General features: G+C 60.3%; 50 protein-coding genes and 1 riboswitch (2 of these 51 running past the window's edge). Of the genes, 14 read left to right on the top strand and 36 right to left on the bottom strand.

The features are described 5' to 3' along the window. From hflX to AC3WK5_RS05255, 7 genes are all read right to left on the bottom strand, one after another. Window positions 1-1,287, bottom strand: partial view of a ribosome rescue GTPase HflX gene (hflX, locus tag AC3WK5_RS05285; protein WP_103316307.1) — the 5' portion only. Its footprint begins 15 nt before the window's first position; only the first 1,287 of its 1,302 coding nucleotides appear in the window; its start codon is at window positions 1,285-1,287; the stop codon falls past the left edge of the window. Between the two features lie 12 nt (window positions 1,288-1,299). After that, window positions 1,300-1,560 (bottom strand): RNA chaperone Hfq, encoded by a 261-nt coding sequence (gene hfq / locus AC3WK5_RS05280; RefSeq protein WP_019691505.1) that lies wholly within the window; start codon window positions 1,558-1,560, stop codon window positions 1,300-1,302. A gap of 93 nt (window positions 1,561-1,653) precedes the next feature. Continuing rightward, the gene (miaA, locus tag AC3WK5_RS05275) at window positions 1,654-2,625 is read right to left on the bottom strand and encodes a tRNA (adenosine(37)-N6)-dimethylallyltransferase MiaA (protein WP_054595352.1); all 972 of its coding nucleotides are present in this window, start codon (window positions 2,623-2,625) and stop codon (window positions 1,654-1,656) included. Continuing rightward, window positions 2,625-4,523 carry a DNA mismatch repair endonuclease MutL gene (gene mutL, locus AC3WK5_RS05270; RefSeq protein ID WP_173859975.1) on the bottom strand — a complete coding sequence of 633 codons (1,899 nt, stop codon included), beginning with the start codon at window positions 4,521-4,523 and terminating at the stop codon, window positions 2,625-2,627. The genes miaA and mutL overlap by 1 nt, the downstream gene beginning before the upstream one ends. Before the next feature lie 8 nt (window positions 4,524-4,531). After that, the gene (locus tag AC3WK5_RS05265) at window positions 4,532-5,968 is read right to left on the bottom strand and encodes an N-acetylmuramoyl-L-alanine amidase (RefSeq protein WP_103316309.1); all 1,437 of its coding nucleotides are present in this window, start codon (window positions 5,966-5,968) and stop codon (window positions 4,532-4,534) included. Continuing rightward, entirely contained in the window at window positions 5,969-6,439 is a 471-nt protein-coding gene (gene tsaE / locus AC3WK5_RS05260) for a tRNA (adenosine(37)-N6)-threonylcarbamoyltransferase complex ATPase subunit type 1 TsaE (protein ID WP_103316310.1), read from the bottom strand. Then, complete coding sequence (locus AC3WK5_RS05255; protein ID WP_103316311.1) at window positions 6,427-7,926, bottom strand: NAD(P)H-hydrate dehydratase; 1,500 nt, start codon at window positions 7,924-7,926, stop codon at window positions 6,427-6,429. Before AC3WK5_RS05255 ends, tsaE begins: the two co-directional genes overlap by 13 nt. Before the next feature lie 63 nt (window positions 7,927-7,989). On the opposite strand from AC3WK5_RS05255, the gene queG reads away from it, so the two are divergent. Further along, window positions 7,990-9,054, top strand: coding sequence for a tRNA epoxyqueuosine(34) reductase QueG (queG, locus tag AC3WK5_RS05250; RefSeq protein ID WP_103316312.1), 1,065 nt, complete (start codon window positions 7,990-7,992; stop codon window positions 9,052-9,054). 11 nt (window positions 9,055-9,065) lie between these two features. Here the strand turns inward: queG and AC3WK5_RS05245 are convergent, their stop codons facing one another. Continuing rightward, window positions 9,066-9,677: a trimeric intracellular cation channel family protein gene (locus AC3WK5_RS05245; protein WP_054595346.1), complete on the bottom strand. Its 612-nt coding sequence runs from the start codon at window positions 9,675-9,677 to the stop codon at window positions 9,066-9,068. A 238-nt stretch (window positions 9,678-9,915) separates the two neighbouring features. Continuing rightward, complete coding sequence (orn, locus tag AC3WK5_RS05240; protein ID WP_103316313.1) at window positions 9,916-10,458, bottom strand: oligoribonuclease; 543 nt, start codon at window positions 10,456-10,458, stop codon at window positions 9,916-9,918. A 107-nt stretch (window positions 10,459-10,565) separates the two neighbouring features. Here orn and rsgA point away from each other — a divergent pair, with 107 nt between their 5' ends. Beyond that, window positions 10,566-11,597 carry a small ribosomal subunit biogenesis GTPase RsgA gene (gene rsgA, locus AC3WK5_RS05235; RefSeq protein WP_054595344.1) on the top strand — a complete coding sequence of 344 codons (1,032 nt, stop codon included), beginning with the start codon at window positions 10,566-10,568 and terminating at the stop codon, window positions 11,595-11,597. Window positions 11,598-11,695: 98 nt separating this feature from the next. Here rsgA and motB read toward each other — a convergent pair whose 3' ends face one another. Next, the gene (motB, locus tag AC3WK5_RS05230; protein WP_103316314.1) at window positions 11,696-12,742 is read right to left on the bottom strand and encodes a flagellar motor protein MotB; all 1,047 of its coding nucleotides are present in this window, start codon (window positions 12,740-12,742) and stop codon (window positions 11,696-11,698) included. Window positions 12,743-12,745: 3 nt separating this feature from the next. Beyond that, window positions 12,746-13,597 carry a flagellar motor stator protein MotA gene (gene motA / locus AC3WK5_RS05225; protein WP_103316315.1) on the bottom strand — a complete coding sequence of 284 codons (852 nt, stop codon included), beginning with the start codon at window positions 13,595-13,597 and terminating at the stop codon, window positions 12,746-12,748. 166 nt (window positions 13,598-13,763) lie between these two features. Between motA and AC3WK5_RS05220 the strand changes: the two genes are divergently transcribed. From AC3WK5_RS05220 to asd, 3 genes are read left to right on the top strand one after another with little or no spacing between them, the layout of a single operon-like run. Then, window positions 13,764-15,302 (top strand): HDOD domain-containing protein, encoded by a 1,539-nt coding sequence (locus tag AC3WK5_RS05220; protein WP_103316316.1) that lies wholly within the window; start codon window positions 13,764-13,766, stop codon window positions 15,300-15,302. A gap of 43 nt (window positions 15,303-15,345) precedes the next feature. Then, window positions 15,346-16,170 (top strand): thiosulfate sulfurtransferase, encoded by an 825-nt coding sequence (gene rhdA / locus AC3WK5_RS05215; protein WP_103316317.1) that lies wholly within the window; start codon window positions 15,346-15,348, stop codon window positions 16,168-16,170. Between the two features lie 9 nt (window positions 16,171-16,179). Continuing rightward, the gene (asd, locus tag AC3WK5_RS05210) at window positions 16,180-17,040 is read left to right on the top strand and encodes an archaetidylserine decarboxylase (protein WP_103316318.1); all 861 of its coding nucleotides are present in this window, start codon (window positions 16,180-16,182) and stop codon (window positions 17,038-17,040) included. A gap of 151 nt (window positions 17,041-17,191) precedes the next feature. Here asd and serB read toward each other — a convergent pair whose 3' ends face one another. Continuing rightward, window positions 17,192-18,406, bottom strand: a complete 1,215-nt coding sequence (serB, locus tag AC3WK5_RS05205) for a phosphoserine phosphatase SerB (protein WP_054595338.1) — start codon at window positions 18,404-18,406, stop codon at window positions 17,192-17,194. Window positions 18,407-18,540: 134 nt separating this feature from the next. On the opposite strand from serB, the gene AC3WK5_RS05200 reads away from it, so the two are divergent. Further along, entirely contained in the window at window positions 18,541-20,082 is a 1,542-nt protein-coding gene (locus AC3WK5_RS05200) for an AhpA/YtjB family protein (RefSeq protein ID WP_103316319.1), read from the top strand. A gap of 342 nt (window positions 20,083-20,424) precedes the next feature. On the opposite strand, the gene AC3WK5_RS05195 is transcribed toward AC3WK5_RS05200, so the two are convergent. The 8 genes from AC3WK5_RS05195 to AC3WK5_RS05160 form a co-directional block, all read right to left on the bottom strand. Further along, window positions 20,425-21,132, bottom strand: coding sequence for a PqiC family protein (locus AC3WK5_RS05195; RefSeq protein ID WP_054595336.1), 708 nt, complete (start codon window positions 21,130-21,132; stop codon window positions 20,425-20,427). Window positions 21,133-21,309: 177 nt separating this feature from the next. Continuing rightward, entirely contained in the window at window positions 21,310-23,574 is a 2,265-nt protein-coding gene (gene parC, locus AC3WK5_RS05190) for a DNA topoisomerase IV subunit A (RefSeq protein ID WP_103316320.1), read from the bottom strand. Between the two features lie 78 nt (window positions 23,575-23,652). Beyond that, window positions 23,653-24,636, bottom strand: a complete 984-nt coding sequence (locus AC3WK5_RS05185) for an esterase-like activity of phytase family protein (protein ID WP_103316321.1) — start codon at window positions 24,634-24,636, stop codon at window positions 23,653-23,655. Then, on the bottom strand, window positions 24,636-26,540 hold the full coding sequence (gene parE, locus AC3WK5_RS05180; protein WP_054595333.1) for a DNA topoisomerase IV subunit B: 1,905 nt from the start codon (window positions 26,538-26,540) through the stop codon (window positions 24,636-24,638). Before parE ends, AC3WK5_RS05185 begins: the two co-directional genes overlap by 1 nt. A 42-nt stretch (window positions 26,541-26,582) precedes the next feature. Then, the gene (locus AC3WK5_RS05175; protein WP_103316322.1) at window positions 26,583-27,191 is read right to left on the bottom strand and encodes a YqiA/YcfP family alpha/beta fold hydrolase; all 609 of its coding nucleotides are present in this window, start codon (window positions 27,189-27,191) and stop codon (window positions 26,583-26,585) included. Window positions 27,192-27,468: 277 nt separating this feature from the next. Next, complete coding sequence (cpdA, locus tag AC3WK5_RS05170) at window positions 27,469-28,284, bottom strand: 3',5'-cyclic-AMP phosphodiesterase (RefSeq protein WP_103316323.1); 816 nt, start codon at window positions 28,282-28,284, stop codon at window positions 27,469-27,471. A 99-nt stretch (window positions 28,285-28,383) separates the two neighbouring features. Next, a complete protein-coding gene (locus AC3WK5_RS05165) occupies window positions 28,384-28,836 on the bottom strand; it encodes a DUF1249 domain-containing protein (protein ID WP_019691483.1) in 453 nt (150 codons plus the stop codon). Then, on the bottom strand, window positions 28,827-29,444 hold the full coding sequence (locus AC3WK5_RS05160) for an NUDIX domain-containing protein (protein ID WP_103316324.1): 618 nt from the start codon (window positions 29,442-29,444) through the stop codon (window positions 28,827-28,829). The genes AC3WK5_RS05165 and AC3WK5_RS05160 overlap by 10 nt, the downstream gene beginning before the upstream one ends. A gap of 224 nt (window positions 29,445-29,668) precedes the next feature. Here AC3WK5_RS05160 and AC3WK5_RS05155 point away from each other — a divergent pair, with 224 nt between their 5' ends. After that, complete coding sequence (locus tag AC3WK5_RS05155; protein WP_103316325.1) at window positions 29,669-30,415, top strand: RsiV family protein; 747 nt, start codon at window positions 29,669-29,671, stop codon at window positions 30,413-30,415. Here AC3WK5_RS05155 and cytX read toward each other — a convergent pair. Together cytX and thiC are read right to left on the bottom strand one after the other, a co-directional pair. Next, window positions 30,384-31,676, bottom strand: a complete 1,293-nt coding sequence (gene cytX / locus AC3WK5_RS05150) for a putative hydroxymethylpyrimidine transporter CytX (protein WP_103316326.1) — start codon at window positions 31,674-31,676, stop codon at window positions 30,384-30,386. The two genes, AC3WK5_RS05155 and cytX, sit on opposite strands and share 32 nt — an antisense overlap. A gap of 215 nt (window positions 31,677-31,891) precedes the next feature. Further along, window positions 31,892-33,781, bottom strand: coding sequence for a phosphomethylpyrimidine synthase ThiC (gene thiC, locus AC3WK5_RS05145; RefSeq protein WP_054595327.1), 1,890 nt, complete (start codon window positions 33,779-33,781; stop codon window positions 31,892-31,894). A 171-nt stretch (window positions 33,782-33,952) separates the two neighbouring features. Beyond that, window positions 33,953-34,058: riboswitch (TPP riboswitch) on the bottom strand. A 196-nt stretch (window positions 34,059-34,254) separates the two neighbouring features. On the opposite strand from thiC, the gene AC3WK5_RS05140 reads away from it, so the two are divergent. Next, entirely contained in the window at window positions 34,255-35,694 is a 1,440-nt protein-coding gene (locus AC3WK5_RS05140; protein ID WP_103316327.1) for a TolC family outer membrane protein, read from the top strand. Window positions 35,695-35,751: 57 nt separating this feature from the next. Here the strand turns inward: AC3WK5_RS05140 and waaA are convergent, their stop codons facing one another. Together waaA and AC3WK5_RS05130 are read right to left on the bottom strand one after the other, a co-directional pair. Continuing rightward, window positions 35,752-37,026, bottom strand: a complete 1,275-nt coding sequence (waaA, locus tag AC3WK5_RS05135; protein WP_103316328.1) for a lipid IV(A) 3-deoxy-D-manno-octulosonic acid transferase — start codon at window positions 37,024-37,026, stop codon at window positions 35,752-35,754. 23 nt (window positions 37,027-37,049) lie between these two features. Then, entirely contained in the window at window positions 37,050-37,940 is an 891-nt protein-coding gene (locus tag AC3WK5_RS05130) for a LysR family transcriptional regulator (RefSeq protein WP_054595324.1), read from the bottom strand. Window positions 37,941-38,043: 103 nt separating this feature from the next. On the opposite strand from AC3WK5_RS05130, the gene AC3WK5_RS05125 reads away from it, so the two are divergent. The 4 genes from AC3WK5_RS05125 (at window position 38,044) to AC3WK5_RS05110 (ending at window position 41,622) form a co-directional block, all read left to right on the top strand. Then, window positions 38,044-38,376 (top strand): DMT family transporter, encoded by a 333-nt coding sequence (locus tag AC3WK5_RS05125; RefSeq protein WP_019691475.1) that lies wholly within the window; start codon window positions 38,044-38,046, stop codon window positions 38,374-38,376. A 252-nt stretch (window positions 38,377-38,628) separates the two neighbouring features. Continuing rightward, window positions 38,629-39,804, top strand: coding sequence for an NAD(P)/FAD-dependent oxidoreductase (locus AC3WK5_RS05120; protein ID WP_103316329.1), 1,176 nt, complete (start codon window positions 38,629-38,631; stop codon window positions 39,802-39,804). Continuing rightward, on the top strand, window positions 39,801-40,613 hold the full coding sequence (locus AC3WK5_RS05115) for an aldo/keto reductase (RefSeq protein WP_103316330.1): 813 nt from the start codon (window positions 39,801-39,803) through the stop codon (window positions 40,611-40,613). The genes AC3WK5_RS05120 and AC3WK5_RS05115 overlap by 4 nt, the downstream gene beginning before the upstream one ends. A gap of 43 nt (window positions 40,614-40,656) precedes the next feature. Further along, window positions 40,657-41,622, top strand: coding sequence for a metal ABC transporter ATPase (locus AC3WK5_RS05110; RefSeq protein ID WP_103316331.1), 966 nt, complete (start codon window positions 40,657-40,659; stop codon window positions 41,620-41,622). A gap of 153 nt (window positions 41,623-41,775) precedes the next feature. On the opposite strand, the gene hldE is transcribed toward AC3WK5_RS05110, so the two are convergent. The 5 genes from hldE to AC3WK5_RS05085 form a co-directional block, all read right to left on the bottom strand. Next, window positions 41,776-43,197, bottom strand: a complete 1,422-nt coding sequence (gene hldE / locus AC3WK5_RS05105; RefSeq protein WP_054595320.1) for a bifunctional D-glycero-beta-D-manno-heptose-7-phosphate kinase/D-glycero-beta-D-manno-heptose 1-phosphate adenylyltransferase HldE — start codon at window positions 43,195-43,197, stop codon at window positions 41,776-41,778. A gap of 103 nt (window positions 43,198-43,300) precedes the next feature. Then, the gene (gene cysC / locus AC3WK5_RS05100; RefSeq protein WP_103316332.1) at window positions 43,301-43,912 is read right to left on the bottom strand and encodes an adenylyl-sulfate kinase; all 612 of its coding nucleotides are present in this window, start codon (window positions 43,910-43,912) and stop codon (window positions 43,301-43,303) included. Further along, window positions 43,905-44,609, bottom strand: coding sequence for a sulfotransferase family 2 domain-containing protein (locus AC3WK5_RS05095; RefSeq protein ID WP_103316333.1), 705 nt, complete (start codon window positions 44,607-44,609; stop codon window positions 43,905-43,907). The genes cysC and AC3WK5_RS05095 overlap by 8 nt, the downstream gene beginning before the upstream one ends. 187 nt (window positions 44,610-44,796) lie before the next feature. Further along, the gene (gene msbA, locus AC3WK5_RS05090; protein ID WP_103316334.1) at window positions 44,797-46,605 is read right to left on the bottom strand and encodes a lipid A export permease/ATP-binding protein MsbA; all 1,809 of its coding nucleotides are present in this window, start codon (window positions 46,603-46,605) and stop codon (window positions 44,797-44,799) included. A gap of 15 nt (window positions 46,606-46,620) precedes the next feature. Then, the gene (locus tag AC3WK5_RS05085) at window positions 46,621-47,793 is read right to left on the bottom strand and encodes an O-antigen ligase family protein (protein ID WP_103316335.1); all 1,173 of its coding nucleotides are present in this window, start codon (window positions 47,791-47,793) and stop codon (window positions 46,621-46,623) included. A gap of 109 nt (window positions 47,794-47,902) precedes the next feature. Here AC3WK5_RS05085 and AC3WK5_RS05080 point away from each other — a divergent pair, with 109 nt between their 5' ends. Next, on the top strand, window positions 47,903-48,508 hold the full coding sequence (locus AC3WK5_RS05080) for a BUD32 family EKC/KEOPS complex subunit (protein WP_054595315.1): 606 nt from the start codon (window positions 47,903-47,905) through the stop codon (window positions 48,506-48,508). Here the strand turns inward: AC3WK5_RS05080 and AC3WK5_RS05075 are convergent. From AC3WK5_RS05075 to AC3WK5_RS05050, 6 genes are all read right to left on the bottom strand, one after another. Further along, window positions 48,494-49,597 (bottom strand): glycosyltransferase, encoded by a 1,104-nt coding sequence (locus AC3WK5_RS05075; protein WP_103316336.1) that lies wholly within the window; start codon window positions 49,595-49,597, stop codon window positions 48,494-48,496. The two genes, AC3WK5_RS05080 and AC3WK5_RS05075, sit on opposite strands and share 15 nt — an antisense overlap. An 81-nt stretch (window positions 49,598-49,678) precedes the next feature. Further along, a complete protein-coding gene (locus tag AC3WK5_RS05070; RefSeq protein WP_103316337.1) occupies window positions 49,679-50,635 on the bottom strand; it encodes a glycosyltransferase family protein in 957 nt (318 codons plus the stop codon). 84 nt (window positions 50,636-50,719) lie between these two features. Then, entirely contained in the window at window positions 50,720-52,147 is a 1,428-nt protein-coding gene (locus AC3WK5_RS05065; RefSeq protein ID WP_103316338.1) for a PIG-L deacetylase family protein, read from the bottom strand. Further along, complete coding sequence (locus AC3WK5_RS05060) at window positions 52,144-53,040, bottom strand: antimicrobial resistance protein Mig-14 (RefSeq protein WP_103316339.1); 897 nt, start codon at window positions 53,038-53,040, stop codon at window positions 52,144-52,146. The genes AC3WK5_RS05065 and AC3WK5_RS05060 overlap by 4 nt, the downstream gene beginning before the upstream one ends. Beyond that, complete coding sequence (locus tag AC3WK5_RS05055) at window positions 53,040-54,170, bottom strand: glycosyltransferase (RefSeq protein WP_103316340.1); 1,131 nt, start codon at window positions 54,168-54,170, stop codon at window positions 53,040-53,042. The genes AC3WK5_RS05060 and AC3WK5_RS05055 overlap by 1 nt, the downstream gene beginning before the upstream one ends. After that, entirely contained in the window at window positions 54,154-55,911 is a 1,758-nt protein-coding gene (locus tag AC3WK5_RS05050) for a carbamoyltransferase family protein (RefSeq protein WP_103316341.1), read from the bottom strand. The genes AC3WK5_RS05055 and AC3WK5_RS05050 overlap by 17 nt, the downstream gene beginning before the upstream one ends. Window positions 55,912-56,262: 351 nt before the next feature. Between AC3WK5_RS05050 and AC3WK5_RS05045 the strand changes: the two genes are divergently transcribed. Next, window positions 56,263-56,634, top strand: coding sequence for a DUF6124 family protein (locus AC3WK5_RS05045; protein ID WP_103316342.1), 372 nt, complete (start codon window positions 56,263-56,265; stop codon window positions 56,632-56,634). Between the two features lie 841 nt (window positions 56,635-57,475). Here the strand turns inward: AC3WK5_RS05045 and AC3WK5_RS05040 are convergent. After that, window positions 57,476-57,671 carry the final stretch of a lipopolysaccharide kinase InaA family protein gene (locus tag AC3WK5_RS05040; RefSeq protein ID WP_103316344.1) on the bottom strand. Its footprint extends 1,244 nt past the window's final position, so 196 of the gene's 1,440 nt are visible here — the last part of the coding sequence; its start codon lies off the right edge, out of view — the gene reads right to left on this strand; it ends in the stop codon at window positions 57,476-57,478.

Below are 57,671 nucleotides of genomic sequence, written 5' to 3'. Positions count from 1 at the left end.
TTGCTCGATGAATTCCAACGGCTGCATTCCCTCGCGGCTCACCAGTCGATTGAGCTCGACTCGCGGCAAACGAACGGCCAGCAAACAGATGCCTTCTTCGTCGTGTTCTTCTTTCTGTACGGCGCCGAGCGCAAAGAACTGCGCACGCAGTCGAGCAAAACGCTGCGGCAAGCGCAAGGTGCCGACGAACAAATCGTTGCCGAGCAATTCCGCAATCGCCTGCTTGAGCAGGTCCAGCCCCTGACCGTCACGCGCCGACAACCATACCCGTTGCGGCTTGCCGTCGGCATCACGCTGGATCTGTGGCTCTACGCCCTCGAGCAAATCGAGTTTGTTATAGACCTCAAGGATCGGCAAGTCTTGCGCACCGATCTCGCCGAGCACCGCCATGACCTGTTCGATCTGGGCCATGCGTTCTGGCTCGTGAGCGTCGATCACATGCAGCAGCAGGTCAGAGTTGCTCGACTCTTCGAGCGTAGCCCGAAATGCCTCGACCAGTTTGTGCGGCAAGTGACGGATGAAGCCCACAGTGTCGGCCAGTACGATTGGACCGAGGTCGGCGAGTTCGAGCCGGCGCAAGGTCGGGTCGAGGGTGGCGAACAACTGGTCTGCCGCGAACACGTCGGAATCGGTGACCGAGTTGAACAGCGTCGACTTGCCGGCGTTGGTATAACCCACTAGAGAAACCGAAGGAATATCCGCACGCTGACGACCACGACGAGCCTGATCACGCTGGCTGCGGACCTTTTCCAGACGCCCCTTGATCTGCCGCAGGCGAACCCGCAGAAGACGCCGGTCGGTTTCCAACTGGGTTTCACCCGGACCGCGCAGACCGATACCGCCTTTCTGCCGCTCAAGGTGAGTCCAGCCGCGAACCAGTCGCGTACTCATGTAATCAAGCTGGGCCAGTTCGACCTGGAGCTTGCCTTCATGGGTGCGGGCGCGTTGGGCGAAGATATCGAGAATCAGACCGGTACGGTCAATCACGCGACACTCGAAAACACGTTCGAGGTTACGTTCCTGACTGGGCGTGAGGACGGAATTGAAAATAACCAGATCGACCTTCTCGGCTTTGACCTGGTCGCGCAGTTCCTCGACCTTGCCACTGCCAATCAGGTATTTGGCGGTTGGCCGATGACGCGGCACGTTAACAAACGCGACGGTCTCGGCGCCGGCCGAAATTGCCAACTCCTGAAACTCCTGCGGATCTTCGCGCGCCTCAGGGTCCTGACCATCCAAGTGAACGAGAATGGTTCGTTCACCACCACCGTGGCGCTCAAAGAACAAAGGAGACTCCTATCAGGCGTTACCTGGCTCAGCGTCAGCTTGTTCGGATTCGGTTGCGCTAGGCAGACGAATTGGACGAACCGGCACCACTGTAGAGATCGCGTGTTTGTAGACCATCTGGCTGACGGTGTTTTTCAGCAGGATAACGAACTGGTCGAACGACTCGATCGTGCCTTGCAGTTTGATTCCGTTGACCAGATAGATGGAAACCCCCACTTTCTCTTTACGCAATGTATTCAAGTAAGGGTCTTGTAGCGAATGCCCTTTTGACATGTGCCGCACTCCTTTAAGGATTCAATAATAAAAATAGGTAAAAAAATGGCTTAGGCCGTCACACCCCCAAGGATAGACGGCAATTGCAAGGACTCAGCTCAATATGGAGACCGTTCCCAGGTATTTCAAGGCGCGTGGCAGATTGTCGCAATCGAGGCTGTCCAGCCAGTGTAAATCAGCCCAACTGCGTAGCCAGGTGAACTGGCGCTTCGCCAATTGGCGCGTGGCAATGATCCCACGTTCCTGCATCTCGGCTGACGTCAGCTTGCCATCCAGGTAATCCCAGACTTGTCGGTAACCTACAGCGCGTATAGACGGCAACCCGGCATGCAGGTCACTTCTTTTACGCAGGGCTACGACCTCGTCAATGAATCCCTGTTCCAACATTTGTGTGAATCTTTGTTTAATACGCTCATGCAGTACCTGACGATTCGCCGGAGCGATAGCCAAGTTCGCGACAGTATAGGGCAATTGTGGGCGACCCGAAGCGCCTGCTTCAGTACTTTGCGCAGATTGTCGCGCGCGGTGTTCGGTCATGCTCTGGCCGCTGACCCGATAAACTTCCAGCGCCCGACTGAGTCGCTGCGGGTCATTGGGGTGAATTCGTGCTGCCGACACCGGATCAATGACCGCCAACTGATCGTGCAGGGCTTGCCAGCCAAGGCGTGCAGCCTCTTCCTCGATTTCAGCGCGGATCTGCGGATCGGCCGCAGGCATATCGGCCAGACCTTCGAGCAAAGCCTTGTAATAGAGCATTGTGCCGCCGACCAGCAGCGGAATATTGCCGCGTGCGGTGATCTCGGCCATGGCCTGCAGGGCATCCCGGCGAAAATCAGCCGCCGAATAGGCCTCGACCGGATCAAGAATGTCGATCAACCGATGAGGAAACTCGGCCAACAGCTCCTTCGAAGGCTTGGCCGTGCCGATGTCCATGCCGCGGTAAACCAGCGCCGAGTCGACGCTGATCAACTCGCACGGCAGGACCTTGGTCAGCTCGATAGCCAGATCAGTCTTGCCCGCAGCGGTCGGGCCCATCAGGAATATCGCTGGAGGGAGTTGGCTCATCAACGACCGCGCAAGAACAGTTTGTCCAGATCATCCAGGCCCAGTTGGGTCCAGGTTGGTCGGCCATGGTTGCATTGACCGCTGCGCTCGGTGTTTTCCATGTCCCGCAGCAGACCGTTCATTTCCGGCAAGGCCAGGCGTCGGTTGGCGCGAATAGCGCCATGGCAGGCCATGGTTCCGAGCAGTTCGTTCAGGTGTGCCTGAATCCGGTCACTGGTGCCGTATTCCATCAGGTCCGCCAATACGTCGTGAACCAGACGATTGGCTTCGGCCTGCTTGAGCAAGGCCGGAATCTGCCGGATCGCCAGGGTTTCCGGACCCAGACGCTGAAGTTCAAAACCGAGGCGCTGGAACCAGCTGACGTGCTCTTCGGCGCAATCGGCTTCACGCTGGCTGACGGCAATCGACTCTGGCACCAGCAGCGGTTGGCCGCTCAGGCCTTCGCTGGCCATCGCGACTTTCAGCCGCTCGTACATGATCCGCTCATGCGCGGCGTGCATGTCCACCAGCACCAGCCCCTGGGCGTTTTCCGAAAGAATGTAGATGCCTTTGAGCTGTGCCAGCGCATACCCCAGCGGCGGAATATCGCCCTGACCGTCTGGCAGCGCCGTGGCGTTCGCTTCCGGCAATGGCGCAAAAAACTCGCGATAGGCAGCCTGCGCTTCGGCCACCGGCACGCCCGACTGCGGACGCGGTGTGTATTGATACTGATAACCGGCGCCGGCGCCCGAGCCTGCCGTCGTATTAAAGGACGGCTGTGCCTGCGGCTGCTCGAGCAACGCATTGGCCGCCAGACGCATTTCACCTTGCGGGCCGAACTCGCCGGCTTCGATACCGGTCGGCCTGACTATGGCTGTCGCGACAGGCGCAGCCAAATGATCTTCCGGACGCACGTCGCCCAAGGCGCGGTGCAAGGTGCCATAGAGGAAGTCGTGGACCATGCGCCCGTCACGGAAGCGCACTTCGTGTTTGGTCGGGTGCACGTTGACGTCGACGCCCGCCGGATCGACTTCGAAAAACAGCACGAACGTCGGATGCCGACCGTTGAACAGCACGTCGCGATAGGCCTGGCGCACCGCGTGGGCCACCAGTTTGTCGCGCACCGCACGGCCATTCACAAAAAAATACTGCAAGTCCGCCTGGCTACGGTTAAAGGTCGGCAACCCGACCCAGCCCCACAGATGAAGGCCATTGCGCTCGATCTCGATTGGCAGCGCCTGCTCCAGGAAGCCCGCTCCGCAGATCGCCGCCACACGCCGGGCGCGAGCCGCGTCGTCATGGGCTTCGTGCAGGCTGAGGATGGTCTTGCCGTTATGGCGCAGATGGAACGCCACGTCGAAGCGCGCCAGCGCCAGACGCTTGATCACTTCTTGCAGGTGATCGAATTCGGTTTTTTCGGTCTTGAGGAACTTGCGCCGCGCCGGAGTATTGAAGAACAAGTCGCGCACTTCAACCGAGGTGCCCACCGGGTGGGCGGCCGGCTGGACGCGAGGCGCCATGTCCCGGCCTTCGGTCTCGACCTGCCAGGCCTGATCGGCACCTCGGGTACGGGACGTCAGGGTCAGACGCGCCACGGAGCTGATCGACGCGAGGGCCTCACCGCGAAACCCGAGGCTCATCACCTGCTCGAGGTCTTCAAGATTGCGAATTTTGCTGGTGGCATGTCGCGCCAGCGCCAGCGGCAAGTCATCGGAGGAGATCCCGCTGCCATCGTCGCGAACCCGCAGCAGCTTGACGCCACCCTGCTCGACATCGACGTCGATACGTTTGGCGCCGGAGTCGAGGCTGTTTTCCAGCAGCTCCTTGATCACCGAAGCCGGGCGCTCAACCACCTCACCGGCGGCAATCTGGTTCGCCAGTCGCGGGCTGAGCAGCTCGATACGCGCTGCGGTGTTCACGGCGTCGCTCATTCCTTGGCCGCCAATTCGGTGCCCGGGATGTTCAGGTGCTGGCCGATTTTCAGTTCGTCGGATTGCAGGCCGTTGGCGCTGCGCAGAGTCGCCGGCGAGACCTGATAACGCACCGCGATCATCGCCAGGGTTTCACCTGGACGCACCGTGTGGTCACGCGGCCCCTGGGCGATCTTGCCGGAATCGCGCAGCCAGCCGATGTAGGTGCCCGGTGGCGGGTTCTGCTGGAAGAACTGGCGCACACCCGCGCTGATCGAACGGGCCAGCGCTTGCTGGTGACCAGACGCCGCCAGTTTCGAGGCTTCGTTGGCGTTGGAGATAAACCCGGTTTCCACCAGGATCGATGGAATGTCCGGCGATTTCAGCACCATGAATCCGGCCTGCTCGACGCGCTGCTTGTGCAACGAGGTGACCCGGCCAATGTTGCTCAAGACCTTCTGGCCGACGTTCAGGCTGGAAGTCAGCGACGCGGTCATCGACAGATCAAGCAGTACGCCGGCAAGCATCTTGTCCTTGTCGTCGAGGCTGACGTTGCCGGCACCGCCGATCAGGTCGGAGCGGTTTTCGCTGTCGGCCAGCCAACGCGCGGTCTCGGACGTTGCGCCGCGCTCGGACAAGGCGAATACCGAAGCGCCGAACGCTGCGGCGGAGGGTGCCGCGTCGGCGTGAATCGAGACGAACAGGTCGGCACCCTTCTTGCGGGCGATCTCGGTACGGCCACGCAATGGAATGAAGTAGTCGCCGGTACGGGTCAGCTCGGCCCGGAAGCCTTTCATGCCGTTGACCTGGCGCTGCAGCTCGCGAGCGATGGCCAGCACCACGTCTTTTTCGTGCTGGCCACGGGAACCGGAAGCCCCCGGGTCCTCGCCGCCGTGTCCGGCATCGATGACCACGATGATGTCGCGCTTACCGGCCGGAGCAGGCGGCAGTTTGATTGCTGGCTCAACCGGAGCCACCGGCACCGCAGGCACAGTGGCAACGGTTGGGGCCGGGGTCGGTGCGGGCGGTGGCGCGGCATCGGCGGCGTTGTCGAACAGGTCGACCACCAGGCGATTGCCGTACTGCGCATTCGGCGCCAGCACGAAGCTCTTCGGGGTAACGGCTTTTTTCAGGTCGATGACCACCCGCAGATCGGTCGGCGTGCGCTGAGCCGAACGCATGTCGGTAATCGGGGTATTGGCGGTAGAGACCTTCAGCGGCGCGCCAAGGACGGCGCCATTGATGTCGATCACCAGACGATCCGGGGACGTCAGGGTAAAGACGCTGTGCTGGACCGGGCCGGACAGGTCAAACACCAGTCGGGTGTTATCCGGTGCCCGCCACAAGCGAACACTGTTGACCTTTGTCGCGGCCACAGCGTCGACGGCCAGTGCCGTAAGCAGCATTCCTACGACAGCAACCAACGCGCGAAAGCGCATACCTAACCCCATCATTTATTTGAATTCCAATGCCAAAGCGGCACACCAAGACTCGCCACGCAAACCCTGGGGCGACAGATTCAGCGAACGCCCGCTGTCATGCGGGCTAATGGTAATGGTCAGGTCGGGCTTTGGCAAAAAGCCTGCACCCTTCTGGGGCCACTCGATCAGACACAGTGCATCGTCTTCGAGGTAGTCACGAATGCCAAGAAACTCCAGCTCCTCCGGATCGACCAGTCGATACAGGTCAAAATGGAAGGCGCGAATGTCGCCGATCTCGTAGGGCTCAACCAAGGTAAAGGTCGGACTTTTTACTGCGCCAACATGCCCCAAACCGCGAATAATGCCCCGCGACAGGGTGGTTTTACCCGCCCCAAGGTCACCGTCCAGAAAGATGATGCCGTGCCCTTTGGTCACTTGAGCGATACGGTTGCCCAACGCGACCATGGCGTCTTCATTGGCCAGATACAGGGTTACTTCAGACACGGTGCTTGCTCCTCCAGCAACTGACGAATGGCGGGAATCAGATCACTGGCCGCCAGCCCACGGCCCGTTTTACCTTCACGCTCGCCGGCGTTGGCGTGCAGCCAGACCGCCAGGCAAGCTGCATCGAATGCATTCATGCCCTGGGCCAGCAAGGCGCCGACCAGTCCGGCCAGCACATCCCCCAGACCCGCGGCAGCCATGGCCGGGTGGCCTTGATGACACAGCGCCAAACGACCATCGGGACTGGCAATCAGGCTGCCGGCCCCTTTGAGAATGACGGTGGTTGTGTATTTTTTGCTCAATGCATGGGCCGCGGCGGGGCGATCGGCTTGAACCTCGGCCGTGGAAATCCCCAATAACCGCGCCGCTTCCCCCGGATGCGGAGTGATCACGCAATCCTTTGGCAGGCGCACATCACCCCGGCTCAGCAAATTCAGCGCATCGGCGTCCCAGACCTGCGGTAACGGGGCGTTGGCCGCTGCCGACAACAAACTGCGACCCCACGCGCCCTTGCCGAGCCCCGGTCCGACCACCAGCACACTGGCCTGGCCGAGCGGGTCCATCAGTTGGTTGGCCGAGTGAACGCCCAGCACCATGACTTCGGGCACCCGCGCCAATGCGGCCGGTACATGTTCACTGCGGGTCGCCAGAGACACCATGCCCGCGCCGCTGCGCAGGGCACTTTGGGCGCTCAAGAGAATGGCGCCGCCGAAACCCCGATCGCCACCGATCAGCAGGACGTGACCGAATCGGCCTTTGTGAGCGCTCGGTGCCCGAGCTGCCAGCCGCGGCAGGTTGTCTGGATTCAGGTGATAAGCACTGACGGTGCTTTCAGCAACGATCTGCGTGTCGGCTTGCAGATCGTTGAACTGCAACTCCCCCACCTGATCCGCCGCATCGCCGGTGAACAGCCCAAGCTTGAGGCCGATGTACGTCACGGTGAGGTCGGCCTGAACCGCAACCCCGAGGACTCGCCCGGTATCGGCGCACAGACCGGACGGGATATCCACCGCCGCAACGGGCAGGCCACAGGCATTGATCGCCTCGATCGCAGCAACATAGGGTTCGCGCACCTCACCGCTCAGGCCGGTGCCCAGCAGCGCATCCAGCACCACCCCACGCAGTTCGATGGCAGGTGACCAGGCCTCGACGACAACCCCGGCGGCCAGCGCTTCGGCATATGCCAGCGCGGCATCGCCCTGCAAGCGCGACGGTTCAACCACCGCCAGCACTCGCACCTGCCAACCGGCACGCAACGCCAGTACCGCCACCAGATAACCGTCCCCGGCGTTATTGCCGTGGCCCGCCAACACACTGAGCTCAGTGGCCGTCGGCCAGTGCCGGACCAACGCTCGCCATGTGGCACGAGCCGCCCGATGCATCAGTTCGAAGCCCGTTGTCCCGGCCGCAATCAGCCGCGCGTCGAGCGCACGGACCTGTGCGGCGCTGTACAGTGCGTCGGGTAAATGGTGTTTTGTCTGCGGCATGCGTCTTCAAGCTCCGATGTCTGGCAGAATTATACGCACCTCAGCTCCGGTTTCCCCTGCCTCATGCCTGCAATTACCACAGATCTTCCTGCTCTCGCCCAATCGATCAAGGACTGGGGCCGCGAGTTGGGCTTTCAACAAGTCGGCATCAGTGGTCTGGACCTGGCTGAGCATGAACAACACCTGGAGCGCTGGCTCGAAGCCGGCTACCACGGCGAAATGGATTACATGGGCGCCCACGGCAGCAAACGCTCACACCCGGAAGAACTGGTGCCGGGCACATTGCGGGTGGTTTCACTGCGCATGGACTACCTGCCGGGCGACACTGAAATGGCCAAGCGCCTGGGCCAACCGGAAAAAGCCTACGTCTCGCGCTATGCCTTGGGCCGCGACTATCACAAGCTGATCCGCAAACGCGTGCAGCAACTGGCCGAGAAGATTCAGCAGGTCATCGGCCCTTTCGGCTACAGGGCTTTCGTCGACAGCGCCCCGGTGCTGGAAAAAGCCATCGCCGAACAGGCCGGTCTCGGCTGGATCGGCAAAAACACCTTGGTACTGAACCGCAAGGCCGGCAGTTACTTCTTTTTGAGCGAGCTGTTCGTCGACCTGCCGCTGCCGGTCGACCCACCTCACAGCACCGAGCACTGCGGACGCTGCACGGCGTGCCTGGACATCTGCCCGACCAAGGCCTTCGTCGGCCCCTATGTGTTGGACGCCCGCCGCTGCATTTCGTACCTGACCATCGAGCTGAAAACGGCGATCCCCGAAGATTTGCGACCACTGATCGGCAATCGGGTGTTCGGTTGCGATGATTGCCAGATCGTTTGTCCGTGGAACCGCTTCGCCCGTCCGTCCGGCGAAAGCGACTTCAAACCGCGACACAACCTCGACAACGCCGAGTTGGCCGAACTGTTCATGTGGGATGAAGAGAAATTCCTGAGCAGCACCGAAGGCTCACCGCTGCGCCGCGCCGGTTATGAGCGCTGGCTGCGTAACCTGGCCGTCGGACTTGGCAATGCGCCTTCAACGATTCCGGTGCTGGAAGCCCTGAAGGCGCGGGCCGATTACCCATCGGAGTTGGTACGCGAGCATGTGCAATGGGCGCTGAAACAACACGGACTCGCGTAGGAGCTCTGGTGTCAGGCTTCGTCGTTGTAGACGAACTTGGGCATTTCCCAGTGGAAACGAATCGCCAGCAAGCGCAGCAGGAAGCCGCCAAACAAGGTGATCAGAATCGCCTGTTCGTCGGGTAATTGCAGGTAAAGGCAGAGCATGTAGCACCAGGCGGCAGCGAACGAGACGCTGGCGTAGAGCTCGCGACGGAAGATCAGCGGGATGTCGTTGCAGAAGATGTCGCGCAGGATGCCGCCGAACACTCCGGTGATCACCCCGCTGACCGACGCCACCAACATGCCGTGGCCCGTTTCCAGCGCAATCATGCAGCCGATCAGGGTAAACGCCACCAACCCTACGGCGTCGAGTACCAGGAACAGCGAGCGCAGATGGCGCATCCAGCGTGCGGTAAAGACCGTGAGCATTGCCGCAGCCGAGGTCAACACCAGGTATTCCGGGTGTTTGACCCAGGTCAGCGGATAGTGCCCGAGCAGCACGTCACGCACCGAACCACCGCCCAGCGCCGTCACGCAGGCGATCAGCACCACGCCAAACCAGTCCATGCCACGCCGACCGGCAGACAACGCCCCAGTCATGGCTTCAGCGGTAATGGCAATCAGGTAGAGCATCAGCAACATGGCGGCGGTCCTTACGAGAAGGCGCGCAGTCTACTCAGATCGTCGGGGCACCAAAAGAGGGCGCAGGAGCATTCACCTACAACCTGTGGCGAGGGGGCTTGCCCCCGTTGGGCGGCGAAGCAGCCCCAAAACCTGCGATCGCATTTCATCAGGCATATCGCATTGGCTGATTTCACGACTGCTCCGCAGCCGAACGGGGGCTAGCCCCCTCGCCACACTAGCCCTCAATACTTGGGTATCAGAACTTGATGAAATGCGTGCGGTAGTGCTGCAACTCGGCGATCGACTCGCGGATATCGTCCAGCGCCAGGTGCGTGCTGCCCTTCTTGAAGCTGTCGCGTACGTCCGGAGCCCAGCGTGCGGCCAGCTCCTTCAAGGTCGAGACGTCGAGGTTGCGGTAGTGGAAGTAGCTTTCCAGCGCCTTCATGTGCGTATAGAGGAAGCGCCGGTCCTGGCAAATGCTGTTGCCGCAGATCGGCGACGTGCCCTTCGGCACCCACTTTTCCAGGAAGGCGATGGTCTGGGCTTCCGCTTCAGCCATACTGATGCGGCTGTCGCGTACCCGCTGGGTCAGGCCGGAGCCACCGTGTTGACGGGTGTTCCACTCGTCCATGCCCGCCAGGATCTCGTCGCTGTGGTGAATGGCGATCACCGGGCCTTCGGCCAAGGTGTTGAGATTGCTGTCGGTGACAATGGTGGCCATCTCGATGATGACATCGGTGTCAGGGTTCAGACCGGTCATTTCCAGATCGATCCAAATCAGGTTCTGCGGGTTTTGCATGTGTCGGCTCCTCGGCGTAGGCATGCAGTTTAGCCTAGAGGACTCTCGGGGCGTGCTAAACTCGCGGCCGTTTTACCTAATCGCTGCATTATCCACACGGAACACCCATGGCCAAACGCCAACTCAATCGTCGTCAAAACTGGCGCATCGAAAAGATTCAAGGTGAGCGCGCTGCACGCGCCGCCAAACGCGAATCCTCCGCCGTCGAAGCGCTCGAGGGCGGCGACCTTGGCCCCGAGCAGACGGGCCTGGTGATCGCTCACTTCGGCGTTCAGGTCGAGGTCGAAGCCCGCGACGGCGAACTGGCCGGCCAGGTGTTCCGCTGCCATTTGCGGGCCAACCTGCCTGCGCTGGTGACCGGCGACCAGGTGGTCTGGCGCGCCGGCAACCAGGGCATCGGCGTGATCGTCGCGCAATTGCCGCGCAAAACCGAGCTTTGCCGTCCCGACAGTCGTGGCCAGCTCAAGCCGGTCGCAGCCAACGTCGACATGATCGTGATCGTCTTCGCCCCGCTCCCCGAACCTCATGCCAACCTGATCGACCGCTACCTGGTCGCTGCCGAACACGCCGGTATTCGCCCGCTGCTGTTGCTCAATAAGTTCGACCTGATCGACGAGCAGAATGCCCCGGCGCTGAATGCCTTGCTGGCGGTCTACCGCACGCTGGGTTACCCGGTGCTGGAAGTCTCGGCGCACCATGGCAATGGCATGGAGCAGTTGCAGGAACAACTGGACGGGCGCATCAGTGTGTTCGTTGGTCAGTCCGGCGTCGGCAAGTCCTCGCTGGTCAACAGCCTGCTGCCGGAAGTCGAAACCCGTGTCGGCCCGCTGTCCGAGCTGTCCGGCCAGGGCACCCACACCACCACCACCGCGCGATTGTTCCACTTCCCCGGCGGCGGTGAGCTGATCGACTCCCCGGGTATTCGGGAATTCGGCCTGGGCCACGTCAGCCGTGCCGACGTAGAAGCCGGTTTCATCGAGTTCAACGACCTGATCGGCACCTGCCGCTTCCGCGACTGCAAGCACGACCGCGAACCCGGTTGCGCCCTGCTCAAGGCACTGGAAGAAGGTCGCGTGCAACAGCAGCGCATGAATAGCTACCGCTCGATCATCGCCAGCCTGCCGGAAACCAGCTATTAACCAGAGCGCTCAGCAACCCCGACACTGAAGGCTGCTGACCGCCCACTGGCGCACCGACAGACAATAAAAAGCCGCGATCATCGCGGCTTTTTATTGGGTCACTGCTTGGGTGGCCCGGCCGGTTTGGCCGGGTCGCCGGCTTTCGGTGCCGGAGCGTCGAACAGGTTCAAGCGTTCCCGAAGCTCGTGTGCCGGCAAGGGTTCCTTGTCCGCCGGCAAGGCGTTCGGATCGGCAGGGACGGCAGGCACTTCACCCGGAGCGCCCTGCCCCGGTGTCGGTGTTGGTGCCGGTTCCGCGCCTTGTTCACCCTCGATGGCGCGCTGGGCCTTCTTGGTCAGCACGACGATGTCGATGCGGCGGTTGACCGGATTGAGCGGATTTTTGCGATCGAACAACGTCGACGAAGCGTAACCCACCACCCGCGCCACTTGCTGTTCCGGATAGCTGCCCGCGACCAGCGCCCGGCGAGCGGCGTTGGCACGGTTGGCCGAAAGCTCCCAGTTGCCGAACTCACCGGTGCCCGCATAAGGCTTGGCGTCGGTGTGACCACCGATGCTGATCTTGTTCGGCACCGCTTTGATGGTGTCAGCCATGGCCAGCAGAATGTCTTCGAAGTATGGTTTCAAGCGCGCACTGCCGGAGTCGAACATCGGCCGATTTTCGGAATCGATGATCTGGATGCGCAAGCCATCCGGGGTGATTTCGAAAAGAATCTGATCCTTGAACTTCTGCAACTGCGGGTTTTCTTCGACCTTGTTCTGCAGCTCTTGCAGCAACAGTTCCAGACGCTCGTGCTCGACCTGTTCGGCCATGCCTTCGACCTGCTCGGTATCGACGGTGACCTTGTCCGGTTGCGGCTGCGACTTGACCTCGGGGTTGAGAGTCTTGTCCGGCGCCAGCACCGGCGTGCCGCCCAGGTCGATAATGAACGGCGTACCGCTTTCAGAGAAGCCGATCGGGTCCTTGAAGTAACCGGCAATGGCGATCTTCTGTTCCGGTGTGGCGGTGGATAGCAGCCACAGCACCAGGAAGAACGCCATCATTGCCGTCGCGAAGTCAGCAAAGGCGATTTTCCACGCGCCCCCGTGATGCCCGCCAGCAATGCGCTTGACGCGCTTGATGATTATCGGCTGATTATTTTCCATGACTTAACGACCGCGAACCGCTTGTTCCAGCTCAGCGAAGCTCGGACGGTGTGCCGGGTACAGAACCTTGCGCCCGAACTCCACCGCCAGCGATGGCGGCATGCCGGAAGCCGAAGCCACCAGCGAAGCCTTGATGGCTTCGTAGATGTTCAGCTCTTCCTTGGCATCGTGAGCCAGGGAGTGCGCCAGCGGGCCAAAGAAACCGTAGGCCGCGAGAATACCGAAGAAGGTACCGACCAGTGCGGCACCTACGTGCAGACCGATGGACTTCTGATCGCCCTCACCCAGCGAGGCCATGGTCACCACGATACCGAGTACCGCCGCAACGATACCGAAGCCGGGCATGGCATCGGCGATACCGTTGACCGCGTGGGATGGGTGCTCGAGGTCTTCTTTGAGGCTGTACAACTCCATGTCGAACAGGCCTTCAAGCTCGTGCGGCGCCATGTTGCCGGACGACATGATGCGCAAGTAATCGCAGATGAACGCGGTCATGCGGTCGTCTTTGAGAACCGCCGGGTACTTGGCAAAAATCGGGCTGGCAGCGGCGTCTTCAATATCGCCTTCAATGGCCATCATGCCTTCGCGACGGCTCTTGTTGAGTATCTCGTAGATCAGGCCCAGCACCTCCAGGTAGAAGGTGTGATTGAAACGCGAACTGAACATGCCCAAGGATTTCTTGAGCACGTGCATCGTCATGTGACCGGGGTTGGCCTGAAGGAATGCACCCAGCGCCGCACCGCCGATGATCATCACCTCGAAAGGCTGAATCAGGGCGGCAATCTTGCCGTGGGAAAGCACGTATCCGCCGAGCACGCTCGCGAATACGACGATGATGCCGATAATTTTAGCCATAGGTAGAAGGTACTTACTTAAGTCGGGTTCAAGGTCATATTCGGAAGTTAAAAAATCTCTTCTTCTACTTATCGGCAAAACTGCGCCAGACTATAGCCAGTTAAGGCGAAAAGCTAATTTGGCCCGCTCCGGGCGTGTTTAATGCAGACGATGATCGCGCCCAACCATGGCTAATGAAACGACCGTTCCAACTGCTGGACCGACCACACTCGAAGGCTGGGTCAAGCTGCTCGATGGCGTAACCTTGCCCGTGCCGCGAGCCAGCCATGATCGCGTCTGCAAGGCTATCGCCGACAATCGCAGCTCGTTGCGCGATATTGCCGAACTGATGCAAGGCAGCCCGGCCCTGGCCCTCAGCGTCATCCGCGAAGCCAATCGCCACACCCACGGCAGCATGAGCGAGCCCAGCGAGAACCTGGAAGTGGCGATCAACCGCCTCGGTCTCAAGCGCACAGAAGAACTGCTCGCGCGCCTGCCTGCCCTGCCCGAGAACGAAATCCCGCCGGCCCTGCGCCAACTTCAATTGATCAGCCTGCACGCGACCCAGCAGGCCAACGGTTTTTTTGCCAGTCGCCTGGCGCGGCTCTGGCAGGACATCCACTGGGGTAGCCTGCTGTTCCTCTCGCCGTTCTGGCCACTGGCCCTGACCTTCCCGCAACTGCTGGAAGACTGGGAACTGCGGGTCCTGCACAAGCGCGAGCCAGCACGCAAGGTCGAAAAAGAATTGTTCGGCGTACGCCTGCTGGAACTCGGCCAGGCACTGGTGGAAGTCTGGCGCCTGCCCATCTGGGTAGGACAAGGCTATCGATTGCTGCTGGATGAACAACGCGAGCTGGCGAAAGTCGTGCATATCGCCCGCGACGCCGAGCACCCGTTGCGCCAGCAAAACCGCCTTGATGACGACCCGACGCTGCGCCGCTGGCTCAACCAACCGGCCAACACGGTGTTGCTGGCCAACGGTCTGGCGTTATCGGCACAGCAAGCCTGGAGCAGCCCTCACTGCCTGCGCTGGCAGTTGCTGACCAGCCTCTACCTGCAAATGCCGATGGACGAGGTCCAGCAGCAACTGCACCAGCAAGCCGCACTCAGCGCCCGCAACCATGCCATGCCGGACCTTTGGCATCCCGCCGGGGCATTGCTCTGGCCGTGGGACGAGCGACGCCTTCATCGCGGCCAGCTTCCGGCGCCAGCCCCCACCGCCGAAGACCTGACAAAGTGGCGCAAGCAATGCGCAGAACTGCTGGCGGAGCCGAGCCGCTTTACCAATGCCATGCACCTGACCACCTTCGCCCGGGACGCGCTGGTTGCCTGCGGCATGCGTCGGGTGATGATTCTGATGGCTGATCGCACGCACAGCCAATTGCGCGTGCACCAGATTCACGGCCTGCCTAAAGAAGCCGCGATGCTGAACTTTGTGGTCAGCCAGAGCACCGTGCTGCAACGCTTGCTCTCGCAACAGGCTCAGGTGCGGCTGACGCCAGTCAACAACGCACAGTTTTCAGCCTTGCTGCCTGCCAGCCTGCGCGCACTGTTCGGTGGCGAGCACCTGCTGCTGCGTTCACTGGTCAACAATGGCCGGGTGATCATGCTGGTCGTGGCGGACCAGGGCGGCGGTCCATTTTCGGAAATCACCGTGCAAGCCTTCGGCAAAACCGCACAGTGCATCGAAAAAGCCCTGCACAGCTTTAGCCACCGCGGCCAATAGCCGTTGCGCTACAATCCTTCCCTTTGTGCTCTGGAGACCTCACATGTCTGACTTCTCTGGCTTGTCGCTGGTCATCGAGCCGAGCGACCTGCTCGCCCGTCTCGATGCTCGCGAACTGATCCTGGTCGACCTGACCAGCAGCGCCCGCTACGCCGAAGGCCATATTCCCGGCGCGCGCTTCGTCGACCCCAAACGGACTCAACTGGGTCATCCGCCGGCACCGGGCCTGCTGCCGCCACAGGCTGCACTTGAAGCCCTGTTCGGCGAACTGGGGCATAACCCGGACGCGGTCTACGTGGTCTACGACGATGAAGGCGGCGGTTGGGCCGGACGCTTCATCTGGTTGCTGGATGTCATCGGCCACAGCAACTACCACTATGTGGACGGCGGCCTGCTGGCCTGGCTGGCGGAAGGCTTGCCGGTTTCAACCGAGGTTCCAGCGGCTGTCGGCGGCCCGGTTGCACTGACCTTGCACGACGAGCCCACCGCTACCCGCGAATACCTGCAAAGCCGTCTTGGCGCCGCCGACCTGGCAATCTGGGACGCACGCGGGCCGCTGGAATATTCCGGCGAGAAAGTCCTCGCCGCCAAGGGCGGACACATCCCCGGCGCAGTCAATTTCGAATGGACCGCCGGCATGGACAAGACCCGCAACTTGCGCATCCGCACCGATATGCCGCAGATCCTTGAACAGCTCGGGATCAGCAAAGACAAAGAAGTGATTACCCACTGCCAGACCCACCATCGCTCTGGCTTCACCTATCTGGTGGCCAAGGCGCTCGGTTATCCGCGGGTCAAAGGCTACGCCGGCTCCTGGGGCGAATGGGGCAACCACCCCGACACGCCTGTTGAGATTCAAGGTTCTTAAGGACAGTTAATGAAAAAGCGTTTGTTTATCCTCAGCCAGTACCTGCTGCCTCATCACCTGCTCTCGCGTCTGGCCGGCTGCATTGCCGAATGCCGCGTGCGCTGGTTCAAGAATGCCTTCACCGCCTGGTTCGCCAAGCGTTATCAGGTGGACATGTCGCAAGCGCTGGTCGAGGACCTGACCGCTTACGAACACTTCAACGCGTTCTTCACCCGCGCACTGAAAGATGGCGCCCGCCCGCTGGACCAGACCCCGGGCGCAATCCTCAGCCCGGCTGACGGTGCCGTCAGCCAGCTCGGCCCGATCGAGCATGGTCGAGTGTTCCAGGCCAAGGGCCACAGTTTCAGCGTGCTGGAATTGCTCGGCGGTGATACGGCAAACGCTGCGCCGTTCATGGGCGGCGATTTCGCCACTATTTACCTGTCGCCCAAAGACTACCATCGCGTACACATGCCGCTGGCCGGCACCCTGCGCGAAATGGTCTACATTCCGGGCCGGATCTTCTCGGTCAACCAGACCACCGCGGAAAACGTTCCAGAGTTGTTCGCCCGCAACGAGCGCGTCGCGTGCATCTTCGACACCGAGCGCGGGCCAATGGCTGTGGTATTGGTCGGTGCGATGATCGTCGCTTCGATCGAAACCGTCTGGGCCGGGCTGGTAACGCCACCCAAGCGCGAACTGAAAACCTTCCGCTACGACGAAGCTGCCCGCGCGCCGATTCACCTGGAAAAAGGTGCCGAGCTGGGTCGCTTCAAACTGGGTTCGACGGCGGTTGTGCTATTTGGCCCGAATCAAGTGAAGTGGGCTGAAGAGCTGGCGGCTGGTTCGCCAGTGATGATGGGCCAAGGCATGGGCTCGCCGAACGCCTGATCTGCACGCAGATCCAATGTGGGAGCGGCGGTGCGGCGATCCGACTTGCTCGCGAAGAGGCCATAACATTCAACATCTCTGTTGACTGTTACACCGTCTTCGCGAGCAAGCCCGCTCCCACACAAGCTTGCTCCACACAAACTGCGTGGTGTTACAGCTGACCGTCGCGGTCTCTGAAGCCCAGTAGATACAGCACGCCATCCAGACCCAGGGTCGAAATCGCCTGCTTGGCCGACTGTTTGACCAGCGGCTTGGCACGGAACGCCACGCCCAGACCTGCAATTGCCAGCATCGGCAAATCGTTGGCACCGTCGCCGACGGCAATGGTCTGCTCCAGACGCAAGCCTTCCTTGTGCGCCAGCTCACGCAGCAAATCGGCTTTGCGCTGTGCATCGACGATTGGCTCGACAGCCACACCGGTCACTTTGCCGTCGACCACTTCCAGTTCATTGGCGAACACATAGTCGATGCCCAGCTTGGCTTGCAGCTGTTTGGCAAAGTAAGTGAAACCGCCCGACAGAATGGCCGTCTTGTAGCCCAGGCGCTTGAGTTCGGCGAACAAGGTTTCAGCGCCTTCGGTCAGGCGCAGGGAGGCCCCGATCGAGTCCAGCACGCTGACGTCCAGCCCTTTGAGCAAGGCCAGGCGCTCCTTGAAGCTGGCGCGGAAATCCAGTTCGCCGGCCATCGCCCGCTCGGTGATTTCCGACACTTTCTCGCCCACCCCGGCCGCCTTGGCCAGCTCGTCGATGACTTCGGCTTCGATCAGTGTCGAATCCATGTCGAATACCGCCAGACGACGATTGCGACGGAACAGCGAATCTTCCTGGAAGGCGATATCGACGTTCAGCTCCTGGGCCACGCTGAGGAACTCGGCACGCAGGGCCTGCGGATCGGCCGCTTCGCCACGCACGGAAAACTCAATACAGCCCTTGCCCTTGTCAGCTGGAGTGTCCAGTGGCATACGTCCGGACAGACGGTCGATGTGATCGATGTTCAGCCCGTATTTGGCAGTGATCGAACTCACGCGCTGCAACTGCTCGGCCGTCACTTTGCGGGTCAGCAAGGTCACAATGTGGCGTTTCTTGCCTTGAGCGCCGACCCACAGCTGGTAATCCTCTTCGGAGACCGGCGTGAAACGCACCTGTTGCCCCAGCTCATAGGCCTTGAACAGGATGTCCTTGAGCACCGACGAACCCTGTTCGGTATCGGGAATTTCAACCAGGATGCCGAACGACAACGTGTCGTGGATCACCGCCTGACCGATGTCGAGAATGTTCACACCACCCTGGGCCAGTACACCGGTAATGGCCGCAGTCAGACCCGGACGGTCGACTCCCGTGATGTTTATCAGGACGATTTCGCGCAAGGCGCACCCCCGCAAGTGGAAAAAAACCGCATTCTACCCACTTTCAGTGACCATCGGGCACAGCGAGCGCTTTGCCGGTCTGGGGCCTGTCGCTATACTGCGCGTCAACTTCACGGACAAAAGAGCCGAGCTCAGTGAACCGGCCTACGCCAGTTAAAACCGATAACTTCTTTCTGCTGATCTTCCGGGCACTGCGCCATCGCCGTGTACCGATTGCATTGCGCATTGCCAGCCATAACGTGATCCTGGTCGCATTGGCCCTGGTGATCTACGCCTGCGTGATGGGTCTGCAGTTCAAACAGGCCATGCACGAGCAAGCGGATGCCCTCGGCCAGAGCCTGACTACCCAGACAGCGATGTCGGCGACCGAACTGTTGGTGTCCAACGACATCCTCAGCCTCAACGTATTGCTGAACAACCTGACCAAGAACCCGTTGGTGGCTCACGCGGCTATTTATAGCGTGGACAACCGGATTCTCGCCGAGGCCGGACAGCGCCCCAAGCATGGCTTGCTGGGCGAAGCCGAAGGCATGTACGAGAGCAAGATCACCTTTCAGGACGTGACGGCCGGTCAACTGCGGATCAGCCTGGACATGGCGCAGTTCCAGCAGCCGATGACCATCAGCCTGCAAAGCATGGGCATTCTCAGCGCGATCCTGCTGGCGTTGTCCCTGGCCCTGAGCTTGCGCCTGGGTCGGCACATCTCCACGCCGCTGCTGCAATTGCGGGTGTGGCTGCGCGACATTGACGAACACACCCCGGCGACTCAGCGCCAGGACGAAATCGGTGACCTGGCTCGCCAGCTCCACAGCAGTTATGCACCCGAAAAGGTCGAGCCTGAACCCGAGCCAGAGCCAGAATTCGACGATTTCGAAGACACTGAAGAGGCCGAACCGAGCTTCGAAGTGCGTAACCTGCGCGACCCAAGCTTCGACGAGAGCGCTCCGGTGGCCGGCCTGAAACCGGCAGCACGGCACGTGGTCAGCGCTGAAGAAGACGAACTGGACGAAGATGATCCTTTTGCCGACCTTCGCGACACCGCTGCCGCCGCGCCCGTTGCCAAGCCGCAACTCAACAAGCCTGCTGCCCCTGCGCAACCGCAGCACAGCGCGGTATTGGCGGTGCAGCTGGGTGCTCAGGAGCAACTGCGCCGCCTGCCGCGCGCACGCCTGACCGAACTGCTGGAGCGTTATCGCGACTGCCTGGACCAGGCGGCTTCGCTGTATGAAAGCGAACTGCACACCCTGAACGATGGCAGCACGCTGATGCTGTTCCACAGTGAAGACAGCGGTGACGACTACCTGACTAACGCCATCTGCTGCGGCGAGCTGCTGCGTGCGCTCGGCCACCAGCTGCAGATCGAAGTCGCCGACAGCGGCATCACCCTGCAATTGCAGCTGGGCCTGACCTTGGGCGATGGGCTCTTTGGCCTCAGCCAGATTGATCTGCTGCTGACCGAAACAGCTCAGGATGCGCTCGCATTGTCCCAACACAGCCGAAACCTGCTGCTGGTGGAGCGCAAGATCAGCGACGACGTACTGATCCGCCAACGTGCGCGGATCCGCCCAATCGCCAGCCCTGAAGGCGCTTGCTGCGTCGAACGGTTGATGGAACCTTACCCGTCGATGCTGGAGCGGCAACTGGCGCGCATGCACGAGACACGCGCCAAGAGCTGAACCCGGCCGTGAACCAAAAAGCCCGCAGACGAGTGATTGTCTGCGGGCTTTTTCATGGCCGACGGCATAGAAACCGTATACGTAGCAGCTGCCGAGCCTGCGAGGCTGCGTTCGAGGCGGACCGCGATCGGGCGAAGTCCTCGCAAATCCTGTGCACGCGGCTTGCCTGAAAGAACAAGTTACCTGATTTCACGACCGCTTCGCGGCCGAACGCAGCCTCGCAGGCTCGGCAGCTGCTACATGCGTTGGCCCCGCAGCACAGTGCTGCCTGCATTCTCCCTTCCAACCGCCAGAAACAACAAAGCCCGCATCAACGCGGGCTTTGTCTGTACGGCATTCACCTTAGAACCTGAACACTTCCATGTCCGTGCGAATTGGTGAAGCCATCGGGATCTTCGGTTTCTCCGGCTCTGCCGGCGCCGCCGGCTTGGACGCAGGTTTACGCGGTGCTTCGACAACCGGCGGCTGATTGGCCAGCGGCTTGAGCGCGACCGACAGCTGCTCGGCCAAACGTTGCAGCAATATGCCCTGGGCCTGCACCTGAGCGGCCGTACCACTGGCGTGCGGCTCTTGCAGATGAATGATGCGGTTGTCACGCACCTGGCCACGACGGTCGATCAAACGCCACTGGGCATCGAGGATCGCCGGTTGCGACTCACCCGAATCCAGGCGAGTGATCGACAGCAAAACCTGTACATCCGGGGTGAAACCCAGGGTCGCCGGTGCCAGCACTACGCGCTGGCTGTCCAGATGGCCGGCCACCTGGCGCAACAGAAGCTGATTGATGTCCGAAGACAGGCTGCCCGCCCAACGACCGTCGGTGGACGCTTGCAGGCTGCCATCAGGCTGGCGCTGCAGCAGGGTTTCACGTTGCAGGTAATCGGCGATCGATACCGGGCCCAACAAAACCGCCATGCCCGCGCTTTGCGCAGGCTGAGCCGGACTTCCGCTGTCCAGCTGATACAGCGACACCGGCTGGTGAACGCTGCAACCCGCCAGGCCAAATACGCCAGCGAGCAACAAAAGTAGAGGAAGGCGCAGAACAGTCATCATCCCATCCAAGTGACGGCCAACGAGCCGGTCACAGTGAAAAATACTCAATCAATATGAAGAACGCAGGACCACGCCCACGTTTGAAAGGCCATATCATCCGTGAATATGGCCTCCGACTCCAGCGCGAAAGCATCGATCTACGGGTTAAATCGTAGATCGAGCACGCTGGACCGCTTAATTGATAGCTTCTACCAATAGTGCATCAACGCGCTGAAAGCCCCGTGGCAGCTTGTTGCCACGGCGTCCGCGCTCACCTTTATAGTGTTCGAGGTCATCGGCTTTAAGCGACAGCGTGCGCTTACCGGCCTGCAATACCAGGGTCGCGCCTTCCGGCAATACCGCGATGTCGGTGACATATTCCTCGCGACTGGCTACACGTTCGCCGGAGATACCGATGATCTTGTTGCCTTTGCCCTTGCCCAGCTGCGGCAGATCGCTGATTTTGAAAATCAGCAAGCGACCTTCGGTGGTGACCGAGGCCAACCAGTTCTGCTCACGGTCAGCGACCGGACGCGGCAGAATCACCTTGGCGTTGTTCGGCAGGCTCAACAGCGCCTTGCCGGCCTTGTTCTTGGCTTGCAGGTCTTCACCCTTGACCACGAAACCGTAACCGGCGTCCGAGGCAATGACATACAGCCCATCGTCTTCAGGCATCAACACGCATTCGAAGGTCGCGCCGGGCGGCGGCGTCAGACGCCCCGTCAGCGGCTCACCCTGGCCACGGGCCGATGGCAGCGTGTGCGCCGGCACCGAATAACTGCGACCGGTGGAGTCGATGAACACCGCAAACTGGTTGGAACGACCGGCCGCTGCGGTCTTGAAGCCGTCCCCGGCCTTGTACGAAAGCCCGGTGGCGTCGATGTCGTGGCCCTTGGCCGAGCGCACCCAACCTTTCTCGGACAGCACTACGGTGACTTTTTCGTTCGGCAGCAGATCGTGCTCGGTCAGCGCTTTGGCTTCGGCACGCTCGACAATCGGCGAGCGGCGGTCGTCGCCATAGGTTTCGGCGTCTTTGATCAGCTCGCTGCGCACCAGCTTCTTCAGCTTGGTTTCGCTGCCCAGCAAGGCTTGCAGCTTGGCTTGTTCCTTGAGCAGTTCATCCTGCTCATCGCGCAGCTTCATTTCTTCGAGTCGCGCCAACTGACGCAGGCGAGTGTCGAGAATGTAGTCAGCCTGGATTTCGCTCAGGGCAAAGCGTTCGATCAGCTTGGCTTTGGGGTGTTCCTCGGTACGGATGATGTGGATCACTTCATCCAGGTTGAGGTACGCGATCAGCAAGCCGTCCAACAGGTGCAGGCGACGCTCGACCTTGTCCAGGCGAAATTGCAAGCGGCGGCGCACGGTCTGAACCCGGAACTCCAGCCATTCCACCAGCAACGCTCGCAGATTCTTCAGCTGCGGCTTGCCGTCCAGGCCAATGATGTTGATGTTGACCCGGTAGCTCGACTCCAGCTCGGTGCTGGCAAACAGGTGCTGCATCAACGCTTCATGATCGACCCGGCTGTTGACCGGAATGATCACGATACGGCATGGGTTCTCGTGGTCCGACTCATCGCGCAGGTCCGCCACTTGCGGCGCCTTGGACGGCTTGGCCTGCATCATCGCGGCAATCTGTTCCAGCACTTTGGCACCGGAGACCTGATGCGGCAGCGCGGTGACGACAATGTCGCCGTCTTCGATGTGATACACGGCGCGCATGCGCACCGAACCGCGACCGGTTTCGTAGATTTTCAGCAGGTCGGCGCGCGGTGTGATGATTTCCGCTTCGGTCGGATAATCCGGGCCCTGGATGTGCTCACAGAGCTGCTCGACCGTGGCTTTCGGTTCATCGAGCAAACGCACGCAGGCCGTGGCGACTTCCCGCAGGTTGTGCGGCGGAACGTCGGTGGCCATACCCACGGCGATGCCAGTGGTGCCGTTGAGCAGGATGTTCGGCAAACGTGCTGGCAATACCAGCGGTTCATCGAGGGTGCCGTCGAAGTTCGGGCCCCAATCCGCCGTGCCCTGGCCCAGTTCGCTGAGCAGCACTTCGGAATAACGCGACAGGCGCGCCTCGGTGTAACGCATGGCCGCGAAGGATTTCGGATCGTCCGGCGCACCCCAGTTACCCTGCCCGTCCACCAGCGTGTAGCGGTAGCTGAACGGCTGGGCCATCAGCACCATGGCTTCGTAGCACGCCGAGTCGCCGTGCGGGTGGAACTTGCCGAGCACGTCACCGACCGTACGCGCGGACTTCTTGTGCTTGGAGTCAGCGTCCAGCCCCAACTCGCTCATGGCGTAGATGATACGCCGCTGTACAGGTTTCAAGCCGTCGCCGATGTGCGGCAAAGCACGGTCCATGATCACGTACATGGAGTAGTTGAGGTAGGCATTTTCGGTGAAGTCGGCCAGTGAACGGCGTTCAACGCCGTCCAGGCTGAGATCCAGGGAGTCGCTCATGCGGGCCTCATCAGTTCGTTGTCTGGCGCAGCAACAAGGTGCCACTGCGCTGGGTAAATTCAAGTTTTTTCAGGATGCTCACGACTTGGCGTCCCAGCCGCCTTGCGGCGCGGCAAAGCGCCAGACAATCGGCCGGGCTTCGCCATCCGCGCGAGCACCATTGTTGTTGTCGATGCCGATCCAGGCGCCATCAACGTCGACCACCAGTGCTTCGGCAAGACCATAGGGCTGTGAATAGCGTCGATGTTCCTGCAAGGCTTCAGCCGCAAATGACCAGCAGCGCTCGACCTTGGCGCTCAGCGCATCGCGACGGCAGATTTGAAACGCATTGCGTTCCAGGGTGAAGAGCTTGCCGTTGAACAGTGCCAGATCCGCAAAATCCTTGGATACCGGCTTGGCATTGGGAAATGGCGCGGGCTGCATTTCCTTGCCAGCTTCGCTCAACAGCACACAGCTGCCGTCACAGTCCCAGACGGTCTGTTGGCGCTTGACCAGCAACAAACCACGCCGCTCGCGCTCGGCTGCCAGCCATAGCTGATCACCTTGCGGACTGATCGCCAGCCCTTCGAACAGCGCGTTGAAATGCAGCAACATGCCGCTGGCTCGCGCTTCGCGAACCATGATCGGTGAAATTTTCAGCCACGCGGCTGGCCCCTGTACCGGCACTTGCAGCACCGCCGCATGGGCTTCACTGACGATGTAGCGGTTACCGGCCTTGTCGCAGGTGATCCCCTCGAAGTCCAGGTTTCCACCGCGCACGAACGATGCCGCCCAGGTGCGCGACTTCAGCCCCCAGGGCAACCCGCTGTCAGGCACCGGCGGCACATTGATGCGCACGGTTTCGGCCTGCCAGACGCGCTCGCTGGTATCGAGCCGGTAGATCTGATCATCATCACGATCGGAAACCGCCCACAGGTCTTTGCCGCATTGCGCCAGCCCCGACAAGTTACCGCCGCGCATGCCGTCCACGGCGTGCTCGGCAACCAGCGTCAGTTCCGGCGCAGGCTCCGCCGCAACGGCGGACGCCAACAACAGCAACGCGAGGGCGAAACCGCTCCGCATCAGCCCAGAACCTCGGCCAGATTACCTTTGGACTCCAGCCAGGACTTACGGTCGCCGGCGCGTTTTTTCGCCAGCAGCATGTCCATCATTTCCGAGGTGGCTTCGAAATCATCCAGCGTCAGTTGCACCAGACGTCGAGTGTTCGGGTCCATGGTGGTTTCACGCAGTTGCGGCGGGTTCATTTCACCCAGACCTTTGAATCGGGTGACCTGCGGCTTGCCGCGTTTCTTCTCGGCCACCAGGCGATCGAGAATGCCATCGCGCTCGGCTTCATCGAGGGCGTAGTAAATCTCTTTGCCGAGGTCGATACGGTACAGCGGCGGCATCGCCACATAGACGTGACCGGCGTCCACCAACGGCCGGAAATGCTGGACGAACAAGGCACACAGCAAGGTCGCGATGTGCAGACCATCGGAGTCGGCGTCGGCGAGGATGCAGATCTTGCCGTAACGCAGCTGGCTCATGTCCGCAGCGCCCGGATCGACACCAATGGCCACGGCAATGTTGTGCACTTCCTGGCTGGCCAGCACTTCGCTGCCATCGACTTCCCAGGTGTTCAGAATTTTCCCGCGCAGCGGCAGGATCGCCTGGAACTCTTTGTCCCGCGCTTGCTTGGCCGAACCGCCGGCGGAATCACCTTCCACCAGGAACAGCTCGGAACGCATCGGGTCCTGCCCGGCGCAATCGGCGAGCTTACCCGGCAAGGCCGGTCCTTGGGTGATGCGTTTGCGCTCGACCTTTTTGCTGGCCTTCAAACGGCGGCCGGCGTTGTTGATTGCCAGTTCAGCCAGTTGCAGGCCCAACTCGGGATTCGCGTTGAGCCACAGGCTGAAAGCGTCCTTGACCACACCGGAAACAAACGCCGCCGCCTCGCGGGACGACAGACGCTCTTTGGTCTGGCCGGAGAATTGCGGCTCCTGCATTTTCATCGAGAGGACGAAGGCAATGCGCTCCCAGACATCTTCCGGTGCCAGTTTCACGCCACGCGGCAGCAGGCTGCGGAACTCGCAGAACTCACGCATTGCGTCGAGCAAGCCCTGTCGCAAACCGTTGACGTGAGTTCCGCCCTGGGCCGTCGGGATCAGGTTGACGTAGCTTTCCTGCACGCTATCGCCACCTTCAGGCAGCCACAGCAGCGCCCAGTCGACCGCTTCTTTATTACCGGCCAGGCTGCCGCAGAAAGGCTCGTCGGGCAGACGTTCGAATTCGCTGACTGCATCGACCAGGTAGGAACGCAGACCGTCTTCGTAATGCCATTCGACTTTTTCGCCGGTGGCCTTGTCTTCAAAGCTGACCAGCAGCCCCGGGCACAACACAGCCTTGGCCTTGAGGACGTGCTTGAGACGGCTGATGGAAAATTTCGGTGAGTCGAAGTATTTCGGGTCCGGCGCGAAGTACACGCTGGTCCCGGTGTTGCGCTTGCCAACGGTGCCGACCACTTCCAGGTCGGTGGCTTTGTAGCCATCGGCGAAGGTCATCTGGTACTCGTTGCCATCGCGTTTGACGCGTACCCGGACCTGAGTCGACAGGGCGTTGACCACCGAAATACCCACCCCGTGCAAACCGCCGGAGAACTGGTAGTTTTTGTTCGAGAACTTGCCGCCGGCGTGCAGTTTGGTGAGGATCAGCTCGACGCCCGAGACGCCCTCTTCGGGGTGAATGTCCACTGGCATGCCACGGCCGTCATCGCTGACTTCCAGGGAATGGTCGGCATGGAGAATGACCTGCACCGATGTCGCATGCCCGGCCAAGGCTTCGTCGACACTGTTGTCGATGACTTCCTGGGCAAGGTGGTTCGGCCGACTGGTGTCGGTGTACATGCCGGGGCGTTTGCGCACCGGGTCGAGGCCCGAGAGGACTTCGATGGCGTCTGCGTTATAAGAGCTAGCGCTGGGAGTGGCCATGGGGTCTCGTCGTCAGTCGTTCATGAAAATAGGGGCGAAGGTTCACAGTGCTGTGAAATCGATCGCCTGGTACACATCTGCGCCGATGCCGGCAAAACTCAACAGGGCCGGCAATTGCCCGGCGAACCCCTGGAAACTATGGTCGCCGCCGGCCTGGATACGCAAGGCACAGGCTCGGTAATACTGCTGGGCGAGGCGATAGTCCAGCGTTTCGTCCCCGGTTTGCAACCACACCTGAAACCGCTGCGGGTCCTGGGGTGCCGGCACTTCCAGCTCGGCCAGTGCCGTCACGTGGTCGTGGGTCAATTCCCAGGTCTCTTCGGTATACAGGTTCTTCTGCGTGCCCAGGTATCCGTCGAACATCCGGTGCGGGCTGACGGCAGGGTTGATCAACAGGGCCTTGAGGCCATGGCGCTCGGCAAGGTGAGTGGCATAGTAGCCGCCGAGGGAGCTGCCGACCAGCAGTGGCCGCCCCATCCTGGCAATCGCCTGTTCCAGCTGACCGATGGCCTCGCGTGGATGGTGATGCAAGGCCGGCACCTGCAACTGATCGCCCAGACCCAGACGATCCATCACGTCGACCAGCTGACAGGCCTTTTTCGACGCGGGTGCGCTGTTGAAACCGTGGATATAGAGGATCGAACCAGACATGCGAGCTCCCTGTGAGGCGGGCAAAGATGCCGCAGTTTACAGGGAGTCGGCCGGGGTTTGGTGCATCGTTCTATTGAAAAGACTGCACAGTGGAAATCGGCTGCATCTGCAAGAGTCAGGTCGGTTGCCAGTCCGTCTTCGCGAGCAAGCCCGCTCCCACATTTGATCTCACGTGTTCACAAAAAGTGTGCTCACAGCAGACCTATTGTGGGAAGGGCCGGGCGACGTTCGCTTGCTCGCGAAGGGCGCGACTCGGTTTTCCTGAGCCACAAAAATCTCAGTAGCCGTTGGAGCCATAATCGACTTTGAAGTCGAACCCGGTCACCCGCTCGACCCCGGTTTCCAGCCGTCCGTCCGGCAGCAACCGCAACCAGCGATAGCCTGGTGCCAGGGTATCGACCTTGAAGTCCACACTGCCGGGCTCGAACTGGATGCACGTCGATGGCGAAGCGATCAACCGCACATCGTTGCGCAACTGATCGATTTCCTGATGCACATGCCCCCAGAGCACTGCCCGCACCTGCGGGAAGCGATCGAGCACGGCAAACAGGGCGTCCGGGTTGCGCAGGCCAATCGGTTCCATCCAGGCACAACCGATGGACACCGGATGATGGTGCAAGCACACCAGATGATGGCGCTCCGGCGCTTCGCTCAGGGCGCGCGCGAGCAATTGCAGTTGGTCATCCTGCAAATACCCGGGCACCGAGCCCGGTACTGCCGAATCCAGCAAGGTGATCCGCCAGTTACCGATGTCCACGATGGGCTCCAGCAACTGACTCTGGACCGCGGCCTGGGCCATGATCTGCGGCTCATCGTGGTTGCCGGGAATCCAGCGCGCGGGCGCATCGATCTGCCGGGTCATCTCGCGAAACTGCTGATACGACTCAAGCGTTCCATCCTGGGACACGTCGCCACTGGCGATCATCAGATCGATGTGCGGCTGTTGTGCCAGCACCAACTCGATAACCTTTTGCAGACTGTCGCGGGTGTTCATGCCCAGCAACGTCTTATCCGCCTCGGCGAACAGATGGCTGTCAGAGAGCTGCACCAGCAACACGGCATCGTTGGCTGTCAGAGTGGATACGCTCGGCAAGGCGTTCTCCCAAGGCGTGATCACGGAAATGGATGAATGGCGCAATTATGCTGGGGGAAATTGAAAAGAGGAAACCCGTGAACCAGACGCAGTTCACAACTAACGCACAACTTCAAACTCATGCCCGCAGGCCAGGCAATGACTCAGCCACTCGCCGAGAAACACATTGAGCTGGGCCTTTTCATCCGGCTGATGCATCAACGCATTCGGATAAGGATAGATGCCGCGAAAGCGCCGCGCATGTTCGGCACTGATGACTTCGGCCATGCGCGCGTCGTGGTACACCTGCACTTCCAGTTGCGGCACCGGCAGCCATGGCAGACTGTGTTCCTGGCGCACTCGCAGGGTCGTGGTGTACGGACATGCCTGCAACACTTCCAGCATCAGCACGCCCAGCATCTGCTCACCCTGAGTCATGGCAATGCGCCGGGCAGCAGGCTGGTTGCGCATCTCCGGTAACAGGCGCATCAGTCGGGCGTAATTGGCCTCGCAGGCGCTTTGCAGCCCCACAAGGTCGACCCGATAACGATCGCGCTGTTTGTTTACGACCATAACCCCCTCACTTCAACGCGGTTCAAAGCCAGCCATTGCAAGGCAATAATGCTCGCCGCGTTGGAAATCCGTCCATCACGTACGGCTTGCAGGGCATCTTCGAAATCCCAGACCGTCACGCGAATATCTTCTGCTTCCTCCACCAGCCCATGCAGGCCGCCGGCCCCGTTACTGTTACACCGCCCCAGATACAAGTGCACGTATTCGGTGCTGCCACCGGGCGACGGAAAATAATTGAGCATCGGCCACAGCGCAGTGAATACAAGCCCAGCTTCCTCCTGCGCTTCGCGGTGAGCAACTTCTTCCGGATGTTCATCCTTATCGATCAGACCGGCGACCAGTTCGACCAGCCACGGGTTATCCGTCTTGCCCAATACACCGGCGCGAAATTGCTCGATCAATACCACCTCGTCCCGCTGCGGATCGTAAGGCAGGACACACACGGCATCATGACGAACGAACAACTCGCGGCTGATCTCGCGACTCATGCCACCGGCAAACAGCTCATGACGCAGGTGCACGCGATCAAGCTGGTAAAAACCCTTGAAGCAGTTTTCGCGGCGTACAACGTCTACGATGGTCGGAGTGGCATTGGCAAAATCAGTCATAACAATCCTCGTTTACTGTCAATCCGTCCGGAGCTCCCCCCCAGGCTTCGCGCCATCCTAACGCGCCCGCATCGTTTGATGCAGCCTCTTTGCCGTCAGCGGGATAGACGGCAAGGGGTGAAAACAACTCTAATTGACTCTAATTAGCTTAGTGGCGAACCGACCGCACCGCAGGCAGTCGAAGACCCTGAATTTTGCCTTTCTCTGATTCATGAAGGACGCCCATGTCGCTGTTGAAAATCGCCTCCGTGGCCTGTATCGCCCTCACGCTCGGCGCCTGCCAAAGCCTGTTCCAACCCAGCTATCGGGCACAAGTGACATCCACTCGCGATGCGTCCGAGCAGGTCAAGCCGGGGTGCGACGGCCCCGACTGCCCGCTGGTGAATATCGACACGGTGCATTTCCCGACCGACCCGCAACTGGACCGGATCGTCGAACAGCGCCTGCTGCAAATGACCCGCACCTCACCGGGCGCGGCGCTACCCGTCTCCCTCAACGCCTACCGCGAACAGTTCCTGCGTGAGTCAGGCGATCGCAACAGCGTCTACTTGCAAGCCAAGGTACGTGAGCAGCATGACGGACTGGTGATCATTGAAGTGTCCAGCTATCTGGACACAGGCGCGGCCAATGGCACGCCGGGGCGGGGCTTTATCAACTACTCGCGCCAGCTGCAAAAAGAGCTGAGCCTGAGCGACATGCTCTTGCCGGGGCAGGAAGTGGCGTTCTGGAAGACCGCACAAGTTGCGCACAATAGCTGGCTGATCAATTCGCAACTGGATCGGGATCCGGACTTCGTCAAAAGCTGGCCGTTCCAGAAAACCCCGAACGTGGCCTTGACCAGCGCCGGGGTGGTGCTCAAGTACAACGTCGCGACCATCGCGCCCTATTCGAGTGGCCTCATCGAGATGACCATCCCCTACGCTCGCCTCAAGGGTCAGATCAAGCCTGAGCTGGTGCCGGAGCGTAGCTAAAAACCCGACCCAGCAGCAGTTGCAGCAGCCCTGCCACTACCAGCGATGGCAGGGTTGCGCCGACCTCCGGATACAGATTCGCCAGCAAGTGATAGGTGCTCACCCCGCCCAGCCAGGCGAGTAACGCCGGCCAGCGCAAGGCGGCTGACGCAATGTGAGCACTGCGCTTGCGCAGGATGAAGTGATCCACCAGCACCACGCCGAACAGTGGCGCAAACACCGAGCCGATCAACAACAGGAAGTTCTGGTACTGGGCCAATGGCGCCAGGCACGCGATCAAGGTGCAGATCACCCCGATGGCCAAGGCCAGGTGCTCGACTTTCATGCGCAACAGAATCCCGCTGGAGACCGCCGCCGAGTGAATGTCGGCGAAAGCGTTTTCCGACTCGTCAAGCAGGATCAGCAACAGCGGAATGCCCAAACCGGCACCGGCCAGCGCCAACAGCAAGGCATTGACTTCACCACTCGGGGCAAACGCCAGGGTGTAGGCAACGCCCAGGCTCATCAGCCAGAAGTTACCAATGAAGAAGCCCAGCGCCGTACCGCCGAATACGCTTTTCGCACGCTTGCCGAAACGCGAGTAGTCGGCAATCAGCGGCAGCCACGACAGCGGCATGGCGATGGCAATATCAAAACCCACGGCGAATGGCATCGAACCGTCTCCGGCCTGTGCCCACAGCGCGGCCAGATCGGCTTTGGTGAAGAGGTTCCAGGTCAGCCAGGTGCACGCCGCCAGCAACAACCAGATGCCCCATTTGCGCAGGATCTGACGGACAAACGTCAACGGACCGCTGACGGCGAGCAAGGTCGCCAGGACGCCGAACACCAGCGTCCAGAGCAATGGATTGGCCATCAAGCTAGCGTCGCTGAACGCACGGGCGCCGAGCAGGCTGGCCGCGTCGCGCATGACGATGATTTCGAACGAACCCCAACCGATCAGTTGCAGCAGGTTCAACAGCGCCGGTAGGCTCGCACCGCGAGTACCGAGGCTCAGTTTGAGTGCAGCCATGGCCGACAGGCCGGTATCGCTGCCGATCACCCCGACGCACGCCAGCAGCAGAACACCGACCAGCGTGCCCAGAAAAATTGCCAGCAACGAGCCCGACAAGCCCAACCCCGGCGCCAGCAAGGCCCCGGTCTGCAAGACCATCAGACCAATGCCGAGGGAGAACCACAGGGAGAACAGATCGCGGGCACCGAACACGCGCTGGGCCAGAGGCACGGCGTGGTCGGGAGAATAGGTACTGGGTTTAATGCTCAAGGGGGGTTATCTCAGAGGAACATTTGTTGTTGTGGATCGTCAGATCCCCTGTGGCGAGGGGGCTTGCCCCCGTTGGACTGCGAAGCAGTCCCAAAGCAAACGACTGAGCCCTGTCAGTTAGAACTCGTCGCCGGATTTACGACCGCTTCGCGGCCGAGCGGGGGCAAGCCTCCTCGCTACAGAGTTGCCGGCGCCTCTGGAGGCGCCGGCAAAAATCAAACCTTCTTGTACAACTGACTGCCTTCCTGCTTGAAGCGCTCAGCCTGTTCGGCCAGACCTTGGGCGACTTCGGCATCGACGGTTTCGATCCGCTGGTTGGCCGCATACTCGCGAACTTCCTGGGTGATTTTCATCGAGCAGAATTTCGGCCCGCACATCGAGCAGAAATGCGCGACCTTGGCCGAGTCTTTCGGCAGGGTTTCATCGTGGTACGAACGCGCGGTGTCCGGGTCCAGGCCCAGGTTGAACTGATCTTCCCAGCGGAATTCGAAACGCGCCTTGCTCAAGGCGTTGTCGCGGATCTGTGCGCCCGGATGTCCTTTGGCCAAGTCTGCCGCGTGGGCGGCGATCTTATAGGTGATGATCCCGGTCTTCACGTCATCCTTGTTCGGCAGGCCCAAGTGCTCCTTCGGCGTGACGTAGCAGAGCATGGCGCAACCGAACCAGCCGATCATTGCCGCGCCGATGCCCGAGGTGATGTGGTCGTAACCCGGTGCGATGTCGGTGGTCAATGGGCCGAGGGTGTAGAACGGCGCCTCGTCGCAGCACTCGAGCTGCTTGTCCATGTTCTCCTTGATCAACTGCATCGGCACGTGGCCCGGGCCTTCGATCATGGTTTGCACGTCGTGCTTCCAGGCGATCTTGGTCAGCTCGCCGAGGGTTTCCAGCTCACCGAATTGCGCTTCGTCGTTGGCATCGGCAATCGAGCCAGGACGCAGACCATCGCCCAGCGAGAAGCTGACGTCGTAGGCCTTCATGATTTCGCAGATGTCTTCGAAATGAGTGTAGAGGAAGTTCTCTTTGTGGTGCGCCAGGCACCACTTGGCCATGATCGAACCGCCACGGGAAACGATCCCGGTCACGCGCTTGGCGGTCATCGGCACGTAGCGCAGCAACACGCCAGCGTGGATGGTGAAGTAGTCGACGCCCTGCTCGGCCTGCTCGATCAGCGTGTCGCGGAACAGCTCCCAGGTCAGGTCTTCGGCAGCGCCACCGACTTTTTCCAGGGCCTGATAGATCGGCACGGTACCGATCGGCACTGGCGAGTTGCGGATGATCCACTCACGGGTTTCGTGAATGTGCTTGCCGGTGGACAGGTCCATGACCGTGTCCGAGCCCCAGCGAATGCCCCAGGTCAGTTTCGCCACTTCTTCTTCGATGGACGAGCCCAGCGCGCTGTTGCCGATGTTGCCGTTGATCTTCACCAGGAAGTTACGGCCGATGATCATCGGTTCCAGTTCGGTGTGGTTGATGTTCGCCGGAATGATCGCGCGACCGCGGGCGATTTCTTCACGGACGAATTCCGGGGTGATGATTTTCGGCACGCTGGCGCCGAAGCTGTGACCGGCGTGTTGCTGATCCAGCAGACCTGCGGCGCGGGCCACTTCGAGCTTCATGTTTTCGCGGATGGCGACGTATTCCATCTCGGCGGTGATGATGCCTTTGCGGGCGTAGTGCATCTGGCTGACGTTGGCACCCGGCTTGGCGCGGCGCGGGTTGTTGACGTGAGCGAAACGCAGCTTGGTCAGCTCCGGATCGGCGAGGCGTTCCTGGCCGAAGTTCGAGCTCAGGCCGGCCAGGCGCTCGGTATCACCACGGGCTTCGATCCACGGCGAACGCACGTCACCCAGGCCTTTGCGCACATCGATGATGACGTTGGGGTCGGTGTACGGACCCGAGGTGTCGTAGACCACGACCGGCGCGTTGATCTCGCCGCCGAAATCGGTGGGGGTCACGTCGAGGCTGATTTCGCGCATCGGCACGAGGATGTCCGGGCGAGAGCCCTGAACATAAATTTTTTGCGAGCGGGTAAAGGGCTGAACCGATTGCTGATCGACTTTGGCCGAGTCACTCAGATTGATCGCATTTTTTGATTTTGTAGTCATCACGGGCTCTCCAGACTTCATCCAGGCAGTGGAATTTTGTCGGAGCGAACCTGTAACGAATGGACGCAGCCCACCAGTGAAGACTCCAGCTGGATGAGTGCTGTGCTGAGTGCACGAGGGTTGTTCGATTGTCGAACAACATCCCGGACGAAGCACAAGAGGACTCGCCGGGTGACGAGAAATCTTGTTCCCTACGCAGGCTTAAACCTGATCAGGTTCAACGGGATCCGAAATTATTCGATCTCAGCCTCATAGCAAGGCACCCCGACAAGAACCCGGCCAGTCTAGACACAACTGGCAAAGAACGCCAACACCGGTGCATACAGCGTGATGAATGGCGTAATTACAGGATTGTTGCCGCAGGTTGGCGCATCTACACTCGCAGCGCCATGCCGCGCCTTGACGCTGCCGGGCGTGCGCCGTAGCCTTGGCGCTCAAATTACCACTGTAATATTCACTCTAGGGATCGCCTCATGCTGCGCAAACTCTCACTGGCTCTTGCCGTGTCTTGTGCGTCCAACGGAATGGCCTGGGCAGCAGAAGCGCCATTATCGAGCAATACCGATTTGGTCAGCGTCTACCAGGAAGCTGTCGACAACAACGCCGACCTGGCCGCCGCCCGTGCCCAATATGGCGCGCAAAAGGAAGTCGTGCCCCAGGCCCGCGCCGGTCTGCTGCCGAACCTCTCGGGTAGCGCCGAGGTCGCCGATGTCCGGACGAAAATCGACCAACCATCGGCTATTGCCAATCGCAGTGCCCACTTCTATCAAGCAACGCTGGCCCAGCCGTTGTTCCGCGCCGATCGCTGGTTCCAGCTCCAGGCAGCCAAGGATGTCAACGAGCAAGCGGCGTTGCAACTTTCGGCGACCGAGCAGAACCTGATCCTGCAAAGCGCCGAAACCTACTTCAACGTGCTGCGCAGTCAGGACAACCTTGCCTCGACCAAGGCCGAGGAAGCCGCGTTCAAGCGCCAGCTCGATCAGTCCAATGAGCGTTTCGATGTCGGCCTCTCGGACAAGACCGACGTGCTGCAATCACAAGCCAGTTACGACACCGCGCGCGCCAACCGGATTCTCGCCCAGCGCCAGGTGGATGATGCGTTCGAAGCACTGATCACCCTGACCAACCGTCAGTACAACTCGATTCAGGGCATCGTCCACACCTTGCCGGTCCTGCCGCCAGCGCCGAACGACGCCAAGGCCTGGGTCGACACTGCCGCCAAACAGAACCTCAATCTGCTGGCCAGCAACTACGCAGTCAGCGCGGCAGAAGAAACGCTCAAGCAGCGCAAGGCCGGCCACGCACCGACCCTCGACGCCGTGGCGCAGTACAAGACCGGTGACAACGATGCGCTGGGCTTCAGCAACCCGAGCGCCTTTGGTCAACCGTACGGCGGCACCGTCTCGCAAAGCACGGTCGGCCTGCAATTGAACATTCCGATTTACAGTGGCGGGCTGACCAGCTCGCAGGTTCGCGAGTCGTACTCGCGCCTGGACCAAAACGAACAGCAACGCGAAGCACTGCGTCGGCAAGTGGTGGAAAACACCCGCAACCTGCACCGTGCGGTGAACAGCGATGTCGAGCAGGTGCAGGCACGTCGCCAGTCGATCATCTCGAACCAAAGCGCGGTGGAAGCCACGGAGATCGGTTATCAGGTAGGCACGCGCAATATCGTCGACGTACTCGACGCCCAGCGCCAGCTGTACACCTCGGTGCGCAACTACAACAACAGCCGCTACGACTACATTCTCGACAACCTGCGCCTGAAGCAGGCGGCCGGCACCCTGAGCCCGGGCGACTTGCAGGACCTGAAGCGTTATCTCAAGGCCGACTACAACCCGGACAAGGACTTCCTGCCGCCGGACCTGGCCAAGGCTGCAGCGGAACAGCTGAAGGCCAATCCCGGCCAGTAAAAAACCAACCCTTTGGTGAGGGAGCAAGCTCCCTCACCAAAGGTGTCAGGTTCAGAATCAGTTGATCAACCGCCCCAACCCATCCAGCAATCGCTGCAAGGCGCCCTGATTGGCGCGCATCACGTTCAGCCCCGCCTCTGCCATCCGCTGCGCATCGCGTGGCAATTCAAACAGTCGCTGCACCGCCAGTGCCAGCCCGTGGGCGTCATCCACTTCCTGCAACGCCTGGGCACTGCGCATCAATGCAGCGATCTCAAGGAAGTTGAACAGGTGCGGCCCGCTCAGCACCGGTTTGGCCAGCGCCGCCGGCTCCAGCAGGTTATGCCCGCCATTCGGCACCAGGCTACCGCCAACAAACGCACTGTCGGCCAAGGCGTAGAGAAACAGCAACTCGCCCATGGTGTCACCGAGCAACACTGAGGTGCTGGCGCTGACCATTTCGCCGGTCGAACGACGGATCGTGTTGAAACCTTGCTGCTGGCAAAGTTCGAACACCGGATTAAAGCGTTCGGGGTGACGCGGCACCAGAATCAGCAGCGCATCCGGATGGCTGGCGAGCAATTGTCGATGCGCCGCCAGCACCACTTCGTCCTCACCTTCATGGGTACTCGCGGCGATCCATACCGGCCGCTCGACCGCTTGCCATTGCTGACGCAACTCGGCGGCCCGTTGCAACAACAGTGGGTCGATGCGCAAATCGAACTTGATCGAGCCGGTCACTTCGACCGTTTCGGCACGCGCGCCTAACTGTCGAAAACGTTCAGCCTCGGCTTCGGTCTGCACTGCGAACAGACTCATTTCGGCCAGCATCGGCTGCGTCAGCTTGCTGAAACGGCCATAGCCTTTGGCCGAGCGTTCCGAAAGCCGGGCATTGGCCAGCGCCACCGGGATCCCGCGTTTGGCGCACTGATGAATGTGGTTGGGCCAGAGTTCGGTTTCCATGATCACCGCCAGTTTCGGCTGAACCCGGTCGAGAAACCGCGCCGCCGCACATGGCAGATCGTAAGGCAGGTAGCAGTGCTGGATGCGTGGTTCGTTAGCGAACATTGCGTGAATCCGCTCGGACCCGGTCGGGGTCATACAGGTCACGGTGATCGACAGCTGTGGATAACGTTCGAGCAACCCGCGAATCATCGGGGCCGCGGCAATGCTTTCGCCAACCGACACCGCATGCACCCAGATGCCACCAGGTTTCATCACCGGCAAGCCGATGGAGAAGCGCTCACCGATACGCTTGGCGTACGCCGGTGCCTTGCGCGAGCGCAGCCACAGCCGAATCGCTACCAGTGGCAGCCCCAGGTAAAACAGCGCGGTGTAGAGAGTTCTATTCATGGCGGCGGAGTTTATCGGCTTTTTTAGCCGATCGCCTGCAAGTGCACGGCAAAACGTTCCGCCAACCAACGCGCCGCCGGTCCCAGCGGTTCATCACGCCGCCAGACCAACTCCACCACCAACGCTGGCGGGGTCCATTCGCTGACCAGTTCGACCATCTGCCCCTGATACGCCGGGTACTGCACCACATGCCGCGGCAGCCAGCCCCACCCCAGGCCACGCATCAGCCACTCGGCGAGAACGTAGAAACTGTCGGCGCGCCAGACTTGCGGGCTGGCTTGTTCACTGCCGGGGTAGACGCTGGAATGCGTGGCCATCAGCAGTTGTCGATGCTGCGCCATCTGCTGGCAATTGACCTGCCCTTCTACGGCCAGCGGATGCCCGACTCCGCACACCGTGACCATCTCGACGCTGCCCAGCACCCGACGTTCCAGGGCTTCGGGAATCTGTTCGTGATAAAACAGCAAGCCCAGATCGGCCCGGCGCTCCACCAGTTTGCGCGCCACATCGCCCTGAGCGGCGCTGGCCAGTTGCACTTCCAGACTGGGAAATTGCTCGGCCAACGCTTCGAGGCTATCGAGCACCGGCTGATAAGGCATGGCCTCATCCTGCGCCAGACGCAGCCGCGCTTCCTGACCGCGCATCAACGCCAGCGCCCGCCCATTGAGACGCTCGCACTGGCGCAGCACTTCTCGCGCTTCTTCGAGCAACGCGCTGCCTGCCTCGGTCAAGCGCGGCTGGCGGCCGCTACTGCGATCAAACAGGTTCAGGCCAAGGTCTGCCTCAAGCAGTGCAATCGCACTGCTGACCGCCGACTGTGCCTTGCGTTGATCGCGCGCGACCGCCGAAAACGAACGCTGCTCGGCCACGCTGACGAACAAACGCATCTGCTCCAGATTCCATAACACACTCATGGCTCAACCCATCTTCAAATCAGATAGGTAATGACTTTACCCCATCTCGAAAGCCTCTAAAATGCCGACCTCATCAAGCAGGCCAAAATACGAGGATCACACCATGAACGCTTACTACCTCCTGGCTATCGCCATCTGCGCCGAAGTGATCGCCACCGTATCGATGAAAGCGGTCAAGGGCCTGAGCACACCACTCCCTTTGCTGTTGATCATCGTCGGTTACGGCATTGCGTTCTGGATGCTGACCCTGGTGGTGCGCACCATTCCGGTTGGCGTCACCTACGCGGTATGGGCCGGCATGGGGATCGTGATGGTCAGCATCGCGGCGCTGTTTCTCTACGACCAGAAACTCGACATCCCGGCCATGCTTGGTATGGCGCTGATCGTCCTGGGCGTGGTGGTCATCCAGCTGTTCTCGAAAACTGCCGGACACTAAACCCCGATACCGCTCCATTGTGGCGAGGGAGCTTGCTCCCGCTGGGTCGCGACGCGGCCCCAAAACCTGATATCGCGGTTTTGGGGATAAACCGCATCGGTTCATTTGCGGCTGCTGCGCACCCGAGCGGGAGCAAGCTCCCTCGCCACAGGTTTGTGCGTGGCCTGACCAACCACCTATTGATCGCCAGCAAAACCTCTATTCGTCGAGTCTGTATACTGCGCCTCTAGTCCTGAACTCTGAGGTCGCTGCATGCCATCCGTTATTTCCACCGACGTACTGATTGTCGGCGCTGGTGTCGCCGGCCTCTGGCTGAACGCACGCCTGCGTCGTCAGGGTTTCTCGACCGTACTGGTGGAAAGTGCCAGCCTCGGCGGCGGGCAGAGTGTGAAGTCCCAGGGGATCATCCACGGCGGCGCCAAGTACGCGCTGCATGGCGCGTTGACCGGCGCTTCCGAAGCGATTGCCGACATGCCGCGCCGTTGGCGTGCAGCGCTGGCCGGCGACGGCGAGCTGGACCTGTCCGGCGTACGTCTGCTGTCCGAAGCCCACTATTTGTGGTCCCCCGGCACCCTCGCCGGCAACCTCACCAGTTTCTTCGCCAGCAAAGCGGTGCGCGGTCGGGTTGATCAGGTCAAAGGCGAGCAACTGCCGCCGGCCCTGCAAGACAAGCGCTTTAAGGGCAAGGTCTATCGCCTGGCAGAACTGGTGGTCGATGTGCCAAGCCTGATCGGGCGTCTGGCGGAGCTTGCCGGTGACGGCCTGCTGGCCGGGCAGAAGATCGAGCCACTGCTGGAAAACGGCGAACTGGTCGGCCTGCGCGTTGACGAGCGTGAGATCCGTGCACAGCGCATCGTTCTCAGCGCTGGCGCTGGCAACGCTGACTTGCTCACGGCGCTCGGCCTGAGCCAGCCAGCCATGCAACGTCGACCGCTGCACATGGTCATCGTCAAAGGCCCGAGCCTGAAACCGCTCTACGCCCACTGCCTGGGCGGCGGGCCGAAGCCGCGCATCACCGTCACCACCCACCCGGCCGCCGATGGTCAATGGGTCTGGTACCTGGGCGGCGATATCGCCGAAGCCGAAGGCGTGGCCCGCGAACCTGCCGCGCAAATAGCCGCCGCGCAGAAAGAACTCGGCAACCTGTTGCCGTGGGTCGACCTCAGCCAGGCGCAATGGGCGACCTTGCGGGTCGAGCGCGCCGAGCCACTGCAATCGGGCCTGAGCCGACCCGACAACGCCTTCCTCGCCGAGCAGGATCGCCTGCTGGTGGGCTGGCCGACCAAACTGGCGCTGGCACCGGACTTCGCTGACCGGGTAATGGCGTCGCTGCAACGCGACGGTATCCAGCCAAGCCATCCGGCGCCGTTGCCAACCCTGCCAAAACCGCCGATGGGCGTGCCTGCCTGGGAACAATTGCTGCCATGAGCCAAGCCACCCTGCACGATCTGCATCGCCCGCTGGGCAGCACTGGCCTGCTGGTTTCGCCATTGGGCCTGGGCACGGTGAAACTTGGTCGCGATCAAGGGGTGAAATACCCCAACGGCTTCCTGATCCCGGACGATGATGAAGCCCGCAGGCTGCTCAAGCTGACCCGCGAGCTGGGCATCAACCTGATCGATACCGCGCCCGCCTATGGCCGCAGCGAAGAACGCCTCGGCCCGCTGCTGCGCGGTCAGCGTCAGGAGTGGGTGATTGTCAGCAAGGTCGGTGAAGAATTCGCCGACGGCCTGTCGCACCACGACTTCAGTGCTGCCCACACGCGCTTTTCCATCGAGCGCAGCCTGAAACGCCTGGAAACCGACTTCATCGACCTGGTGCTGGTGCATTCGGATGGTAACGACCTGGCGATTCTCAACGACTGTGAGGTCTACCAGACCCTCGCCGAGCTCAAGCGCGAGGGCAAGATTCGCGGGTTCGGGTTTTCCGGCAAAACTGTCGATGGTGGGTTGAAGGCTCTGGAACAAGGTGATTGCGCCATGATCACCTACAATCTCAACGAGCAGGCCGAGCGGCCGGTCATCGACTACGCTGCTGCCCACGGCAAAGCCATTCTGGTGAAGAAGGCTCTGGCCAGCGGTCACGCCTGCCTCAGCCCCGGCGTAGATCCCGTACGCGCCAGCTTCGAGCTGTTGTTTGCGCAACCCGGTGTCGCCAGTGCTATTGTCGGGACCATTAATCCGCTGCACCTCGCCCACAATGTGGCGACTGTTGCTCAAGTCCTACGTAGTCGTTGAACAGCCGCCACAGCGGCCGACCCCGACGCAAGAAGGAGCCGACATGCCGCGAACGCTCATAAGAAAGAATCCCAGCAACTTCAAGACCCTGCCGTTATACGTCGAAGCGACTCCCGAAGGCCTGAGTTATCAGAGTGTCGGCAGGCCGCTGAATTTCTCCCAGACCCTGCAACGTCGGCGCCCGGTCACGGTGGCCAATCCAGAACATTTTTCGCTGGAGTTGGCCAACCTCGGCGTCTCGGTACGGCTGACTCTGCACTGGCAGAATCGCGATTACTGGGTGCTGGTCCGCCAGCGCCGTCAGGACCGTGGCGACGTGGTGCTCAAACTGATCTCGGGTTATGTACCGGCTCACGAGCTGAACCTGCCGTTGCACACGGCGATTCAGGAGATCGCCGAGGAATGCCTGCTGGAAACCCCCGAAGGCTGGCTTGGCGGGCGCTTCAATGACACCTGGCTGCCCGCGCCCTACGCCAGCGCGTTGCATTACCGCGAGGCGCTGCCGTTCCGCCTGACGCCGCTGTCTGGCGCTGCACGTCCGGTGCGCTGCGCCAACATGCAGTTGATCGAACGTCCACGGGCCTACGTGCATCTGCCCACGGCGTCGTTGCAGTTGATCTACGATTTGCGCCTGGACGTGCCCAAGGAAACCAAATCCCTGAGCCTGTTTCATGTCGATGAACGCCTTGAAGGCGATCAACTTGTCGCGCGGCTGGATCGCAAGCGCCCCGACCTGTACCTGATGCCGCTTGAGGATGGCCAGCCATTGCCCGAGCTCTATACCCTGAAAAAAGATCAGCTCTATCCGGCCAGCACACGCGGACTGTACCTGGCAGAAAGTTTTGCCCAACAGGAAGGCTGGCTGGTGCGTGACGAGCGGATTCGCTGGAAGGACTGGCTCAGGCAGCAAGGCTTGAGCCAACCGGGCAAGGCATCGGGTTTCAGCCGATTGACCGGCAAGGCCAAACTGCTGCTGAAGAAAATCGTGCCACGCAAGGTGGCAAGATAGGACGAGCACCACATAGCTGTGGCGAGGGAGCTTGCTCCCGCTGGGCCGCGAAGCGGCCCTAAAACCCGCCATTGAGTTTCTACAGATACACCGCGTTTGCTGGTTTTACGCCTGCTGCGCAGGCGAGCGGGAGCAAGCTCCCTCGCCACAGTTTCAGGTCTTGCGGATTTTTTCGACAATTGCGGTCGTCGAGCTGTTTTCCACCAGCCCCAGCACTTTCACTGTTCCGCCATAAGCGCTGACGATGTCGGCGCCGACCACTTGGTCGATCCCGTAATCGCCGCCCTTGACCAGCACGTCTGGCTTGACCTGTGCCAGGAGGTTTTCCGGAGTGCCTTCAGAGAAGCTGATCACCCAGTCCACCGCGCCCAGACCCGCCAATACCGCCATGCGTCGGTCAACACTGTTGATCGGCCGCCCAGGACCTTTCAAGCGGCTCACCGACGCATCGTCGTTGACCGCAACGATCAAACGATCGCCCTGCGCCCGCGCCTGCTCCAGGTAGGTCACATGGCCCGCATGGAGGATGTCGAAGCAGCCATTGGTAAAGACGATCTTCTCTTTGTGCGCACGCGCATCGTCGACGGCCAGCAGCAATTGCTCCAGGCCCAGGACACCCCGTTCGGAACCTTCTTCACGCTGAATCGCGCGACGCAACTCCGGAGCACTGATCGCTGCCGTACCCAGCTTGCCGACCACGATGCCAGCGGCCAGGTTGGCCAGGGCCACCGCGTGCGGCAGTTCTTCGCCAGCAGCGATCGCCGCCGCCAGGGTAGAAATCACCGTATCACCGGCACCAGTCACGTCGAACACCTCACGGGCCCGTGCGGGCAAGTGCAGCGCCGGATGATCAGGACGCAGCAAGGTCATGCCGTGCTCGCCACGCGTGACCAGCAAGGCGCCCAGATCCAGGTCATGCATCAGCTTCGCACCCTTGCTGACCAGATCGTGCTCATCGGCACAACCGCCAACAATGGTTTCAAACTCGCTGAGGTTCGGGGTGATCAGGCTGGCACCGCGGTAAATCGAGAAATCCTTGCCTTTGGGATCCGCCAGCACCGGAATACCACGGGCACGTGCAGCCTGGATCAACACCTGGTGGTTCTTCAGCGCACCTTTGCCGTAGTCGGACAACACCAGCACCTTGATGCCTTCGAGCAGGCCGTCGACTTCAGCCCCGAGCGCCAGCGCGTCGGTGGCAAACGGTTCTTCGAAATCGATACGCAGCAATTGCTGGTGACGACTCATGACCCGAAGTTTGACGATGGTCGGCTGATGCGCGATGCGCTGGAACAATGCACGTACACCGGCGCCTTTTAGGCTATTGGTCAGGCTATCGGCGGCCTCGTCATCACCGGTCACACCGACCAGGGACGCCGGCGCGCCGAGCGCGGCAATGTTCAAGGCAACGTTGGCAGCACCGCCCGGGCGGTCTTCGATTTGCTCGACCTTGACCACCGGCACCGGCGCCTCAGGAGAAATCCGTGAGGTACCACCATGCCAGTAACGGTCGAGCATGACATCGCCGACCACCAAGACAGGGGCTTGATCGAATCGCGGCATGGACAACTTCATGGTGCAACCCACATACAAAATGAACAGGGGCGCGATATTAGCACAGGGTGAACGCTGCCTAGTTCGACAGCTTCAACAGGTGTGCATTACGCCGCTACATTGTTCATTTTTTAAACAAAACAGCCAGGACGTGCTGCACGGCGTCGGCCAGTCCAACCTCGTCGGTGTTGATTTCGCAGTCCGCCTGCCGCGGTGCTTCATAAGGGCTGTCGAGACCGGTGAAGTCCTTGATTCGCCCCTGCAGTGCAGCTTGATACAAACCCTTGGGATCGCGCCGGGCGCAGATGTCGAACGGCGTGCTGACATATACCTCAAGAAACTCGTCCGTGCGGAACAAGGCTCTGGCCGATGCTCGATCAGCCTGAAACGGCGAAATCGCCGAGACAATCACAATCAACCCCGCGTCGACCATCAACCGCGCCACTTCGGCAATACGCCGGATATTTTCCTTGCGCGCTGCAGCGCCCATACCCAGGTCATTGCACAAACCGTTGCGCACGTTGTCGCCATCCAGCACAAAGGTGTGGCGCCCCTGCTCATTGAGCTGCAACTCGAGTGCATTGGCCAAGGTCGACTTGCCAGCGCCCGACAGCCCCGTCAGCCACAGGCAACACGGTTGCTGATGCTTGAGCGCTGCTCGGGCCGAGGGCGACAACGACAATGCAAAGGGGCGAATGTTCGACGAATGTGCAGCAATAAGCGGCGACTCATTCATAACCCAGCACCTCGTAATCACGCTGATAGGCACGCCGTACCAGGCGCCGTGTGCGCACCGAGCAAAAATCGCGTACGGGCTCAGCGCGACGCTCTTGCGAGATATTCAGATGAGGCAACGATGACGTCATGCCGAGATGCTGGCAGAGCAGTTGAAAGTCACGTTCCAGGTGTTCCTGATAGCCGACGAAATCCATCGCCATGCGCCCCATGGAGTCATTCAAAAAGTCGGTTTGCGGTGCGAAATGAAGCTGTTTACGGATGTTATCCGGGTGCAACCAATGCCCGACGAAATCATCAAAATCCCGGTAACTGTTGACCAACAGCCGAGCCGATTCATCCCGTTGCGGCAACTGCTTGCCGCGCAAATAGGCATAGGCGGAATAAGCCCGCTCCAATGGATCGCGGACAAACGCAAACTTGAAACTGCGTGCGTAGTGTTCGGGAAACTGCTGTTCGTACCAGTACAGCGGCAGGTGTCCGGGCGCCCAACCATTGAACAACGCCGAGCACACGCTGCTGCCGGCACATTTCGGAACATGGATGAACAGGCATGAACGCTGCTGAAAGTGCGCAGGAAAAACGGTATTGCCTGACATCGACTTGTTCACGGCTTGCCGGTCAACGACCGACAAACGGCCCAGCAAAAAGGTGCGCTGTGTTTTGGGGAGTAGTTTCCAGAGGTGACGTTGCAACATTCCAGTCCCCGCACGAGAAGGTTGTCCTTCCCGTTTGCATTCACAATCGAAGCAGGAACCATAACAAGCACGGCACGCAGAATTATTTAGGCTTGGTCAAGTATGTAAAGGGCTGGATACAAATCGTCGGACGCGTTGCGCGCCCGGGAGGCTGACAGGGTGAGCGATGCTCACCCTGGCGTCGAGCTCAGGCTATGTCCGCCGGAGATGGTTCGTCCAGTCCCATGGCATGCAGACGCGAGTAGTACCCGCCTTGTGCCAGCAGTTGGGCGTGAGTACCGCGCTCGACGATTTCACCGTGGTCCATTACCAGGATCAGATCGGCCTTTTCGATAGTCGACAGACGGTGCGCGATCACCAGCGTGGTACGACCCTTCATGACCTTATCCAGCGCTGCCTGAATATGCCGCTCGGACTCGGTGTCCAGTGCCGAAGTCGCCTCATCGAGAATCAGCAACGGTGCGTTTTTCAACAAGGCGCGAGCAATGGCCAGACGCTGACGTTGACCACCGGACAGCAATACCCCGTTCTCACCGACCTCAGTGTCCAGGCCGTTTGGCAACTGGGAGATGAAGTCCATCGCATAGGCATCTTCTGCAGCCTTCTCGATGTCTGCACGAGGAGCCCCGGCCAGATCACCGTAGGCGATGTTGTTGGCCACGGTATCGTTGAACAGGGTGACGTGTTGTGTGACCTGAGAGACATGCTTGCGCAGGTTACGCAGGCGGTAGTCTTCGATCTCTACTTCATCGAGCAGTATTTGCCCCGTTTCATGATGGTAGAAACGCGGGATCAGGCTGGCCAGCGTCGACTTGCCGCTTCCCGAGCGTCCAACCAGTGCGATCATCTGCCCCGGTGTCGCAGTGAAGCTGATGTTTTTCAACACCTCGCGATCAGTGCCCGGGTAAGTGAAACTCAGGTTGTGTACATCCAGGCGACCGCTGATACGCTCGCGCTCGATGGTGCCAGCATCGAGCTCCGGCTCGACATCAAGCTGCTCGAAAATGCTTTCAGCACCGGCCACGCCTTTCTGAATAGTCGAGCTGACTTCGGACAGCTGACGAATCGGCTTGGGCAACAGACCCGCAGCCGTAATATAGGCCACCAGATCACCGGCCGTCGCATCACCACGCAGAAACAGCACCAGGAACATCAATGCGGCCATGGCGCTATAAATCACCAGTTGCAGTGCAGGGGTATAGATCGCACTGGTTCTGGTCATGCGCAGTTGCTTGTCGGTGTTGCTCTGACTGGCTCTGGCAAAGCGCTGTTGCTCGTAGCTTTCACCACCGAAGCTGCGCACCACGCGATAGCCCTGAATGGTTTCGGACGCGACGTGAGTCACGTCGCCCATCGCCACCTGAATCTTCTTGCTCTGCTTGCGAAATTTCTTGCTGGTATTGCCGACCATGAAAGAAATCAGCGGCAGAATTGCCAGCATCACCAAGGTGAGCTTCCAGTTCATCCACAACAGGTAGCCGAACAGAAAAACTACGGTCAGACCTTCGCGAATCACCACTTTAATGGCGTCTGTTGCAGCACCGGTCACCATGGTCACGTTGAAGGTGATACGGGAAATCAGATGCCCGGAGTTGTGGGTATCGAAATAACGGTTAGGCAACACCAGCAGCTTGTTGAACAACTCTACCCGCAAGTCATGAACCAGCCCCAGGGAAACCCTGGCCAGGTAGTAGTTACTCAGGAACGAACCAAGCCCTTGCCAGGCCGCGATCAAGATGATCAACAGCGGCACGGCAACCAGCAACTTCAACTCCCGCAGATACGGAGTGTGAGGAAAGAGCACTGCTTCAGGGTTGCTCAAGCCATCGACGAAATATTTGAGAATCCCGGCCAGCATCGGCTGCGTGGAGGCAAATATCACAAAACCCACGATACTCAACAGGAAAATGCCAACGTAGGGTTTTACATACCCCAACAGTCGCAAATAGATTTTCAGGCTTGATTCCTGTTCCGCATTGGGCGGTGCTGCACTCATCGTAGAGCTCACTGATTAGGTTGAACGCGAAATTTTATCACAGGCTTTGTATTTGGCCTGTGTCCATACCAAAACGGTGGCGAGGCCAACCGGTAGCCAGCTGATGAACCATTCGGCTCGTGGCGATCCACTGATGCTGGCCGCATCGAATTGCATGGCCAGGAACGAGAACAGCCAGATCCCGATGACACCCTGACCATACAGCGTTTCACGAGCTCGCCATGCTTCACGCAATACCGCAAACCAGACCACACACCACAGCAAGAGCCCTGGCAGCCCCAATTCGATTGCAATATGGGTGAACAGGTTGTGCGCGTGATCAAATTCGACGCCTTCGGCAAGCACCGTGTAGCCAGACTCCAACCCCAGGCCACGCAAGGGATGTGCAGCGATCATGTTCAGACTGGCCATGAATATTTGAGGCCGGTACGAGGTACCGCGAGCCAACACCAGCGGTTCGAAAAGCCAGAACGCCAGCATCGCCAGCACCAGTGCGCCAATGGCGATGATGCAGCTACGTCGGCTGCGGCACCAAATGGGCATTGCCACCAGCGTCAGCAACAGCGCCAGCGCGGCGCCACGACTCTGGCTCAGCACGACAAAGCCTGCGAGCAAACCCAGTGCAACCAACCAGGCACCTTGCAGCCAACGGGTCCGGGGTACCCAATGGATCATCCAGACCGCCGCCACGCCCAGTACGTAACCGCCCAGAATCGGGTGACCCAACTCCCCCAACCCTTCAACGCGCGCAGTCCAGGTGTTGCCGTCGATCAGATAAAACTTGATGGCCGCCAACAGTGCACTCAATGCCAGGGCCAGGCCGCCCCATTGCATGACCCGCACGACACGCTCCGGACGGGCATCGGCAAATACCGGAAAAAACAACAGGAACACCACGATGTACAATATGCGTTTGGCGCCCCGTGTCAGGTCATCATCATGAGTCCACGACACGCTGATCAACGACCACAGCACCAGCCCGAGCAGCCCAAGACAAAACACCCGCTGTGCTTGCCAAAGCTCAAATAACCGAGCACGTGCCGACCAGGCAAAAAACATTGCCGGCAACCAAAGGAACACGGTCAACCCTTGCTGATAAAGCTTATTGGTCGGCGCAAAAGCAATGGCAGTCAAAAACCAGAACAATCCGGTCGTCATCCATACCTGCGCCCAACGCGTTTCCTGCATTGACCTTTCCTCGTTAAATCGTCCGATCGCCAAGCCGGCATGGTGAAAACAGCAACTTTTCGGCATCATTGATCGCCAATACGCCCGCAATTTCTACAAGGCTCTCTACATGCAATGCTTCCGGCTTCCACAAGCCGCTTTAAATCAAATGATTAAAGGCGCCAGAGTACTAGAAGCCGACAGCTTCGGCCCGAAAGTATTTCTTCTGCCGGACGGGAACATCCTCAAACTGTTTCGCCGCAAGCGGCTTCTCTCGTCGGCATTGTTTCGCCCCTATTCAAAGCGCTTCATCGACAATGCCGCCCGACTCGAAAAGCTCGGCATTCCTACCCTTCAGACACTCACACTCCATCAGCTGGATACGCCCGGCATGACGGCCGTGCTTTACCGTCCCCTGCCAGGAGAAACCCTGCGCCAGCTGGCAGACAAAAACGGCTTCGACTGGCAACAGACCCTGCCGGCGCTGACCGCATTCATCCGCGAACTCCATGCAGCCGGGGTCTACTTCCGCTCGCTGCACCTGGGCAACATCGTCGTGACTCCAGGCAACCAGTTCGGCCTGATCGACGTCGCCGACATGCGCTTCTTGCGGGGGCCGCTGCCGCAGCACCTGGTCAAGCGCAACCTGCAACACTTCGCACGGTATATTGATCGAGAGAAGCTGAACGAGAGCTTTCCGATGCAGACGCTGGAGCAAATCCTACTTTGCGCATGACAACAACCGGCGGGCAACCTGGCTGAATTCCAGCCAGGCGTCATCCGGTGAAAGTACAGTGAATTGAGCCGCAGCGACCGATTCAGAAGCGACACCAAGCGCCTGTATTAACGCCTCGCTCCAGGCTGTCACATCCTCTGGCGTGGCGTAACGGCCCGCCCCTGCCAATTGCTCGCGAAACACTGCCAAATCGCTGGACAGCACCGGGACACCGGCCATTACCGCCTCTTGCAGGATCAAGCCAAGACCTTCCTCAAGTGACGGGATCGCGATCCAGTCGAAAGCCCGAAAAAGCGTCGCTGCATCCTCAAGGTTTCCGGGCAACAGCACCTTGTCGCATAACCCAAGCTCGTTGACCCGCACCTCCAGGGCAGCCCTTGCCTGACCTTCCCCGATAATCACCAGGCGCAACTGCGGGTGCTGTGTCAGCGCCTTGGCAAAGGCTTCGATCAGGCATGCAAAGCCTTTTTTGCCAACCAGGCGCCCTACAGCCCCCACGACAGGCATGTTGTCGACGGGCAATTGCAGCCGAGCACGCGCCTGCTCACGAGAAAGCAACCGGGAACGAAAAGCCAGTGGATCGAGCGCACTGCGCAACGTGACGACGGGGATCTGTAAATCGGCCTCAAGTGCGTTGGCCAGGGTTTGCGAAACCGCCGCGAGGGTCAGCTGTGAAGCGGGAAATCGTGAAAGCAGCTTGCGATCGGCCGCGCTGATCCGGGTCGCGCCATGAAAAAGCACCACCGCGCGCAACTGCGGCAGCTTCTTGAGGACCGGTAACAGGGCACGAGCCGTGCCTAAGCCGTCGAGCAACAGTACGCGCACGTCACTTTGATTCAGGGCGTAATAAAAACGCGCCTGCATCCACAGCGTCAGCAGCTTCCAGAAACGCCTGCCCTTGAGTTGATTGGAGGACAGATGCCACTCCCGCGTTTCACCGATTTCGGCGACACAGCCGCGCGCACTACCCTGCAACAGCCAGGTATTGATCGGTGTTGCGGGTTCTACCTGAGCAAGTATCTGCAGATGAACCTTGTGGACAGAGGCGTAGGCAGCCCCACCGGACCACATGACATTAAGGATACTCATCGAGCTGGAAGCCCTTTTTCACATCGGCTGATGGCACGTTTTATTATGATTTCGAGCACTTCCAATGATTTGAAAACCCTGTCAAATGCCCAGCTTCAGGCGTAACCGTTCGATCAGACTCAATGCGGCGCGAGGCCTCAAAGCCGGCTGGAGCTCTTCGACAATACGCTGACCAATACGTGCGAAGCTGAACTGACTGACCGCCAGATCGCGTCCGTTTCGGGCAATGATCGAAGCCAACTCAGGATCGGCACGCAGCCTGGCGAGTTTTTCCTGCAGTTGCGGGATATCCCGATAGAGCACCACGTTGTGCATATCCTGCAGCCCCAGAGCCCGAGTTTCCGCATCCCCCTGATCGAAGGCCAACAACACGCAGCCACAGGCCATCGCTTCAAAGTTCTTGATCATGAATTCGCCCATGCCAACGTCGGCACTGACGAAGAAGCGGATACGGTTGAGCGTGTCGCGATACTCGTCACCGGAATGGGTACGAGTCACTACCAAGGGTTCGACACCCGCCAACTCATCGAGCAGCGCTTTGCGACCGCTGTACGCCACGCTATTGGTACTGCCGACGAAGGCCAGTTCGATATCACGCTCACGCCCCTGATCCTGCAACAGGGTCTGGTCATAGCCCTTGGGCACGAACACCGCGTCAAAGCCTTCTTCGCGTAAACGCTTGGCGACCATGAAACCGGAACTGATCACCCGCGCCCACGGCAGGCGGCGGTAATGCGCACTGAACTTGCCGGTGTACTTGCAGGGAATGTAGTTCTGGTAGGCATCGTGTTCGAGAATCACCAGATTGGGAATCGTGCGAATGAACCCGACCTGGCGGATTTCCTGCTTGAACCGCAGGAAGAACACGATACGGTCATAGCGCGACACGTCCACTTCACGCCGAAAATAACCACGCAGGTTGCGCTGTTCATCACTGCTCAACCAGCGCAAGTCGCATTCGCAATGAGCGGCCACACCTTCGTACAAACGGTCCAGAATGGCCCGCTGTTCTTTCTGCACCAGAAATAGAACCTTCATTGTCTTCCTTGCAGCATTGAACAGCCCGACAAAAACCTGAAATCACCCTTCTGCCCTGGCAGAAAGACTCCATGCGACAGCCATTTACAAACGCCAGAACAGCTCATGCCGACGCACAGCCTTGCGAAAAAATTCGTTCTCGCCGTAAGGCGAGCCTGAACGCCCAGCCAGCAGACGCTGCAAGCCGCGACGCATCCGACGCTTGAACGGCGCACGCGGCTGCAAGTCATGCATCATCCCCAGCGCCATAGCCTTGTCGCGCTGTTGCTCGATCGACAATACCAGGCAATAGGGTTGTAGCACGTGCGCCGGATCGAACACCGGCGGTAACGCAATCCCGGCCTCGGAATCACCCATTGGCCAGCGATCATTGTCGTGCAGATGGTTCGCGTATCCGAGCAGTGTAGTCGGCTGCCACTCAAGCCCCTTCAAGGCTTCCAGCACCGCATGCTGTGCACAGATGTGATCGGGATGCGGATCCAGCGAGGAGTGCGGCAGGACGATCACTTCAGGGCGCGCCTTGAGCAGCAGTTCGCGCAGATCGGCCAGCAGATTATTCCAGGTCGGTGCACCATCGCGGTCACCGGGCAATGCGAACGGATTAAGTTGGCGAAACAGTCGCGTGTCGTTCAGATTCGCTTCACGCGAGCCCACCGGTTGGTCCGGCGCCGCCTGCATGGCTGGCAATTGCAGGCAGAAATAGCCCAATTGCACACACTGCGATTCAGGCACGCCGGCCCAGCGCGGCACCGCAATACTGTCCCAGGCACGCAAACGGCCTTTGATGCGCGACGCCTCGACGGCGTCCAGTCCCATCTGCTGATAGTGCCCGGCTTCAATTTCGCCGGCGGTCAACGTGACAATCCAGGCCTCGTCGGCCTGGCTGTACAAACCGAAAGCGGCCAGCTCCGCATCGTCGGCGTGAGGCGCGATCACCATCACTCGCTGACGGCGGTAATCAGGTTGTTCGAACGACCAGAGCACGGGTTCGCCGAGCAATCGGCAGAAACGCCCGCGCACACGCAAATCACCCTGCGACAGAACATGCGCCTGACCACTGAGATTGAGGTAACGCAGGCCGTCTACACCACGCTCGAAGGCTTGTCGGTCTGGATTATCGCCACCCGACAACTCGACTGCAGGATCGAAAAAGCGTCCCAGCCAGGTGCTTTTTACCTGCAGTGCCAGTACCAGCGTGGTGTCGTCGGTCAGGATGACGCCGTCATCGAGCAGCAGACGCGCACCCTCCAGCCGGACCTTGGGCTGCTGCGTGTAGGGCGGGAAGCTGTACTGGTAATCGTCCTTGGGCGAGTAAAACAAATGGTCGGCAAACCACGCCTCATGGGCAACCCAGGCCAGGACCGCGAGTACCAGCGGCAGCCACCAGGTGACCAGCAGGCCAACGGCAATCAACAGCAAGACACCGATCAACAGACCGATGCGCTTGTTACGTCGATGACGCTTGAGCAGTTGCTGCTTGCGATTGAGTGGCAGGCTCATGGTCTGGCTCATACGGTGAACACCGGCACAGGGTTGCACCAGCGGTCCTTGTATTCACGATCAGCCCGCCCGAAGGAAAAGCGCAGCGGCTTATCGATTGCCCGGGCGTGCTCCCAGGCGCTTTGGGTATTGAGAAAACTCAATACGCTGCCGGGGCTGAACTCACGAGTCTCGGGGTCGACGCCACCGTTGATGTACTCGACGCTGATCCACTCTGGCGCTTCAACACGGTAGACCAACTGAATCGCAATCGGCGCATCGTTGAGGAAAATCACCGAGCCGATCATCAGCTCGCGCAGCAGCTCGAGCACCTCGCCCATGCGCGGCGCACCGGTTGCCGGGAATCCCCAGCGGCGCTGGAACAGATCGCAATAAATCGTCGCCAGTTCCTGACTGGAAAAGTCGCTGACCGGTCGTATTACGCCACCGGCCTCTTCCAGCAAGCGCAGTTCACGGCGCTGGTTGTAGCGAAACTTCTTCGACAGCTCTTCAGGTGTGCGGGCCATGGCCAGTTGTTCGGCTTGCAGCTTGAGACCGACAAAGCGACCTTCATTCAACGCAGACAAGTAGCGCCCGCGGTGCCGCAACAGCGCTTGCGCGTCGGCCGCAGCCGGCAGGATGAATTCAGCGTTGCCGAGATCGAACAAACCTTTCTTGCCGTTACGCTTGAGCACGTCCTTGGACAATGCCAGGTCGCGGCCCCAGGTCGGGATCGCGGCTTTCAGTTCGCCACCCTGTTCCCAGGCCAGGTAACGCACCGGGATATCGGCCAACTGTGCCAGGCGTTCGACCACCAGTGGATGCGTTGCGACGCTACCGCCAAAACGCTGCCAGGCATCGCGATACGTCGACGCATCGACAACGGACCAGCCACGCTCGCGCCAGCCTTGAAATCGGTTGAGCATCAGGCCCTCGCCGTCAGTTCAAGGACGTGCGGCAGACGCCAGAACGTCTCGTGCACTGCACGATCCGAGAAGCGCTCGCGCAGGCGATCAAGCATCATTTCGGCGCAGACCTGGTGCTCGTGCTGATTCATCACCGCCAGATGTTGCAGGCCCAGCGCCAAGTGCTCGACATCCCCCTGCGGGAACAAAATACCGACACCTTCGACCACCTCCGCAGCCCCACCGCACGCGGTGGCCAGCAATGGCACACCGGCGGCCATCGCTTCGAGCAGCACCATGCCGAATGGCTCGTGGTCGGAGCTCAGGGCAAACACATCGAAAGCCCGGAAGTAGCGACGCGCCTCCGGCACCTGACCGAGAAACAGCACACGGTCACCAATACCGATTTCACGAGCCAGATCCTTGAGCCGCTGCTCCAGACGTCCGGAGCCAAGAATCGCCAGTTGACTGCCGACCGGCAAACGCGGCAAGGCCTGGGCAAACCCGCGCAGCAAAGTGGCCTGGTCCTTGTCCGGGTGCAGGCGACCGACGTTGCCGATCACCCACGCATCCGGCGACAGCCCCAAGGCGTCGCGCGCCTCATCGAAGGACACCTGAGTGGCCTGCAACGCGTCGACATCGATGCGGTTGTAGAGGGTTTGAATCCGCGCCGCCGGCCACTTCGGCAGACAACGGCGCATGTCGTCGCGGACCGCATCGGAAACCCCGAGCAGGCTTAGGCGCTTGCGAAAAATATGCGCGAACAGCTTGCGCGTCCGCCGCTGGTAATCGCCAAAGGCGTGGTGCACGCCGATTACCGGCAGCGGCGTTGCGAGCAAGGCGATGTAGATCGGCTTGAAACGGTGGGCGATACAAAAACTGAAATTGCGCGACTGGGCGACTTTGCGCAGATCGGCAATCGCCGAAAGCTTCAGGCCACGAATGGCCTTGGAGCTGTATTCCATGAACAGCACTTCATCAGACGCACAGCCCGCCGCAACGTCAGCATCGGCAACCCCGGTGAGAAACACCGTGGTCACTCGATAACCAGACCCTGCAAACAGGCTCGCGTACTGTCGGGCGCAGTCCAGGAACGGCCCGTCATAGCCGTGACAGAACTGCAGCACATGGCGTTCAGCCGAGCGTGTCATAAGCGTCCGCGCCGTCTTTGACCACCAGAATGTCTTCCATGATCAGATACTGTAGATCGGAGCCGAAGAACATGTTCAGGGCGTCGGTCGGCGAGCAGATCATCGGCTCGCCGCGGCGGTTCAGCGAGGTGTTCAGCGACACGCCGTTACCGGTCAGCACTTCCAGCGCTTTCATCATGTCGTAGTAACGCGGGTTGTATTCGCGCTTGAGCACCTGGGCACGGGACGTACCGTCTTCATGGACGACTTCCGGCACGCGGGTTTTCCACTCTTCAGCCACTTCGAAGGTGAAGGTCATGAACGGTGCCGGGTGATCGATCTTGATCATCTGCGGCGCCACGGTGTCGAGCATCGACGGGCAGAAAGGCCTCCAGCGCTCGCGGAACTTGATCTGGTGGTTGATCCGGTCAGCCACGCCTGTGGCGCTCGGGCAACCGATGATCGAACGACCGCCCAACGCACGCGGACCGAACTCCATGCGCCCCTGGAACCAGGCCACCGGATTACCGTCGACCATGATTTTGGCGATCTTCTCCGGCATGTCATCGAGCTTGCGCCACTTGGGTGCGCTCGGGTGACGAGCACAAGCCGCGATCACGTCTTCGTTGCTGTACGACGGGCCGAGGTAAACGTGCTCCATCTTCTCGACCGGTACGCCACGGGCGTGGGACACGTAAGCCGCAGCACCCACCGCCGTGCCGGCATCGCCGGACGCAGGCTGTACGAACAACTCTTTGATGTCGTCGCGAGCGATGATTTTCTGGTTCAGCTTGACGTTCAACGCACAGCCGCCAGCAAACGCCAGCTTGCCGGTTTCCTTGAGCACGTCGCCCAGGTAGTAGTCGATCATCTGCAAGGCGAGTTTCTCGAACAGCGCTTGCATGCTCGCGGCGTAGTGGATGTACGGTTCGTCAGCAATATCGCCTTCGCGTTTCGGACCCAGCCACTCGATCAGCTTCGGCGAGAAGTAGAAACCCTTGCCCTTTTCTTTGTAGCGACGCAGGCCGATGACGTTGGCGTAATCGGTATTGATCACCAGCTCGCCATTTTCGAACGAGGCCAGTCGGGAGAAATCATATTTGCTGGCATCGCCGTACGGCGCCATGCCCATGACCTTGAACTCACCGTCGAGCATTTCAAAACCGAGAAACTCGGTGATCGCGCCGTACAGGCCACCGAGGGAATCCGGATCGAAGAATTCCTTGATCTTGTGGATCTTGCCGTTCTCGCCATAACCGAAGAAGGTCGTGGCGTACTCGCCCTTGCCGTCGATCCCGAGGATCGCGGTTTTCTCTTTGAAACCGGAGCAGTGGTAGGCGCTGGAGGCGTGAGCCAGGTGATGCTCGACCGGCTCGATCTTGATCTTCTTCGGATCAAAGCCCAGTTGCTCGAGGCACCAGACAATCTTGTTGCGATAGCGCTTGTAGCGACGGTTGCCCATCAGGATCGCGTCAAGCGCGCGATCCGGGGCGTACCAGTAACGCTTGGCGTAGTGCCAGCGGGCCTTGCCAAACAGGCTGATCGGGGCAAACGGGATCGCCACTACGTCAACGTCGGAAGGTTTGATGCCAGCCTGTTCCAGACAGAACTTCGCCGATTCGTAAGGCATGCGGTTCTTTGCATGTTTATCGCGTACGAAGCGCTCTTCTTCAGCAGCCGCGACCAGCTTGCCGTCGATGTACAAGGCTGCGGAAGGATCATGGCTAAGGGCGCCGGACAGGCCAAGAATCGTCAATGCCACAGGGGTCTAGCCTCTTAAGTCTGCATGCAGGCGACGTGCGCCTGAAAATAATGTGTCCTCGCAAAAGGGCGAGAAACAGCTAAAGGGCGGGATTATAGCGTAAAGATGGCGGGAATGACCCAGAGGTTGTTTGACGCACAAAGTTCATATTCAACAGGACACAGCAAGCGACGACGGCAAAAAGAACGATGTTTATAAAGCCTGTAGGTTTCAGGGAAGCATCCGACATGTTTTTCAGGTTGCTGGTGGGAAGCCGCGTGACTAGTCTCTGGTGGTCGCTGCCAATTCAGCGACCGGGCGTCGCGGCCCGGATCAATCAAGGCGCAACTTCTCAACTCAAGGAGCGTCATCATGAACCAAACCACTCCAAATCCGCCTGAAACCCCAAGCACTTCCCCTTACGCCTCCACCGACTCCAGAAAGCTCCACGCCGCCGCCGAGCGCGCGCTGGATCACCATTTGAAACCGCCGTTTGCCCAAGCCAACCTGCCCGATAAACGTCCCTCCAACATATTTGCGGTCATCCCCGATCTGGATAACGAAACCCTGCTGGCGCATGCCTCGGAAACACTCGCCTCGGTCAATGTGCTGGCCAGCGATCTGGCGTTTGAGCTTGAAGGCACGCGCCGACATGTGGCGCTGGCGATTCAGCAGATGATCTCGTTGGGGGAATTGTTGGTGAACCGAGCTCTGGATAATTTCGATCAGCCAGAGGCGCCGTAACACCGGACTGTGGGAGCGGGCTTGCTCGCGATAGCGGGCTGACAGTCAACTGAGATGTTGAATTCGATGACCTCTTCGCGAGCAAGCCCGCTCCCACAGTTGAACTATATACACCTGCGGGAGATTGGTCGGCTGTCAGGATCAAAAGATCGCAGCCTGCGGCAGCTCCAGAAATCGAACTCGCCTTCACCACTCAACAGGCCGAGCGTTAGCTCGCCTGCCGCTGTTGATCTTGATCCACCCGCCCCTTCGGGAGGCCGAGCGCAGGTGTTCATCAGGGGGTGGGCGCGCAGCGCCGTACGGCGCAGCCGGACACATCGAGAGGAGGTCGTCGCGAAGCAGACCGTAGGCGATGCCCCCTGATGAATGCCGGAGCGAGGGGACGCCGAGCCTAGGCGAGGTGCCGGACGCTTGGGGCGAGCGTTTTTTTGCTTACTTTTTTTAGGCGCTTGTAAAAAAGTGAGTCGCCGTCAGGGCGAAACCCTAAGTGGCCATTACCGCAGAAATGGATATGTACACCTGCAGGAGATTGGTCGGCTGTCAGGCCGCCATCGCGAGCAAGCTCAGCTCCCACAGTAGATATATGTACACCTGCAAGAGGTTGGTCGGCTGTCAGGCCGCCATCGCGAGCAAGCTCGGCTCCCACAGTAGATCTATGTACGCCTGCAAGAGGTTGGTCGGCTGTCAGGCCGCCATCGCGAGCAAGCTCGGCTCCCACAGTAGATCTATGTACATCTGCGAGAGGTTGGTCGGCTATCAGGCCGCCATCGCGGGCAAGCCCGGCTCCCACAGGTTTGGTTGGGGTACCTGCCAGGCCGCCCCCCGCAAGCAAGCTCAGCGCCTACACATTCTTGGGCAAACGCTGATCAATCACCCGATACAGCGCACTGCCCTCAGGCCAGTTACGCATAAACCGCGCCCGATCCCGAGCATACGCCGGAGCGAAACTACTCAGCGAACCGTGCTGACACATCGAATCCAGATCGATCAACGACCAGCGATCCTTGTCCCAAAACAGATTATGCCCCTTGAAATCC

This window comes from Pseudomonas sp. FW306-02-D09B (genome assembly GCF_058782685.1).
Note: the sequence above shows the minus strand (reverse complement) of the source record. Positions and strands in the feature narration are given on the sequence as shown.

What these genes read in the sequence shown, in the direction of transcription:
- hfq (WP_019691505.1), bottom strand. Translation starts at nt 1,560, where the DNA reads ATGTCAAAAGGGCATTCGCTACAAGACCCTTACTTGAATACATTGCGT.
- miaA (WP_054595352.1), bottom strand. Translation starts at nt 2,625, where the DNA reads ATGAGCCAACTCCCTCCAGCGATATTCCTGATGGGCCCGACCGCTGCG.
- AC3WK5_RS05265 (WP_103316309.1), bottom strand. Translation starts at nt 5,968, where the DNA reads ATGATGGGGTTAGGTATGCGCTTTCGCGCGTTGGTTGCTGTCGTAGGA.
- AC3WK5_RS05255 (WP_103316311.1), bottom strand. Translation starts at nt 7,926, where the DNA reads ATGCCGCAGACAAAACACCATTTACCCGACGCACTGTACAGCGCCGCA.
- queG (WP_103316312.1), top strand. Translation starts at nt 7,990, where the DNA reads ATGCCTGCAATTACCACAGATCTTCCTGCTCTCGCCCAATCGATCAAG.
- AC3WK5_RS05245 (WP_054595346.1), bottom strand. Translation starts at nt 9,677, where the DNA reads ATGTTGCTGATGCTCTACCTGATTGCCATTACCGCTGAAGCCATGACT.
- orn (WP_103316313.1), bottom strand. Translation starts at nt 10,458, where the DNA reads ATGCAAAACCCGCAGAACCTGATTTGGATCGATCTGGAAATGACCGGT.
- rsgA (WP_054595344.1), top strand. Translation starts at nt 10,566, where the DNA reads ATGGCCAAACGCCAACTCAATCGTCGTCAAAACTGGCGCATCGAAAAG.
- motB (WP_103316314.1), bottom strand. Translation starts at nt 12,742, where the DNA reads ATGGAAAATAATCAGCCGATAATCATCAAGCGCGTCAAGCGCATTGCT.
- motA (WP_103316315.1), bottom strand. Translation starts at nt 13,597, where the DNA reads ATGGCTAAAATTATCGGCATCATCGTCGTATTCGCGAGCGTGCTCGGC.
- AC3WK5_RS05220 (WP_103316316.1), top strand. Translation starts at nt 13,764, where the DNA reads ATGGCTAATGAAACGACCGTTCCAACTGCTGGACCGACCACACTCGAA.
- rhdA (WP_103316317.1), top strand. Translation starts at nt 15,346, where the DNA reads ATGTCTGACTTCTCTGGCTTGTCGCTGGTCATCGAGCCGAGCGACCTG.
- asd (WP_103316318.1), top strand. Translation starts at nt 16,180, where the DNA reads ATGAAAAAGCGTTTGTTTATCCTCAGCCAGTACCTGCTGCCTCATCAC.
- AC3WK5_RS05195 (WP_054595336.1), bottom strand. Translation starts at nt 21,132, where the DNA reads ATGACTGTTCTGCGCCTTCCTCTACTTTTGTTGCTCGCTGGCGTATTT.
- parC (WP_103316320.1), bottom strand. Translation starts at nt 23,574, where the DNA reads ATGAGCGACTCCCTGGATCTCAGCCTGGACGGCGTTGAACGCCGTTCA.
- AC3WK5_RS05185 (WP_103316321.1), bottom strand. Translation starts at nt 24,636, where the DNA reads ATGCGGAGCGGTTTCGCCCTCGCGTTGCTGTTGTTGGCGTCCGCCGTT.
- parE (WP_054595333.1), bottom strand. Translation starts at nt 26,540, where the DNA reads ATGGCCACTCCCAGCGCTAGCTCTTATAACGCAGACGCCATCGAAGTC.
- AC3WK5_RS05175 (WP_103316322.1), bottom strand. Translation starts at nt 27,191, where the DNA reads ATGTCTGGTTCGATCCTCTATATCCACGGTTTCAACAGCGCACCCGCG.
- AC3WK5_RS05165 (WP_019691483.1), bottom strand. Translation starts at nt 28,836, where the DNA reads ATGGTCGTAAACAAACAGCGCGATCGTTATCGGGTCGACCTTGTGGGG.
- AC3WK5_RS05160 (WP_103316324.1), bottom strand. Translation starts at nt 29,444, where the DNA reads ATGACTGATTTTGCCAATGCCACTCCGACCATCGTAGACGTTGTACGC.
- AC3WK5_RS05155 (WP_103316325.1), top strand. Translation starts at nt 29,669, where the DNA reads ATGTCGCTGTTGAAAATCGCCTCCGTGGCCTGTATCGCCCTCACGCTC.
- thiC (WP_054595327.1), bottom strand. Translation starts at nt 33,781, where the DNA reads ATGACTACAAAATCAAAAAATGCGATCAATCTGAGTGACTCGGCCAAA.
- AC3WK5_RS05140 (WP_103316327.1), top strand. Translation starts at nt 34,255, where the DNA reads ATGCTGCGCAAACTCTCACTGGCTCTTGCCGTGTCTTGTGCGTCCAAC.
- waaA (WP_103316328.1), bottom strand. Translation starts at nt 37,026, where the DNA reads ATGAATAGAACTCTCTACACCGCGCTGTTTTACCTGGGGCTGCCACTG.
- AC3WK5_RS05130 (WP_054595324.1), bottom strand. Translation starts at nt 37,940, where the DNA reads ATGAGTGTGTTATGGAATCTGGAGCAGATGCGTTTGTTCGTCAGCGTG.
- AC3WK5_RS05125 (WP_019691475.1), top strand. Translation starts at nt 38,044, where the DNA reads ATGAACGCTTACTACCTCCTGGCTATCGCCATCTGCGCCGAAGTGATC.
- AC3WK5_RS05120 (WP_103316329.1), top strand. Translation starts at nt 38,629, where the DNA reads ATGCCATCCGTTATTTCCACCGACGTACTGATTGTCGGCGCTGGTGTC.
- AC3WK5_RS05115 (WP_103316330.1), top strand. Translation starts at nt 39,801, where the DNA reads ATGAGCCAAGCCACCCTGCACGATCTGCATCGCCCGCTGGGCAGCACT.
- AC3WK5_RS05110 (WP_103316331.1), top strand. Translation starts at nt 40,657, where the DNA reads ATGCCGCGAACGCTCATAAGAAAGAATCCCAGCAACTTCAAGACCCTG.
- hldE (WP_054595320.1), bottom strand. Translation starts at nt 43,197, where the DNA reads ATGAAGTTGTCCATGCCGCGATTCGATCAAGCCCCTGTCTTGGTGGTC.
- cysC (WP_103316332.1), bottom strand. Translation starts at nt 43,912, where the DNA reads ATGAATGAGTCGCCGCTTATTGCTGCACATTCGTCGAACATTCGCCCC.
- AC3WK5_RS05095 (WP_103316333.1), bottom strand. Translation starts at nt 44,609, where the DNA reads ATGTTGCAACGTCACCTCTGGAAACTACTCCCCAAAACACAGCGCACC.
- msbA (WP_103316334.1), bottom strand. Translation starts at nt 46,605, where the DNA reads ATGAGTGCAGCACCGCCCAATGCGGAACAGGAATCAAGCCTGAAAATC.
- AC3WK5_RS05085 (WP_103316335.1), bottom strand. Translation starts at nt 47,793, where the DNA reads ATGCAGGAAACGCGTTGGGCGCAGGTATGGATGACGACCGGATTGTTC.
- AC3WK5_RS05080 (WP_054595315.1), top strand. Translation starts at nt 47,903, where the DNA reads ATGCAATGCTTCCGGCTTCCACAAGCCGCTTTAAATCAAATGATTAAA.
- AC3WK5_RS05075 (WP_103316336.1), bottom strand. Translation starts at nt 49,597, where the DNA reads ATGAGTATCCTTAATGTCATGTGGTCCGGTGGGGCTGCCTACGCCTCT.
- AC3WK5_RS05070 (WP_103316337.1), bottom strand. Translation starts at nt 50,635, where the DNA reads ATGAAGGTTCTATTTCTGGTGCAGAAAGAACAGCGGGCCATTCTGGAC.
- AC3WK5_RS05065 (WP_103316338.1), bottom strand. Translation starts at nt 52,147, where the DNA reads ATGAGCCAGACCATGAGCCTGCCACTCAATCGCAAGCAGCAACTGCTC.
- AC3WK5_RS05060 (WP_103316339.1), bottom strand. Translation starts at nt 53,040, where the DNA reads ATGCTCAACCGATTTCAAGGCTGGCGCGAGCGTGGCTGGTCCGTTGTC.
- AC3WK5_RS05055 (WP_103316340.1), bottom strand. Translation starts at nt 54,170, where the DNA reads ATGACACGCTCGGCTGAACGCCATGTGCTGCAGTTCTGTCACGGCTAT.
- AC3WK5_RS05045 (WP_103316342.1), top strand. Translation starts at nt 56,263, where the DNA reads ATGAACCAAACCACTCCAAATCCGCCTGAAACCCCAAGCACTTCCCCT.